This window comes from Capillibacterium thermochitinicola (assembly GCF_013664685.1).
GTDB lineage: Bacteria > Bacillota > UBA4882 > UBA10575 > UBA10575 > Capillibacterium > Capillibacterium thermochitinicola.
Genome location: NZ_JAAKDE010000005.1, coordinates 1 through 45,848, shown reverse-complemented (window position 1 = coordinate 45,848; position 45,848 = coordinate 1). Strand labels below are relative to the sequence as shown.

35 protein-coding genes, 1 tRNA gene, 1 pseudogene, 1 riboswitch and 1 other annotated feature are annotated in these 45,848 nt (G+C 52.2%); of the genes and pseudogenes, 14 read left to right on the top strand and 23 right to left on the bottom strand.

Annotated features, from left to right (window positions below; all coding sequences use genetic code 11):
- Positions 1–264: 264 nt before the first annotated feature.
- Positions 265–906, top strand: a complete 642-nt coding sequence (locus G5B42_RS03490; protein WP_181339060.1) for a nucleoside deaminase — start codon at positions 265–267, stop codon at positions 904–906.
- 117 nt (positions 907–1,023) lie between these two features.
- Here G5B42_RS03490 and G5B42_RS03485 read toward each other — a convergent pair whose 3' ends face one another.
- Complete coding sequence (locus G5B42_RS03485) at positions 1,024–2,658, bottom strand: Na+/H+ antiporter NhaC family protein (RefSeq protein ID WP_407926900.1); 1,635 nt, start codon at positions 2,656–2,658, stop codon at positions 1,024–1,026.
- Positions 2,659–2,735: 77 nt separating this feature from the next.
- Positions 2,736–2,909: riboswitch (Lysine riboswitch) on the bottom strand.
- A gap of 187 nt (positions 2,910–3,096) precedes the next feature.
- On the opposite strand from G5B42_RS03485, the gene G5B42_RS03480 reads away from it, so the two are divergent.
- On the top strand, positions 3,097–4,389 hold the full coding sequence (locus tag G5B42_RS03480) for a DUF401 family protein (RefSeq protein ID WP_181339059.1): 1,293 nt from the start codon (positions 3,097–3,099) through the stop codon (positions 4,387–4,389).
- Positions 4,390–4,392: 3 nt separating this feature from the next.
- Here G5B42_RS03480 and G5B42_RS03475 read toward each other — a convergent pair whose 3' ends face one another.
- Both G5B42_RS03475 and G5B42_RS03470 read right to left on the bottom strand, forming a co-directional pair.
- A complete protein-coding gene (locus G5B42_RS03475; RefSeq protein WP_181339058.1) occupies positions 4,393–5,007 on the bottom strand; it encodes a hypothetical protein in 615 nt (204 codons plus the stop codon).
- A gap of 62 nt (positions 5,008–5,069) precedes the next feature.
- The gene (locus G5B42_RS03470; RefSeq protein ID WP_181339057.1) at positions 5,070–6,821 is read right to left on the bottom strand and encodes a hypothetical protein; all 1,752 of its coding nucleotides are present in this window, start codon (positions 6,819–6,821) and stop codon (positions 5,070–5,072) included.
- Positions 6,822–6,947: 126 nt separating this feature from the next.
- Between G5B42_RS03470 and G5B42_RS03465 the strand changes: the two genes are divergently transcribed.
- From G5B42_RS03465 to G5B42_RS03455, 3 genes are all read left to right on the top strand, one after another.
- Positions 6,948–7,736: a hypothetical protein gene (locus tag G5B42_RS03465; protein WP_181339056.1), complete on the top strand. Its 789-nt coding sequence runs from the start codon at positions 6,948–6,950 to the stop codon at positions 7,734–7,736.
- 77 nt (positions 7,737–7,813) lie between these two features.
- Positions 7,814–9,085 carry a M16 family metallopeptidase gene (locus tag G5B42_RS03460; protein WP_181339055.1) on the top strand — a complete coding sequence of 424 codons (1,272 nt, stop codon included), beginning with the start codon at positions 7,814–7,816 and terminating at the stop codon, positions 9,083–9,085.
- A gap of 26 nt (positions 9,086–9,111) precedes the next feature.
- Positions 9,112–10,413: a M16 family metallopeptidase gene (locus G5B42_RS03455; RefSeq protein WP_181339054.1), complete on the top strand. Its 1,302-nt coding sequence runs from the start codon at positions 9,112–9,114 to the stop codon at positions 10,411–10,413.
- On the opposite strand, the gene G5B42_RS03450 is transcribed toward G5B42_RS03455, so the two are convergent.
- Together G5B42_RS03450 and G5B42_RS03445 are read right to left on the bottom strand one after the other, a co-directional pair.
- Complete coding sequence (locus G5B42_RS03450; RefSeq protein WP_181339053.1) at positions 10,410–10,820, bottom strand: Smr/MutS family protein; 411 nt, start codon at positions 10,818–10,820, stop codon at positions 10,410–10,412. The genes G5B42_RS03455 and G5B42_RS03450 overlap by 4 nt on opposite strands.
- A gap of 78 nt (positions 10,821–10,898) precedes the next feature.
- Positions 10,899–11,564 (bottom strand): HAD family hydrolase, encoded by a 666-nt coding sequence (locus G5B42_RS03445; protein ID WP_231133204.1) that lies wholly within the window; start codon positions 11,562–11,564, stop codon positions 10,899–10,901.
- A 293-nt stretch (positions 11,565–11,857) separates the two neighbouring features.
- Here G5B42_RS03445 and G5B42_RS03440 point away from each other — a divergent pair, with 293 nt between their 5' ends.
- On the top strand, positions 11,858–12,364 hold the full coding sequence (locus G5B42_RS03440) for a nitroreductase family protein (RefSeq protein ID WP_181339052.1): 507 nt from the start codon (positions 11,858–11,860) through the stop codon (positions 12,362–12,364).
- Between the two features lie 120 nt (positions 12,365–12,484).
- Here G5B42_RS03440 and G5B42_RS03435 read toward each other — a convergent pair whose 3' ends face one another.
- The 8 genes from G5B42_RS03435 to hemW form a co-directional block, all read right to left on the bottom strand.
- Positions 12,485–13,330 (bottom strand): ABC transporter ATP-binding protein, encoded by an 846-nt coding sequence (locus G5B42_RS03435; protein WP_181339051.1) that lies wholly within the window; start codon positions 13,328–13,330, stop codon positions 12,485–12,487.
- Between the two features lie 14 nt (positions 13,331–13,344).
- Complete coding sequence (locus tag G5B42_RS03430; RefSeq protein ID WP_181339050.1) at positions 13,345–14,142, bottom strand: ABC transporter permease; 798 nt, start codon at positions 14,140–14,142, stop codon at positions 13,345–13,347.
- 151 nt (positions 14,143–14,293) lie between these two features.
- Positions 14,294–15,298 (bottom strand): ABC transporter substrate-binding protein, encoded by a 1,005-nt coding sequence (locus G5B42_RS03425; RefSeq protein ID WP_181339049.1) that lies wholly within the window; start codon positions 15,296–15,298, stop codon positions 14,294–14,296.
- A 148-nt stretch (positions 15,299–15,446) separates the two neighbouring features.
- Positions 15,447–16,577 carry a molecular chaperone DnaJ gene (dnaJ, locus tag G5B42_RS03420; RefSeq protein ID WP_181339048.1) on the bottom strand — a complete coding sequence of 377 codons (1,131 nt, stop codon included), beginning with the start codon at positions 16,575–16,577 and terminating at the stop codon, positions 15,447–15,449.
- A 53-nt stretch (positions 16,578–16,630) separates the two neighbouring features.
- Positions 16,631–18,466 (bottom strand): molecular chaperone DnaK, encoded by a 1,836-nt coding sequence (gene dnaK / locus G5B42_RS03415; protein WP_181339047.1) that lies wholly within the window; start codon positions 18,464–18,466, stop codon positions 16,631–16,633.
- Positions 18,467–18,512: 46 nt separating this feature from the next.
- Positions 18,513–19,154 carry a nucleotide exchange factor GrpE gene (gene grpE, locus G5B42_RS03410; protein WP_181339046.1) on the bottom strand — a complete coding sequence of 214 codons (642 nt, stop codon included), beginning with the start codon at positions 19,152–19,154 and terminating at the stop codon, positions 18,513–18,515.
- A 52-nt stretch (positions 19,155–19,206) separates the two neighbouring features.
- Positions 19,207–20,238 carry a heat-inducible transcriptional repressor HrcA gene (gene hrcA, locus G5B42_RS03405; RefSeq protein WP_181339045.1) on the bottom strand — a complete coding sequence of 344 codons (1,032 nt, stop codon included), beginning with the start codon at positions 20,236–20,238 and terminating at the stop codon, positions 19,207–19,209.
- 187 nt (positions 20,239–20,425) lie between these two features.
- On the bottom strand, positions 20,426–21,592 hold the full coding sequence (hemW, locus tag G5B42_RS03400; protein WP_181339044.1) for a radical SAM family heme chaperone HemW: 1,167 nt from the start codon (positions 21,590–21,592) through the stop codon (positions 20,426–20,428).
- Positions 21,593–21,764: 172 nt separating this feature from the next.
- Here hemW and G5B42_RS03395 point away from each other — a divergent pair, with 172 nt between their 5' ends.
- Positions 21,765–22,280, top strand: coding sequence for a DUF2179 domain-containing protein (locus G5B42_RS03395; RefSeq protein ID WP_181339043.1), 516 nt, complete (start codon positions 21,765–21,767; stop codon positions 22,278–22,280).
- 25 nt (positions 22,281–22,305) lie between these two features.
- On the opposite strand, the gene lepA is transcribed toward G5B42_RS03395, so the two are convergent.
- Entirely contained in the window at positions 22,306–24,105 is a 1,800-nt protein-coding gene (gene lepA, locus G5B42_RS03390) for a translation elongation factor 4 (protein WP_181339042.1), read from the bottom strand.
- Between the two features lie 213 nt (positions 24,106–24,318).
- On the opposite strand from lepA, the gene G5B42_RS03385 reads away from it, so the two are divergent.
- Together G5B42_RS03385 and G5B42_RS03380 are read left to right on the top strand one after the other, a co-directional pair.
- Positions 24,319–24,996 (top strand): SdpI family protein, encoded by a 678-nt coding sequence (locus tag G5B42_RS03385; RefSeq protein WP_181339041.1) that lies wholly within the window; start codon positions 24,319–24,321, stop codon positions 24,994–24,996.
- A 9-nt stretch (positions 24,997–25,005) separates the two neighbouring features.
- Complete coding sequence (locus tag G5B42_RS03380) at positions 25,006–25,521, top strand: hypothetical protein (RefSeq protein WP_181339040.1); 516 nt, start codon at positions 25,006–25,008, stop codon at positions 25,519–25,521.
- A 186-nt stretch (positions 25,522–25,707) separates the two neighbouring features.
- Here G5B42_RS03380 and G5B42_RS03375 read toward each other — a convergent pair.
- From G5B42_RS03375 to ileS, 4 genes and pseudogenes are all read right to left on the bottom strand, one after another.
- Positions 25,708–27,094 (bottom strand): annotated as a pseudogene (locus G5B42_RS03375) (NAD(P)/FAD-dependent oxidoreductase).
- Between the two features lie 26 nt (positions 27,095–27,120).
- A complete protein-coding gene (locus tag G5B42_RS03370) occupies positions 27,121–28,563 on the bottom strand; it encodes a TrkH family potassium uptake protein (RefSeq protein WP_181339039.1) in 1,443 nt (480 codons plus the stop codon).
- 18 nt (positions 28,564–28,581) lie between these two features.
- The gene (gene trkA / locus G5B42_RS03365) at positions 28,582–29,925 is read right to left on the bottom strand and encodes a Trk system potassium transporter TrkA (protein WP_181339038.1); all 1,344 of its coding nucleotides are present in this window, start codon (positions 29,923–29,925) and stop codon (positions 28,582–28,584) included.
- A 171-nt stretch (positions 29,926–30,096) separates the two neighbouring features.
- Entirely contained in the window at positions 30,097–33,240 is a 3,144-nt protein-coding gene (gene ileS / locus G5B42_RS03360) for an isoleucine--tRNA ligase (protein ID WP_231133203.1), read from the bottom strand.
- Positions 33,241–33,404: 164 nt separating this feature from the next.
- Positions 33,405–33,639: a binding site (T-box leader), on the bottom strand.
- 202 nt (positions 33,640–33,841) lie between these two features.
- On the opposite strand from ileS, the gene G5B42_RS03355 reads away from it, so the two are divergent.
- The 3 genes from G5B42_RS03355 to G5B42_RS03345 all read left to right on the top strand — a co-directional run bounded on the left by G5B42_RS03355 (position 33,842) and on the right by G5B42_RS03345 (position 37,096).
- Complete coding sequence (locus G5B42_RS03355) at positions 33,842–34,450, top strand: IMPACT family protein (protein ID WP_181339037.1); 609 nt, start codon at positions 33,842–33,844, stop codon at positions 34,448–34,450.
- Positions 34,451–34,822: 372 nt separating this feature from the next.
- Positions 34,823–34,909, top strand: a tRNA-Leu gene (locus G5B42_RS03350).
- A gap of 198 nt (positions 34,910–35,107) precedes the next feature.
- Complete coding sequence (locus tag G5B42_RS03345) at positions 35,108–37,096, top strand: sodium-translocating pyrophosphatase (protein ID WP_407926899.1); 1,989 nt, start codon at positions 35,108–35,110, stop codon at positions 37,094–37,096.
- 128 nt (positions 37,097–37,224) lie between these two features.
- Here G5B42_RS03345 and G5B42_RS03340 read toward each other — a convergent pair whose 3' ends face one another.
- The 5 genes from G5B42_RS03340 to G5B42_RS03320 all read right to left on the bottom strand — a co-directional run bounded on the left by G5B42_RS03340 (position 37,225) and on the right by G5B42_RS03320 (position 43,991).
- Entirely contained in the window at positions 37,225–38,298 is a 1,074-nt protein-coding gene (locus G5B42_RS03340) for an alcohol dehydrogenase catalytic domain-containing protein (RefSeq protein ID WP_181339036.1), read from the bottom strand.
- Between the two features lie 71 nt (positions 38,299–38,369).
- Complete coding sequence (locus G5B42_RS03335) at positions 38,370–39,761, bottom strand: FAD-dependent oxidoreductase (protein ID WP_181339035.1); 1,392 nt, start codon at positions 39,759–39,761, stop codon at positions 38,370–38,372.
- 37 nt (positions 39,762–39,798) lie between these two features.
- On the bottom strand, positions 39,799–40,362 hold the full coding sequence (locus G5B42_RS03330) for a hypothetical protein (RefSeq protein WP_181339034.1): 564 nt from the start codon (positions 40,360–40,362) through the stop codon (positions 39,799–39,801).
- A gap of 34 nt (positions 40,363–40,396) precedes the next feature.
- Positions 40,397–42,553, bottom strand: coding sequence for a hydantoinase/oxoprolinase family protein (locus tag G5B42_RS03325; protein ID WP_181339033.1), 2,157 nt, complete (start codon positions 42,551–42,553; stop codon positions 40,397–40,399).
- Between the two features lie 139 nt (positions 42,554–42,692).
- On the bottom strand, positions 42,693–43,991 hold the full coding sequence (locus G5B42_RS03320) for a hypothetical protein (protein WP_181339032.1): 1,299 nt from the start codon (positions 43,989–43,991) through the stop codon (positions 42,693–42,695).
- A 417-nt stretch (positions 43,992–44,408) separates the two neighbouring features.
- Here G5B42_RS03320 and G5B42_RS03315 point away from each other — a divergent pair, with 417 nt between their 5' ends.
- Both G5B42_RS03315 and G5B42_RS03310 read left to right on the top strand, forming a co-directional pair.
- On the top strand, positions 44,409–45,512 hold the full coding sequence (locus G5B42_RS03315; protein WP_181339061.1) for an ROK family transcriptional regulator: 1,104 nt from the start codon (positions 44,409–44,411) through the stop codon (positions 45,510–45,512).
- A gap of 58 nt (positions 45,513–45,570) precedes the next feature.
- On the top strand, positions 45,571–45,848 hold a 278-nt coding region (locus tag G5B42_RS03310), incomplete at its 3' end, for an FGGY family carbohydrate kinase (protein WP_269206148.1).

Genomic DNA, 45,848 nt, shown 5'->3' with positions numbered 1-45,848 from the left:
GGGGGGTATTCATTCTTGCCGAATGTGAGGTTCCTCTTCTCTTTTTGTAAAGATATCTCCTCCATAAAATCTACAGTAATTTTACACTAACTACACAGACTCTTGAAGAAGGAGAAATAATGGTATTGAGTAGTATTTTAGTGTTATATTTAAATAAGAACGTTAAAGGTTTAGGGGAATATTTTAAAAAAACTCAGGATAAAGGGCTTTTTGTTGTCAGGGGCCGGGTAAATCAATGCGGGCGTAGGACTTGGGGGGATTTTCATGTGGGACAAATTAGAAGAACCATGGCAAGCATGTTTCGAGTTGGGGTGGACTTCATTTAAAAAAGGTTCTATTCCGATTGGGGCAGTGGTTGTCGATGTTAAAGGCAAAATCATTGCCAGAGGTCGGAATCGGCTTTATGAAAGCGAAAGAGAAGCGGGTGAAATCGCAGGGCATAAACTTTCCCATGCTGAGTTAAATGCTCTTTTGAAAGTGAATGAGTCTGATTATCCCAACATCCGTCAGTTTTCCTTATATTCAACCACGGAGCCTTGTCCTTTGTGTTTTGGTGCTTTGGTGATGGCTAACGTTAGAAATTTAAAATTTGCCGCTCGCGATCGGTATGCGGGTGGGACCAACTTAAACAATAAAAATAAATATATTGCCGGAAAAAACATCCATATTGCAGGTCCGTTTCCAGATTTAGAAAAAGTACAAATCACGCTTCACACTGCCTATGAATTAATCAAAGGCCATCATTCTGAAAGAATATTCGAGGCGTGGAAGATCGATTGTTTAGAAGCGGTTGAATCCGGGATAAAGTTATTCAGGGATAAGACATTACAGAAATTGAAAGAAAAGGATGCCCCTGTTTCAGAAGTATTTGAGTTGATTGGCGCAATACATAATATTAATTTATAATCCGGCAATAAAAGAGCGTTGCCACACATATTTCTTGTTTGGCAACGCTCCCTTTGTTTATAAACGTGTTTGCTGTTTTAGCCTGTTAGGTTTTCCATGCCCATTATTTTAACAGTCTTACCTCGCTTCCGTCTTCGCCTCGGGGATGCTTCCCGTCGCCAGTTTAATCAGGTAGAGGACGCCAAACAGCAGAACCAGCGAAACGGGCAGTACAACCCAGGCCGACGGGACGAAACCGGCCAAAATATAGCCGACAAAGGAAACAGCAGCCACCGTAATGGCGTAAGGCAGCTGGGTTGCCACGTGGTTGATATGGTTACACATGGCGCCGGTCGAAGACATAATGGTGGTATCGGAAATGGGCGAGCAGTGGTCGCCAAAAACCGCACCGGCCAGGGTGGCGGAGATCGAAATGATCAGCAGTTCCGGCTCCATCCCGATCGCCACCACGATCGGCAGCAGAATACCGAAGGTTCCCCAAGAAGTCCCGGTGGAGAAAGACATCCCGGAGGCGACGGCAAAGACAATCGCGGGCAGCAGAATCTTAAGCCCGGCGGCACTGCCTTCAAAGATTGCGCTGACAAACTCCTTGGCGCCAAGAAGATTAGTGATGCCGCTCAAAGTCCAGGCACAAGTAAGGATCAAAATCGCCGGAACCATCGCTTTAAAACCATCAGGGAGACACGCCATGCACTCATTGAAAGTAAGCACTTTCCGCAGGAGGAAATAAATAATAGTAAAGAGGAGAGCAAGCGCGGAACCCAGGGATAGTCCGAGCGAAGCATCGCAGTTGGCAAAGGCGTCCTGGATACTTGCCCCTTCGAGAATCCCGCCGGTATAGAGCATCCCCAGTATACAGAGGACGATTAGCACAAGGACCGGGATCACCAGGTCACGCACCTTCCCTTTGCCGGCCGAAACATCGCCATCCTGCCCCTCATAAGGACGATCGGGCGTGGTATAGAGATCCCCGCGTTGAATGGCATTCTCTTCATGTTTCCGCATTGGTCCGTATTCGATCCCAAGCAAGGTGATGAAAACGATCATGGTCAGGGTGAGGAGGGAGTAGAGATTGTACGGGATCGCCCGCACGAAAAGCTCGAACCCGTTATACCCTTCAACCACCCCGGTCACCGCCGCCGCCCAGGAGGAGATGGGGGCGATCATGCAGACGGGCGCCGCCGTGGCATCAACAATGTAGGCCAGTTTGGCCCGGGAGATCCGGTGCTTGTCGGTGATCGGCCGCATCACGTTCCCAACGGTCAGGCAGTTAAAATAGTCGTCAACAAAGATAAGCACACCCAGTCCGAAAGTGGCGAGCAGCGCCCCTTTCCGGCTGCGGATTCTTTGCCGTGCCCACTCGCCGTAAGCGGCCGAGCCGCCCGCCCGGTTCATCAGGCAGACCATTGTCCCCAAGATGACCAGGAAAATGAGGATGCCCACGTTCCAACTGTCGGCAAGAGAAGCGATAAATCCTTCCGTAAAGATGGACGTGTAGGCAGTAAGCAGATTGAAGTTGGCATAAAGCAAAGCACCGAAAATAATGCCGATGATGAGCGAACTGTACACTTCCTTAGTAATCAGCGCAAGGACAATGGCCACCAGAGGCGGAAGCAGCGACCAGAAGGTAGCGTAGACGGCGCTCTGGTACTCCTCGCCGGCCGCGTCCTCCGCAAGAGCCGGTAAGGCAAAGGCCAAGGCCATTGCGGCTACAACCAGTAGCAGGATGAGTAATCTTCTCCGGTTCATCATAACCCTCCCATTTTTGGTTTTTTTATAAAAAAAAAAACATGAAGCGTCGAGACGCTTCATGCAATTGCAATAGTGAACCACACGATAGCTCTCCACCCTAACAGTGACAGTCTGTTGCATATTCTGCAACAGCCCAGCATCGGCCCCTTCTGGCCGGAAACCGACACTTCGGCGGTTATTCTTTTCATCTGTTACTGTGCCAGACCATATATAACAGATTACTCGTAATAGACCGCGCCTCTATCGTTATTAAGGTTAATATAATTTTAAAAGACCTTGTCTTAAAGTATAGACAGCAACAACATAAAAGTCAAGATTAAACCGGCAGGAAAGTTCCTTTTTTACGCCGAAGATAATTGCAAGCACCATGCTGACGGATTATGGGATTATTATTGTAGCAGATTTGCAATAATTAACTAAAGAAAGAACGGTGTAGAGATGCAGCTGTTTCCCGAACTTCCCTGGCTGATCAAGATTCTGCTTTCCCTCGGCGTGATTCTCCTGACCAATCGTCTTCTGAAGAGTCTATCCCTGGCCATGACCAGTGGCGCTTTATTAATTGCCCTTTTCGCCGGCCAGTCCCCCGCCGAGATGCTCGCCATCGCCAGTCGTCCCCTGCTGACCTTCAAACACCTCACTTTTGTCATCGTCATCGCCCTAATTTACTGGTTGAGTATGCAAATGTCCGAAACCGGCCTGATGCGGGAGATGGTCGCCTTAATCCAAAGCCGCCTCTCCACCCGCGGTTCAATTTCGGCCCTGCCGGCCGTGATCGGTGTGCTACCAATCCCCGGCGGTGCGTTTTTTTCCGCACCACTGGTTGACACCTGTGATGAAGAAAAAAACGTCGATCCGGAATTAAAATCCGCCATTAACTTTTGGTTCCGGCATCCCTGGGAATTCTGGTCCCCGCTGTTTCCCGGCCCTCTCCTGGCGATGGAGATCGCGGGGCTTTCCTCGTTGGAGTTTCTCTTGGTCGGTTTTCCGTTAAGCCTGATTGCCGCCGGGGCGGGTTACCTTTTTCTCCTCCGGCCGATCCCCTCTTGCCCGCGGCCTGCCCCGCAGGGGCAAACCGGATTCTGGCGGCAACTGATCTTCCTGTTGTCCCCGATTCTAATTGTCATCGGGACCTACATCGTTTACCAGCTTCTCCCGGACACAATCCGGAGTAACAACCAATACATCCCGATCGGGATTGGGATCATCGGCGCCATCCTTTGGCTGCAATATTTCCGCCCGTTAACCGCCGCCCAGTGGCGGAAAATATTGGTCCAGAAGAAATTCCTGGTCCTGGCGGTCCAGATGTCGATGATCCAGGTCTACGGGGCCTTTATCGGGTCCAACCTGCCCGACGGAACCCCCTTGGTCGCCCGCTTCAGCAGCGAGCTGACCTCCTTTGGGATCCCCGTTTGGTTGATGATCATGCTGATTCCTTTTGTCAGCGCCTTAGCAACGGGACTTGCCGTCGGTTACATCGGCGCCAGTTTCCCGATTGTCCTCAGCTTGCTGGGGGCGGAACCCGGCTTCGGCACTTTGCTCTCTGCGATCGTTCTCGCACAGGGTTTTGGCATGATCGGACTGATGCTTTCTCCGGTTCATGTCTGTCTGTTGGTCTCCAACGAGTATTTTGAGACCGGGCTCACGCCGACCTTGTCCAAACTCATCAAACCCAGTCTCCTGGTGCTCGGCGGCACGGTTCTGTATTACCTGTTTTTTTACTATCTTATTTAAATCCTAAAAGCCGAAACCAACATTCAAACAGATCCGGGAAAGGGATACTTTTACTTTTTCCGATGTGTCATCCCATACATCGACTACAGTGCCTGAGCCGCTATTTGCTGTATACAAAACCTCCGCTCTTACATTGGGATACCCGGGAAGACGGATCCCGGCCCCCAGGGCATAATACAGACCATGCAAATTTGCGTTATTATCACCATCGTCGTACAACATTAGGTTATAGCCAAAATGGCCCGTGAGGTAGGGGAGACCTTCAATTGTCAAGGGATAGTAATTCAGTAAAAGAAAGAAGGGAAAACAAATACTTTCTTTTTCATGGAAGCTGTAATAGTCATCATCTTCTTCAAATTCGCCACTCAACTGTAATGCCACCCCATAACCCAGTTCAAAGTCTTCGTTAATTTCCAAGGCCCTTTCGAACCAAAAAGCAACGGACCCCCCCAGATCGAACTTCGCTTCACTTCCCGATGCGGCAGTAGTCACCTTACCAGCAGCTAGATACCCTACTTTGAAAATGTTGTCTTCAGCCAATGCTGTACTACTGCTCAAGAGTAATATGCTTAAGCAAAAAACCATAATCTTCAAGGATTGCCTTATCGCCTTTTTCATAAGCTTTCCTCCATTTTCTATTTAATTCCTCGCGCTTAACTTTTCCCCGCTGGAAGTTACTTTTATAAAGTCTCGATAAAATAGAACCTTTGGTCGCCTGCTTTTAGCTTCGTATATTTTTCATCCCGCCCGACAAAAAACTTGATTCTGGTCTCCGTTTGCAAAGAATCCGGATGCAACACCAACAACTCGGTTTCGGAGACGATCATTACTCTGTTTTCCTCGCCGACCACCGCAATCCGGTCCGTTTTCTTCTCGAAACTATGCACCAATTTCAGCTCTTGATCCACCAGTTCATAGATTTTTTTACCGGTGAACACCAGTGTTTTCAAGGTCGGTTTGGTTATTTGGTAGATACCCAAAGCCGGTTCCGGAGTCACAATATACTTTTGCGGTCGAAAACTACGGTCATAGACCGTTATATCATTGCTCATCCGGTTATAAACGTAAAATCTTGTCAGATCGGCGTTCGTGCTGACCCTTGTTAACGCATCCTGCGGACGGCTCAACATCGTTCTAAATAAATAGGCCACCTTCCCCCAGGTCCGGCCGGACAACACTTTGCGTTCCACCTTATTCCGTTTGAGGTCATAAAACTTTACTTTCCCATCTCTTACCGAATATATCAAGGCCAGATCCGAGTCGGGTAATTTGCGGAAACTATACGGCGATTTCTTATACAGATTACTGCCGGTATGATATGTAACCATTTGTTTTGTTTGATAGTCGATCCAGGAGAGCTTATCTTTATGTAAAATGTATAACTTGTCCTCTTCCGGGTAGTAATCAAAATCCAGTACTTCCTCCGTTAATACTTTGCTTTCGACCCCATCTTTCGTGATCTTTAAAAAGTGGGAGTTTGTTTTTAGGCCACTCTCCGGCGTTTCGTAGTGGATGATATATACTTTGTCCTCGGGGAACCACTGCCAATAGATACTGCGTTTGTCAACGTCGTATTTCTCCAGGGGCTTTTGTTCCTGTAAATCCATAAAAACGACGGAACCTTCGCCCAATTCAAGATAACGCTTAAACTGTCCATTGGAGAAATTGACGTTTACTTTCCAGTCCTGACAGATTAAAACCCCTCGATCCTTGCTTAATAGCCGCAAACTCAACGGGGGATTATCCAAAGGCGTACTGGCTTTTACTTGTAGATCACCTATATTAACCGTTAGAAGCTGGGGTTGCCCGGAGATTTTTTGTTTATTACGACTAAAGTCGATCCGATCAACATTATCCAAGAGCAAATATACCTGACCGAGCTCTTGGTTAATCGCAATTTGGTTAACCTTTACGGTTGAAGCCGGCAGCTCCACAGTTTGGCAGGTCATCTCCGGAATATTGTAATGAAGCAGCTCAAAGCCACTGTCTTTCTCAGCAGAAACGCGGTAGGTAATGAAAAAGTGCCGGCGATCTTCTGTATATTCCCAATTAAAGGGCGCATAACCGATGTCAACCACATCCTCGGTGCGCCCGGTTTTAACATTAAAAAGAATTAACCGCCCTGCAATACTTGCTCTCTTCTCATTTGTTTTTTTAAAGAGATTGGCCAAAAGGTTACTTTCGGTCCCATCTTCCGATTTTTCCGGTCCATAAATAGCCAAATACTTATCGGGATCGGATGTTTTCATTAATAAGTCGGGGACCTTTTCCAGATCCATTTTTTCTGTGAAGTTCAAATCATCTTCATCCATAAACAGGATTTTATTTTCTTCCGCATCAAATAAAAAATATTCGGAAGCGAAAGCCATACTTGGCCAGAGAAAAACAATAAAGAGCATAAAAGTGAAAATTCTGAGCGTAAGTTTTTTCAAATTTTATGCCTCCTTTTGTTTTAAGATATATATAGTTTCGAGGTTATTTCGCAATTGCCTGCAGGTTTTTGTGAATTTTATATATAAATTATATAGTACTGTATATTACATCAAGGAGGAAATATAATGAAGATTCGCTCGCAGGGTAAAATTGCCGTTCTCTGCCTTGTTTTTTTGCTTCTAAGCTTGTCCGCAAATGCTTTAACGACAGAAGAATTCCCTTTACATCCCATCGATAAGGACCGGCCTTTTAGTTTGGAACTTAAAGAAGACGAGGGGCAGAAATGTGAACTGAGAATGGTCAGAGTAAAAGGTAATGCCAAAATTGCGAAACCTCCACAGATTGACGCCAATGTTCTTTATTATGCCGAGGCAAAACTGGGAAACCCGGCAAAAGTCTATGGTCTTCTCGTTGATTTAGAGGGGGAAAAGAAACAAATCTGGGTTGATGCGGATGCCGATCTTGATTTTGCGGAAGAACGCGGTTATGAACTATTTAAGAGCGACCGCTACCCGGGCCTCAACGTTTATTATGCGCCGATGCCCCTCAGCTTTAATGTAACGTACAAAATCGCCGATGAAGAATATAGCATCCCTGTTTCCTTTGACTTGCCCTATCTCATTGTTGCCCGGGCCGGCTATCATGATTTTCTTTTGTTAAGGACAAGAACATGGTTGGCGGGTCATCTTTATATTGAGGACGAAGAAATCCCCATTGCCTTGGTTGACACGGATTTTAACGGATGCTTTAATGACCCGCAAGATTTACTGTTTTTGGATACCAATTATGATCTGAATTTCTCGGCTGCGGAGTCCCTGACGATTAAAAGGGCCGCGAAACCACGGATCAAACCCGGCATCAAAGTGGAACTCAATTTTAAAGCAGTTCCTAAAAAAATAATCGTCCAGTATTAGCTCCAAGCTACGCGTGTTAAATAAAACAGAGTCAAGAATTTGGCTTGGATTTTAATTAAAAGAAAAGGGTTGATAAAATGCGTTCCTTTTGGAAAATCCGGGCTTGCCTTTTACTGATCATCGTAACGCTCCTCAGCCCCATCGTCCTGGGGGCGGAAGGGGATTTTACGGAGCAGACCTTCCCAAACGGAATTAGATTCGTTTACAGGCAGATTCCCAAGGCCAAAAAAGTTGCCGCCCGGATCATCGTCCCGGTCGGTTTTCTCCATGAGCCCCAGGAACACCTGGAAATCACCCATCTGGTGGAGCATTTGGTTTTTCGCGGCAATGGCGAAGTTACTTTATCGGATTCCCCCGATTTGACGGATAAAAAAGGCAATACTTATAATGCCTTTACCACCTTAAACCGGACGGAATATGTATTGGAATCGACTCCCGAAAACCTGACCGAAGCTTTGTCCTTCTTTATGGATCTCATTCTCCATCCGGCCTTTGACCCGAGTGACATTGAAAAAGAAAAAAAGATCGTCACCATTGAGAGAGCGATGCGCTCAACACCGGGTAATGTGTTTTTAACGTATCTAAACCACTTGACCCAAAACCAGCTGGATTCAAAGATCCACGCCATTGACCGCCAGACCCTTCTGGCTTTCCATCATCAATACTACTCAACCGACCAGTTAACCGTGATCATCACCGGTAACTTCAATAAAGATGAAATTGCCGGTTATCTGGCTTCCCTCCCTAAACCGGATAAAGAAACCGCCCGAAAAAACCATCTCCGTCCAACCAGTCCCCTCGACAAAGATATCATTTTGGAGGATTATTTACCGGGCGAGAAATACCGGCTGTTGTTTGGGATTAATCTAAAAAAAATGAAAGGGAAGGACCTGGTCATCGCCAAAACCCTCCCCTATATCCTGACCTTCGAATCACGCCAGTATGATTATGTTACAAACCGTCCCCTCGACTACGATATTTATCTTTTCACCCTTGGCGAGGATTTTTACTTAATCTTTGAATACAAAGATGTTCAAGAAGAATACACGCCAGAGATTAGTAAGTGGCACGAACGAAATATTAAACGATACTATAACTACCTGAAAGCAAAAGATTTTTCTCAATTCACAAAAGCCTTGTCCACGAGTCTGGAGAAAACACTGAAACTAACCGAATCTTCGCCCATCCTTTTAAATGAGTATTACGCAAAATTAATCTTCGAACCGACTACTATTTCCAAGGCGGATCTGGCAACAATTAAGCGCTTATCCTCCAATGATCTGAAAAAATTCGTCGAAAACTACTTGGCCGACCAAACCTACCATAAAGTCGTAATAAAAGCCAATTAATCAATAATTAAAAGGATTGTGATTAGATGAAAACGCATCCACATTTTTCTGTCCGGAAAGGCCTTTTCTTGGCCGTCCTTATTTTAAGCACTACCCTGTGCTGTCCCTTGACAATTTGGGGTTCTTCCACCCGGCGGGTTGACCCCTTAGTCGTCTCAAAACTTGATCCCATCTCCAAAGAAGAGAATTATGAATACGTAACAATGATCCTGAAAACCGGGTATGGGCATGAACCCAGCGAAAAACGGGGACTGAACACCCTCACCAATGAATTGGTCTACCTGTTGCTTCGTAACACCCGCGCCCTTGAGGTGAACTACTATCCTTTTGCGGAATACACGATCTTTACCTTTGTCGTCTGGCGGGATGATTTCGCCGCTTTCTGCGCCGAGCTTGATGCCCTCATTCGTCTGGATACTCTTTTACTTTACGACCTGTGTAATGAATTAATTAATCAGCATATCCACACAGCAAAAACCCCTTTTGTAACGGGCCAATCTATTTTGTATGAACTCCTTTACGGACCGGATCATCCTTACCTCAATAGATTCAAAGCAGACTATTCCAAACTGGATATCAATGAAGTCAATACGTGGTTTCGTGAAATTTATAAGCCCAACAATATAGTGATTTCCACCACCTCGGAACTGCCGGAGGACTTCCTGAAGAAGCCCAGTGGCCGCGATTTACAGAAAAGAGTCCTTAACCCGGAAATTCCACCAAGTTTGGCCACAGACCCTGTTTACCGGTTTACCGATGCCCGTGCCCCCGTCAGCACCATTTTTATAGCTTTCCCCGGACCAAAACCCGAGGAGGACGGTTTTTTTGTCAGCCGGATTATCCAAAAATACCTCCAACATCAACTTTGGTCCAGACTCAGGCAGGAACGCGGTTACTGCTACGATCTTCAGGTCAGTTATTCGTATCTGAATGAACCGACCGCCCCAAACATAACGATTGCATTTCAAGTCCTCCCGGAGAATACGGAACCGGCCATCTACGAAGTTTTTAATTTACTGGAAGAACTGGAAAGGGAACCGCTTACTCCGGAAGAAATCCGGTATTTCGTTGAGCTGGAAGAAAAATCCCAGGATAAAAACTATTCAACACCAAGTTTCTTATCTTTGATGGACGCCATTGGCGCTCAACTGGACCTAACTTGGGCAACCGATTATGACCAATATAAATCTGAACTGCAAAAAATCAGCAGTAATGACATTCTTAATTTTGCCCAAACTTATTTAAAGAATTGGCGGTTATCAGTGGTTGGTCCAGACGTAGCAGAGCTGAATACCAATTTCATGTTAAAAGGCAACGCCGGGGACTAACGACGATAAGGTTGCCGGAAGGCTGCCCGCCGCGCTTGGGCCTTCCTTTTTTTTGCCTGTTTCCGGGCGATTAATTCTTCCTCTTCCTCCACCCAGTCGATCTCTTCGTCCGCACCAATGGCGGTCTCCCCCTTGAGTCTCACCACCGTCTCCCCCGGATTCGGCGGGGTATAAGGGGAACCGTCTTCGCCACGATAGACGGCTTCCACATAGGTACGGGCAAACTCTGATTCTTCCAGCCACCGGCGGACAAAAGACTTGAGGACCGGAAAGTAGGCGCTGTGTTTGCCTTGGCCGTGGATGATGCGGACCACTCTTTCGCCGTATTGAAAGGCGCTTAACAGCCGCCGTTCCAATGTTTCCTCTGCTTCTTCCCGTGTTATTCCGTGCAGGTCGATGGTTTCCATTCTCTTTCTGTCTCCTCCGGGCAGTTCTTTTTAGTCGAGTTCAGGCACTGATCTTCCAGAATGTTCCGGCATTAATGTCTATAGAGGTTCATTTAATAAGTTTTTTATGTCTTCAATCGTTAAATTTTTAAAGCTGGTCACAATCAAATCGGCTTTGGACAAATCTTGCCGGCCGGAGTTTTTATTCTGAAACCCGATACACCTCATCCCGGCTGCTTTGGCGGCCAGAACTCCATTTCTGGAGTCTTCTATTACCAAACAGTCCTCCGGTTGTAAGCCCAGCAGTTTTGCCGCCGTAAGAAAAATTTCCGGATCCGGCTTTCCTTTGGAGACCGCCTCGCCATTGACAAAGACTTCGATATATTGATCAAGGCCAAACTGGTTTCTAACCGTTTCGACCGCCCGTTCGTTATTGGAGGAGGCCAGGCCCAATTTATAACCGTTATTGCGCAAAGCGGCCATGAAATCCAATACATTGTCCACCAAGGGGATTTGTGGGATGGTTTGGATAAACCTTTCCCGGCATATATTGATCAATTCTTCCACCGAAAGTTTGAGGCCAAATTGTTCTTTTATTGTGCTCCACATCTGGACATCAGTAGTTCCCATAAAATCCTCGGGCTTTAACTTCGCATAATCGCCACCGGCTTCTTCAATAATTTCTTTTTCCAGTTTAACATGGATAGGCTCACTGTCGATGATCACGCCGTCCATATCAAAAATTACACCTTTTACACCAGTCAACAGAGTGTCCCCCTCATATAAGTTCTTTAGCTGTTATAGCTGTTACTTAAGTTAGTATCAATTGATATCATATCATAAAGAACAAACACCACGAACGTTATTAAAGGAAATTTTATATTGACGCGGTGAATGCAACCAAGTTGGCAGTTAAAAAAGGAAAACCCAACGGGACTCCGAAATGGTATGTTGCTTCAAAAAAAGGGGGTAGGCGATGGCTAAACACCGATGAAATTCTTGCGGTTTATAGTTAAACTTATGCAAGGGAAAAAGATAAATTCAAGGAGGGAGATTAGATGTCCTTTTTAGAACTCACAAAGAAGAGATATTCGGTCCGGAAATTCAAAGACCAACCCGTGGAACGGGAAAAGCTGCTCCAGGTCCTGGAAGCAGCCAGGAATGCCCCTTCGGCCTGCAATTTACAGCCCTGGCACTTCATTGTGGTTACTGAGGAAAAAATGAAAAACGAAGTCGCTGCGACTTACCCAAGGGATTGGTTTAAAAAGGCGCCGGTTGTGATTGTTGCCTGCGGTGATCATGCCGTCTCCTGGAAAAGGGTGGACGGTAAAGACCACTGCGATGTAGATCTGGCCATTGCCATTGAACATCTGACCTTGGCCGCTGCTGAACTGGGTCTAGGGACCTGTTGGGTCTGTGCCTTTGATGCCAAGCGCTGTCATGAAGTGCTAGCTTTACCGGACAATCTTGAGGTAATTGCCCTGATCCCACTGGGTTACCCGGATGAGGAAACAATTCCGGAGAAAAAAAGAAAAAGTCTCGAGGAGATTGTTACCTGGAAATAGACGTGCTCCGCATCACGTTCGGTTACCGACGTCCATCATGCTTCCTTGAACGAGTAGGTTGGTAAGGAAGCGGATCGACCCCTCAGGTTATTACATCCTCAGGGGTCGTTAACAATCTCCCTAATGGTGGGTTAGGAGTGACAATCGCCGCTCCTCGGCAAAGAACGTGGCGACGCTCCGCTCCGTCCGCGCCCGGTCCGGTTGTTTGAACCCGAGGAGCGAATGGATCTGCTCCCAGATGATATTAAAGTCCTTTGCTTCGGGAGAGCGGGGACGGGCCAATTGGTTGGTGATCACCGCTTTGATCCGGCCCGGGTTGGCTTCGAAGACCACGATCCGGTCGCCGAGAACAATCGCTTCTTCAATGTTATGGGTGACAAAGAGGATGGTCACCCCGGTCTCCTCCCAGATCCGGATCAACTCCTCCTGCAGGGTTAGGCGGGTCATCGCGTCCAGGCTGCCGAATGGTTCATCCATCAGCAGGATCCTTGGCCGGACGGCGAGGGCGCGGGCAATCGCGACCCGTTGCTTCATTCCCCCGGACAGTTGATGGGGATAGAAATCGGCAAAACCGGTCAACCCCACCATCGCCAGGTAAGTCCGGGCCATTTCCCGCCGCTCGGCCCGGGAGGCGCCCATGCCGGTTACTTTGAGGGCAAACATAATGTTCTCCAGAACCGTAAACCACGGGAAGAGCTGCTCGAAGCATTGAAAGACCATCATCCGCTCCACCCCGGGTCCGGTGATCTCCCGGCCATTCAGACTGACTCGGCCATTGGTCGGTTTTTCAAAACCGGCTATGCAGCGCAGCAGGGTGGATTTGCCGCAACCCGAGGGCCCGATCAAGTTGACAAACTCGCCGCTTTTCACCGTTAAGTCAATCTGTTCCAAAGCGTTTACGCATTTACCACCGGCAAAAAAAGTCTTGTCTAATTTTTCGATGACCAGTACTTCCGGTTCGAACATTTTCGATCAACCCCTTATTCTGAGGTCATTCCCCAGCGTCTAACCGTGCGCCGTTCGACCTCTTCGAAGCACAGACGTTCCACCAGCAAACCGATGAGGATAATGAGGATCATGCCCGCAAAGACACTGGGGATCTCCATGAAAAAGCGTTTCTTGTAGATGAACCAACCCAGTCCGCCCTCCCCGCCGGAGGCCCCAAAAACCATCTCCGCGGCGACCGAAGCCTGCCACGCGCGGGCCCAGCCCACCCGGAGCCCGGTCAGGATATGGGGGAAGGCCCCGGGCAGCAGAATGGAGCGGACCAACTGGATTCCTTTTAACCCTAGGTTGCGACCGACTTCGATCTGGGTCGTTGGTACCGACCTGAGACCCGTGTGCAGATTGGCGATGAGCGGCCAGAGGGAAGAGAACCAGATCACCGCGACAATCGACCGGGACCCGGTCCCCAGCCAAAGAATAATGATCGGCAGGATCGCGATCCCGGGCAACGGGTGCAAAACAGCCATTAGGGCTTGCACCCAGTCGGAGAGGAGAGGGAAGAGCATTGCCCCCGTGGTCACCAGAGCGGCGGTGACCACGGCCAGACCAAGACCCAACCCGATAATGTACAGGGAAAAAACCACTCTTTGCAAAAGTTCGCCCCCGCTCAATTCCGCCCACAAGTGGATAAAAACCTGACTCATCTTGGGAAAGAGGAGGGGAGGGAACCATCCGGTCCAGGCCAGCAGCTCCCAGCCAATCAGCGCGCCAATAATGAATATTACCTGGTTAAGAGTCTTTTTTCTTTGCGTTATTCCTGCCCTTTCCTTCACCATAAGCCCCTCCCTGACTTACCATCATTAACTTTCAGCAGAAAGATCCCGGCGCCCGGCCGGCCTCCGTCCAAACACGGAAGGCTTCCCCCATGGACGCTAGTCACCCCTGGCCGCCCGCCGAAGTTTGCCTGCCACTTACTACTGGCACTTAATACTGAATCCGCTCAATCTCCGACGGACCGCCCGCCCGGCTCCCGATGATCGCCAAGACATTATCGAAGGCGATCTCGGCCAAACTGGCCGGGGCCCGCTTGATGTAACCGGCTTTCGCCATAAACTCCCCAAACCCCATCAGGCCATAGGGGGCGGTGGTGTAATTCATCCCTTCCCAGTTCAGATACTCCAGCGTTTTTTCGGGCGTAAGCCCAAATTCCGGGGCCAAAAGCTTAGCCGCCGCTTCCTTGTTATTGTTGATCCAGGCCATCGCCTCACCGATAGCGTTGACAAAACTGCTGTAGACTGCGGGACGACGGTCATAGAAACGCTGCGGCGCCACACCGACGTTGAAGTTGAAGGGATGCCCGAAAATCGTCACATCATCGATGACCAGGTGACATCCAGGTTGGGAGAGTTCTTCAAATAAGTAGGGGGGTGTGGTGAAATGGGCTTTGATCCCTTTCTTCGAGATCAAGGCGGCGGCACCATCCGGGTGGGGCATCGCGACGATGTTATTGTCAAGCGCCGTCGGGGAACCCAGTTCTTTTTCGGCCGCCATGGCCAGGAGAATATGTTGGATGCTGCCGGGGGAAGGGACGGCGATTTTATCCTCCGGCTTGAAATCCTTCAGGCTTTTGATGTTCGGGTCATTGGTTACCAGGCCAATCGGCACAATCACAAAACCGCAAACAATCTTCCAATCACAGCCTTTATCCCAGCCGATTAGAAAGGGAGGGATGCCCATGAAACCGACATCCACCTCACCGGAGATTAAGGCCTCGCGCACCGCACCGCCGGAACCATACTCCTTCCAAACCGGTTTCAAACCGTACCGTTCAAAGGTCTTCCGCGCTTTGGCCACCATTAAAGGGGCGTACACCAGGCCGAATTGACCGGCAATCTTGATTTCTTCGGCCGGCGCCCCGTGAACTTGCGGAACCAAGGCCGCACTGGCGATTAAACTTAAACACAAGAGAAGCAGGACCGTTTTTCGCATGCCAAACCTTTTCCTCCTTTTTGCCTATGCTTCGCCCATCGCCGCCAACGCCAACGGGCAGTTATCACCGGGATAAATTATGAAAAAACCCGCCACAATGTGCGGGTTTTTGTATACAAAGAAATGTTTTAAATTTGCCGAAGAGTCTCTATTTCCCGAAGGCCTCCTTGACTTTGTCGATGAACCCTTTTTCCGGAAGGCCCACTTCTTCCCCGAAGGCTTCGGCCACTTGGCGGATGGCCTCCCGTTGGGCGTGGTTCAGTTTGGTCGGCACTTCAATCCGGACCCGGACCAATTCGTCGCCCCGGCCGCTTCCGTTCAGGTAGGGAATGCCTTTCCCGCGGATGCGGAACAAGGTCCCCGGTTGGGTCCCTTCGGGAATCCGCAAAGTCGCCGTTCCTTCCAAAGTCGGCACTTCGATGACAGCCCCCAAAGCCGCCTGGGCGAAACTGATCTTATGCTCGAGGATGAGATCATTCCCCGTCCGTTTAAAGAAGGGATGGGGTTTCACCGTAATGTAGACGTAAAGATCACCCGGGGGTCCGCCGCGCTCACCGGCTTCGCCTTCGCCGGCCACCCGGAGACGGTGTCCCGTATCAACACCGGCGGGAATATTAATCTTGATCGTACGGACCTGGCGGACCCGCCCACGGCCGGCACAGGTCGGGCAAGGAGTCTCAATCAGCTTCCCTTCGCCCTGACAACGGTCACAAGTGCGGACGGTGGAAAAGCGGCCGAACATGGTATTCTGCACCGACTGGACTTGCCCGCTGCCACCACAGGTCGGGCAGGTCTTGATGGGCGTACCAGGTTTGGCCCGGTTGCCATGGCAAGTGGAGCAGATTTCCGTCCGGGGGACCTTGATGGTGGTCTCTTTCCCGAAGGCCGCATCCTCAAATTCGATCCTCAGGTCGTAACGCAAGTCCGCGCCCTTCTGGGGTCCGGTTCTTGACCGCCGGCCACCGCCCCCGAAGAACATATCAAAAATGTCGCCAAAACCCTCAAACGTAAAGTCGCCAAAACCACCCGGCCCGGTCCCGGCGCCAAAGCCCGGGTCGGTCCCGGCATGACCGAACCGGTCGTAGGCCGCCCGCTTCTGCGGATCGCTCAGTACTTGGTAGGCTTCGTTGATCTCCTTAAATTTCTCTTCCGCCTGCGGGTCATCTTTATTAACATCGGGATGGTATTTCCGGGCCAGCTGCCGGTAGGCCTTTTTTATCTCCTCCTCACTGGCCCCGCGCTCCACCCCCAGCACTTCATAATAATCTCTTTTCGCCATGGTTAACCACTCTTCCGCATTTTGATCACATCTGCCTTGGCCTTACCATTTTATTATTTATCGTCTTTGATCTCGTAGTCGGCATCAACCGTAGGTCCCTCTTCATTGGTTCCCGCCGATCCCGTCTGGTTCTGGGCTGAACCCGTCCCCGTCCCGGCGGCCTGGTGATAGATGGTGGCCGAGAGTTCATGGAGTTCTTTCTCCAGTTTCTCCTTCTTCTCCCGGATCAGGTCGTAGTCTTCGCCCGCCAAGGCCTTCGTCAGTTCTTCTTTGGCCTGTTTGATCTTTTCGACCCGGTCGGCGGGGGCTTTATCGCCGAAATCTTTCAGGGTCTTATCGACCGAATAGACCAGGCTGTCGGCTTCGTTCTTCAACTCCACTTGTTGCCGGCGTTTTTTATCTTCCTCGGCGTACTGCTCCGCCTCTTTCATCATCCGGTCGATCTGTTCTTTCGTCAAACCACTGGAAGTGGTAATCGTCACTTTCTGTTCTTTACCGGTGCCCAAATCTTTCGCCGAGACGTGGACAATGCCGTTGGCATCAATATCAAAGGCCACTTCAATCTGGGGAACCCCCCGCGGGGCCGGCGGAATCCCGTCCAGCCGGAACCGGCCCAGGGTAACGTTGTCTTTGGCAAATTCCCGCTCGCCCTGGAGAACGTGGATGTCAACGGAGGTCTGGTTGTCGGCCGCCGTCGAGAAGATCTGCTTTTTCGACGTGGGAATCGTGGTGTTCCGTTCAATAATCCGGGTGAAGACGCCCCCGAGGGTCTCAATTCCCAGCGAAAGCGGGGTAACGTCCAGTAAGACAATGTCTTTTACTTCGCCGGCCAGCACCCCCGCCTGGATGGCCGCTCCAATGGCCACCACCTCATCGGGGTTGACGCCTTTAAAGGGCTCTTTCCCGGTCAGCTTCTTCACCAGTTCCTGCACAGCCGGGATCCGGGTCGAACCGCCCACCAGAATAACCTTGTCAATATCGCCCGGGTTCAAACCGGCGTCGGCCAAAGCCCGTTTCGTCGGTCCGGCGGTGGCTTCGACCAAATCGGCCGTCAGTTCTTCAAACTTCGCCCGGGTCAGGTTCATATCCAAGTGCACCGGTTGGCCGTCAACGGCCGTAATGAACGGCAAGTTAATATTGGTGGTCAACACCCCGGAAAGCTCAATCTTGGCTTTCTCGGCTGCTTCCTTCAGCCGCTGCATGGCCATGCGGTCTTTGGAGAGATCGACCCCATGCTCGGCCTTGAAGTTGTCAACCATCCATTTGATAATGCGCTCGTCAAAATCATCCCCACCCAAGCGGTTGTTCCCGCTGGTGGCTTTCACTTCAAAGACCCCGTCGCCCAGCTCGAGAATGGAAACGTCAAAGGTCCCGCCGCCAAGGTCAAAGACGAGCACCGTATGGGCGTCGGATTTGTCCAGGCCATAGGCCAGGGCTGCCGCCGTCGGTTCGTTGATAATCCGCAGGACCTCCAGCCCGGCAATAGCCCCGGCGTCTTTCGTCGCTTGCCGTTGGGCGTCGGTAAAGTAAGCCGGAACGGTAATCACGGCTTTATCGACCTTTTCCCCGAGATAAGCCTCGGCGTCGGTCTTGATCTTCCGCAAAATCATCGCCGAAATCTCCGGCGGCGTGTATTCCTTATCATCAATCTTTACTTTATAATTCGTTCCCATATGCCGTTTGATGGAAATCACCGTCCGGCCGGGATTGGCAACCGCTTGCCGTTTGGCAATCTGCCCGACGAGCCGTTCCCCGTTTTTCGAGAAAGCCACCACGGAAGGGACGGTTCTGCCTCCTTCGGCGCTAGGAATGATAACTGGTTCGCCGCCTTCCATCACGGCAGCGCACGAGTTTGTAGTACCAAGGTCAATCCCGATCACTTTTCCCATCGACTATTACCTCCTACCATCATCAAAACTTATAAAAACTATATATCTATTCTTTCTCTTTCCCGCTTACCGATTCCGGAGCCGCCGCAACCTTGACCAAAGTCGGGCGGATCGTCTTTTCGCCGAATAGGTAACCTTTTTTGATCTCTTCGAGAATGGTGTTTTCCGGTTGTTCCGAGGGCTCCCGCATCAAGGCTTCATGCAGCTTAGGATCGAACATCTCACCAACAGCAGGAATGGGCTTTAAGCCCACCTCGACCAAAACACCTAAAAACTGACGGAAGATCATCTCCACCCCGGAGCGCCATTTGTCGGGCTCCCCGGTCGCCTTCAGCGCCAGTTCCAGATTGTCCAGGACCGGAAGAAGCTTCACCAGCAGCTCTTCCTTCCCACTGTCCGCCGCCTCCAGTAACTCCTTCCGGGTGCGCCGTTTATAATTGTCAAAATCGGCAAGTAACCGCCGATAACTCTGGAGATACTCTTCTTTTTCCCGTTCCAGTTCTTCGATTTTCTTATGTAAGGCTTCAAGCTCCGCCCGCGCGGCGTCGGCGTCAACCTGGCCGGCTGGGCCGGCACCAGCGTCCGCGCTCTCCTGGGGTGGCGCCGCCGTTTCTTCCGTCGTTTCCTGGGCCTGCTCCTGTTTTAAAGCAACATCCGCATCTATCTCAACGTTGTTTTGCTTTACCAACCTATAACCACCTCCATAATCTTAAAAAAGAGAAAAGGCCCCGCGGTGCCTTTTACGACTTGGATAGATACTCGCTCAGGCTCTGGGCGATAAATTCAACCACCGAGACGACGTGGGCATAGTCCATGCGGGTCGGGCCCAGGACACCGATGGTGCCGACGACCCGTCCGCCGATTTCGTAGTTGGCGGTAATGATACTGCATTCATGGACTGCTTCTTCCGGGTTCTCCTCCCCGATGGAGATCCTGAGCCCCGGATGGCGCGACGAAAGGAGCCGGTACAACCGGTCTTCCTCCTCCATCAGCTCCATTAGTAGTTTGAACTTTTCGACCTCTTTAAACTCCGGATGTTCCAAAATGTTAATAATTCCGTCAAGATAAACCCGTTCCTTCTCGCTGGTATCCAGGGTGCTCAGGAGGAGGGTAATCGCCTGTTGGAAGGAGCTGTCCTCGGTTTTAATCTCCTCTTTCAATTCATTTAAAAACGACGATTTTAGGCTGGCAAACGGCCGGCCCCGAAGTTTTTTGTTCAAGCTATAAGAAACCCGGTCGAGATCGGCTTGGGTGATCGGACAATCGACGGCGATTACCTTCTTCTCAATGATCCCCATGTCGGTCACGATCAGAACGAGAATATCGTTAGCACTTAACGAAATCAACTGCACATGTTTGAAGATGGACGGTTGTAACGTCGGCCCAAGCATCAGGGAAGGATAACGCGTCAATTGCGCAAGAATCTTCACGGTTTGCTGCAGAATTGTATCCAACTGGCGGGAACGATCCTCAAAATATAACCGGATGAGTTCTTGTTCTTCTTCGTTCAAAGTCTGTTGTTGCATCAACATATCCACATAATAACGGTAACCCCGCTGAGAGGGGATCCGCCCCGCCGAGACATGAGGTTGCTTCAGATAGCCGCTCTCCTCCAGATCGGCCATTTCATTGCGGATGGTCGCGGGACTTAGCCCCAGATTATACTTGCGAGCAATTGTTCTGGACCCAACCGGTTCCGCCGATTCAATGTAGTCATCGGTGACTACTTTTAAAATTAACTCCTTTCTTGGATCCAGCGGCCTCTGAGTCATTTTTGCTCACCTTCTATACACTCTCCTTACCAAGAGAACACCACTGCTTATTGTTAGCACTCCCGAATGACGAGTGCTAATCTACCTAAAAAATATCACCATCCTCACCCTTTGTCAAGGGCAAAGAGGTTAAAGTCTTTGCCCGAACGCCAATCTTCCGTAAATTCGCTCCCGCTCCCTCCGCTACTCACAGTAAAGGCGCCAAAAGTTTGGTCAGCACTTGATTACTGACGAGCATGCCCCGGGGGGTCAGCCGGTAGGTGCCTGCTGCTTCCCGGAGAAAACCGCCGTCCAACAGGGGCTGCACCCGTTCACCCAAAACCTGAGCCAGGGAGACCCCCCAACGACTGGCGAAAGCCTCCGGATCGGGACCGGTGGTGAGGCGAAACCCCAGTATTAACATCTCCGCCATCGCTTGCCGGGGCGTGAGGGGTTCCACCATGCCCGTCGGTTCCGTCCCGGCCGCCACGGCGGAAAGATACGCTTCCAGGTTATCGAGGTTGACCCAGCGGTGTCCGGCCACGGTGGAAACCGCCGCCAAACCCAGCCCCAGGTAATCCTGGTATCGCCAGTAAATCAGGTTGTGCCGGCACCGGTAATCGCCACTCGCGGCTTCGCCCGCCCGGGGACGTCGGGCAAAGTTGGAGATCTCGTACTGTTTATAGCCGGCCGCCGGCAGGATCCGGGTATTGGCCATGAACATCGCGCTCACCTCGTCATCGGTCGGCAAGCGGACCCTTCCTTCCCGGACCATTGACTGGAGGGGCGTTCCAGGTTCGACCTGCAAGCCGTAGCAGGAAAGGTGATCGGGCGCCAGGGCGATGGCCCAGCGGAGGGTTTGCTGCCAGTCGTCAAGCGTCTCGCCGGGCAAGCCATAAATCAGATCCAGGTTAATGTTGGTAAAACCCGCCCGGCGCGCCAGGGCTACCGTGCTTTCCACATCAGCGGTGGTGTGAATCCGGCCTAAGATTTTTAAAAAACGGTCGTCCCCCGACTGGGCGCCCACACTCAACCGGTTCACCCCGGCCGCCCGCAGCTGGGCAAGACCGGGGCCGTCGATCGTTCCCGGGTTGGCCTCAACCGTCACTTCCGCCTGCGGCTGCACCCGGGCTACCGTTTTGATCTCCCGCAGTAACTCCGCCAGGGCGCTTGGGGGAAGGACCGTCGGCGTCCCGCCGCCGATATAAATAGTGGCAACCTGCCACTGGGGATTCCATCTTAACCGCAACTCTTGCTTTAAAGCCTCCAGGTAGCGCTGATAATCCCCCGTCCGTCCGGGAAAGGAGCAAAAATCGCAGTACAAACATTTTCGACGGCAAAAGGGAATGTGAAGATAAAGGCCGATCGATCTCAAGGGTTTTGCCTCCTCCGGCCGGCGCGTTCAAGCTGCAAAAAGTAGTTAATTGCCTTTGCCCTGGTTTTATGGTATTTTAGCGTTAGCAGGAATATGACATGCCTCCGGTAGCGGGCCGTTCGCTTTCCGTAACCGACAGGATTGGTCCGATTATGCAAAAGGAGTTGATTTTTTGCTGCTTTCCCTCTGTTTGATCTTTTTCGCCCGGACGACCGATGTTTGTCTGGGCACCATACGCATCCTCTTTCTTACGCGAGGAAAACGTTTCCACGCCGCGCTTCTCGGCTTTTTTGAAGTGACGATCAACATTACGGCCCTTAGCCAAGTAGTCGGAAATTTAGACAGCCCTTGGAAACTTCTCGTCTATGGCCTGGGGTTTTCCTTTGGCAACATTGTCGGCGGATATCTGGAGGAAAAATTGGCCGTCGGCTACACCTTCGTTGAACTGGTCCCGAAGAACCATACGCCGGAATTGATCACGGCCCTCCGGGACGAGAACTTTGGCGTAACGGTCCTCGAAGGGGAAGGGCGGACCGGACCCCGGCACATCCTGACGATTATCCTCCGCCGCAAGGACCTCCCCCGGCTCCGGGCGGTGATTGACCAGATTGAACCCGATGTCTTCTACACCGAACTGGACGCCCGGTTGATTAAAGGGGGCTATTTCCGGGGGATGGACAAAAAGTAGCAGGCCCAACCGGCGCGGGGCGGCCTCAGTCATCAATCTTTAAGACCGCAAAGAATGCCTCCTGGGGCACCTCCACCGTCCCCAACTGCTTCATCCGTTTCTTGCCTTCCTTCTGCTTCTCCAACAGCTTTCTTTTACGCGTGACGTCCCCGCCGTAACACTTGGCCAACACGTCTTTACGCAAAGCCCGGATGGTTTCCCGGGCGATTACTTTATTATTGACCACCGCTTGAATCGGAACTTCAAACAACTGCTGCGGGATCAACTCTTTTAGTTTCCGGGCCAACTGTCGCCCATAGTGGTAGGCTTTATCCTTGTGCACGATGGCCGAGAGGGCATCCACCGGCTTCCCGTTCAAAAGGATATCAAGGCGCACCAGATCCGTCTCCCGGTACCCCAGAAAATCATAGTCAAAGGAGGCGTATCCCTTCGACCGGGACTTCAACTTATCGTAGAAATCGACGAGAATCTCCGCCAAGGGCAACTCATAATGGAGGAGGACCCGGTCGGTCGTCAGGTACTCCATTGACTTATATAGACCCCTTTTTTCCTGGCAGAGTTCCATAATCGGGCCAACGAAATCATGGGGCAGGATAATGTTGGCGTTGACGAAAGGCTCCTCCAGGTGTTCGATGAAGCCGAAGCCGGGCAGATCGGACGGGTTGCGGACCTCCTTGGTCTCACCGTTCGTCAGGTGGACAATATAGACCACGCTCGGGGCGGTCGCAATCAATTCCAAGTTATACTCCCGTTCCAACCGCTCCTGGATAATCTCCATATGGAGAAGGCCGAGAAACCCGCAGCGAAAACCAAAACCGAGCGCGGTCGAAGTCTCCGGTTCAAAGGTCAGGGCGGCGTCGTTGAGCTGCAACCGTTCCAAAGCATCCCGCAGGTTAGTGTAGTCGACGTTTTCCACCGGGTACAAGCCGCAGTAAACCATCGGTTTCGCCGAGCGGTAACCGGGGAGGGGAGTCGCCGTCGGCCGGTCAACTGTGGTGACCGTGTCGCCAACCTGTGTATCCTTCACATTTTTGATGCTGGCAGCCAAAAAGCCCACTTCACCGCTGGCCAATTTTTCGACCGGTGTCATTTCCGGGGCAAAGACCCCCAACTCCGTGACTTCGAACTCTTTGCCGGTGGCCATCATCCGAATCTTGTCGCCGATCCGGATCTGACCGTTGAACATCCGGACATAGGCGATTACTCCTTTGTAGGAGTCATACTGGGAGTCAAAGATCAAAGCCTGGGTCGGTTCGCTCGTCGACCCTTTGGGAGGGGGAATACGTTGGACGATCGCCGCCAAAAGCGCGTCGACCCCTTGCCCGGTTTTCGCACTGACCAAGATGGCTTCTTCCGGCTTATAGCCGAAGACCTCTTCGATCTGCTTTAGGGTCCGCTCCGGGTCGGCGCTGGGCAAGTCCACTTTATTGATGACCGGGATAATCTCCAGGTCGTGTTCCAAGGCCAAATAAAGGTTGGCGATGGTCTGCGCTTCCACTCCTTGGGTCGCATCCACCACTAAAAGCGCCCCTTCACAGGCAGCCAACGAACGGGACACCTCATAGGTAAAGTCCACATGGCCAGGGGTGTCGATCAGGTTGAGGAGATACTTTTCGCCGTCCGCCGCCTGGTAGTTGAGGCGCACCGCCCTGGCCTTAATGGTAATCCCTCTTTCCCGCTCCAAATCCATGGAGTCGAGTACCTGTTCGGTCATTTCCCGCTTGTCAACGGCTCCCGTATACTCCAACAACCGGTCGGCCAGGGTGGATTTACCGTGGTCAATATGGGCAATAATACAAAAGTTACGAATCCGACTCTGGTCCACGGGGTTCCTCCTCTGCTGTTAAAAAATTGACCCGAAGCGCTCTTCGGGTTGGTCATCATGATTTTCGTAACGATTATAGCATTTTCCGCTTCTATGCGCAAGGGACGCCGCCGGGAGCCTGGGTTAACGGCTTCACGGCGAATTTCCTAATATATATTTCCTTTATGTTATATATGTTATAATGATGGTGTCATTTAAAAGGAGGTTAGTGCCTTGTCCGAAAAGTATACGTTCAAAACCGAGCTCCGACACGAATGGTATATCTTCCTTATTATTGCCGCCGTTTTAATCTTGGGAGTGGTGGTTTATCCGGCCCTTCCGGAGCAAATCGTCGTCCATTGGAATGTGGCGGGCGAGCCGGACGGTTACGGAAGCCGTTTCTTCGGGGTGTTTGGTCTGCCCCTGATCACCCTCGGTCTTTATCTGCTTCTTCTCTTCCTCCCGGTGATCGACCCCCGCCGCCGTAATTACGCCCAGTTCGCCACGGTTTATCGCTGGATAAAACTGGGGGTCGTCCTCTTCATGCTCGGCCTCCACTTGGTCACGTTGGCTTTCAACCTGGGGTACCGCATTGACATCGGCAATTTCGTCACCCTCGCCATCGGGTTCCTCTTTGCGCTGCTCGGCCGGGGACTGCCGCAAATTAAGCCCAACTATTTTGTGGGCATCCGGACCCCTTGGACGCTGGCCAATGCGGAAGTATGGACCAAAACCCACCGTTTCGGCGGCAAACTATTCTTCTGGTCCGGGGTTGCCCTGGTTATCGGGACGGTCCTGCCCGACCGGATCCGTTTCTGGTTGATGATGGCGCTGATCATGGGGAGTTCCCTGGGCACCGCCGTCTACTCTTATTTCTGTTTCCGCCAGGAAAATAACGCAAACGAAGAATGAGGTGACAGCATGGCCCCCTTACCTGTTGGCCGCCGCGCGCGCGCCCAATCTGCCCTTCTCCTCCTGGGTCTCATCCTCATGTTTTTGCGTCCGGCGCCGGCTGCCGCCACCGACCGGGAGCCCTACCTTTTCCGGTTGGGCCTTGGCATCCACGGTGTTTACCCCGAAATCGGCTACAGCGCCGTCCTTAATCTGACCCAACACTCGGCGCTGCAAGGCATCTTCATCTATAATGACTATGCCGCCATCTGGGGTGGCAAATATTTATACCGTTTTCACCTCCAGCCCACCCACAACCTCTACCTCTTCGGGCTGGCCGGATACTTTGCTTTTTACGACAACGCCTGGGAGCTGGTTTCCGCCCCCGGCTTTGTCGGCGGGCTTGGCCTTGAATTCACTACCAGTGATTTTGTCACCAACCTCAAGTATAACCTGGAGGTCGGCTACTCGACCGTTGGTTATTCCGGAGGGCCACCCGGTCCGGGTCTGGTCTACGGGTGGGGGATTCACTTCTACCTCTATTAATCCTTTAGTCTTTAATGAGTTTTAGATATTTTCGTACCCGTTTCGTCTTTTTTATTAGCTGATTTTTCTCTCATTCTTCCGGCCGGCAGAACGCCGGCCGTTTTCGTTTGTTCTTCCTTCCCGTTTCTCTTCCGGTTCTGATTTAATCCCGTTTTTCTTTGGTACCTTCCTTTGGTTTAACCTTCTTCAGTTCTCCAGGCGGCGCTTGATCTCCTGGCCCACGATGACGCCGGAAATGGAGGCTTGCATCAAGCCGCGGGTGACGCCCGCCCCGTCCCCGACGGCAAAGAGGCCGGGGATCTTGGTCTCCAGGTTTGAGCTGAGGTGCAACCGGGAAGAGTAGAATTTAACTTCCACCCCATAGAGGAGGGTGTTCCGCGAATTAACCCCGGGCGCAATCGTATCCAACGCCTCGAGCATCTCCATGATCGCCAAAAGATGCCGGTAGGGGAAGACCAGGCTTAAATCGCCCGGCGTCGCTTCCTTCAGGGTGGGAATGACCAGACCTTTTCGCAAGCGTTCCGGGGTCGACCGGCGGCCCATCTGCAAGTCGCCCAAACGCTGGACGATCACGCCCCCGCCCAGCAGATTGGCAAGTCCGGCCACGTACCGGCCGTAAGTGATCGGCTCTTTAAACGGTTCGGTAAAATTCTTGCTGACCAACAAAGCAAAGTTGGTGTTGGCCGTTTTTTTATGGGCGTGGCTATGCCCGTTCACCGTCTGGACACCATCATTGTTCTCCACCACCACTTCCCCGTAGGGGCACATGCAGAAGGTCCGGACCCGGTCTTCGAACGTCCGGGAGTAGTAGATGAACTTGCTCTCGTAAACGACGGAAGTCAACGGTTCCATAACTTCCGCGGGAACCTCCACGCGCACTCCAATGTCCACCGGGTTGACCGTTGTCGGCAATCCCAGACGGCGACCTTCGGCCACCAGCCATTCGGATCCTTCCCGCCCGGGGCCAACGATAATGTATTTGGCCCGGTATTCCTGACCGTTCTTTAAACGAACCCCGACGGCGACACCCTTTTCCACCAGCAGTTCCGTACAAGCGCTGTTAAACGCGACTTCGACCCCTTTCCGTTCCAGCTCCTCCTGCATCGCCTGCAGAACCGCCAAAGTCCGTCCGGACCCCAAATGCCGGATCCGGGAGGGGATCAGCCGCAAGTCGGCCATTACCGCTTTTTTGGCAATGGCGGCGACTTTCTCCTCGTCATCGCCGTAGACGTGTTCCGGCGCGCCAAAGCGGAGGTATATGTCGTCCACATACCGGATCATCTTGTGGAGGCGTTCTTTGGAGATATATTCATCCAAAAAGCCGCCGACTTCCGTTGAGAGGGTCAGTTTACCATCGCTGAATGCACCAGCGCCCCCCCCATCCGCACACAATGGAACAAGGTTGACACTTGGCACAAGGGATATTCCGTTCTTTGGAAGGGCAGACCCGCTCCGCCAAGCTCTTTCCTTTTTCCACAATCAAGATTTTACCGGTCCGCTCCACCAGTTCCAAGGCGGCGAAGATCCCGGCCGGACCACCGCCGATTATGATCACGTCATATGTTTTTGTCATTTTATCCACCTTCTTCCTACGTTCTTTTATTTATGCCAAAAACGGGGGCAAATTAACACGAAGAGCGGCAGGATTTCCAACCTTCCCGCCAACATTAGCAGGCTTAACCCCCATTTGGCCAAGGGGTGCAAACTCCCGTAGTTCCCCAAGGGCCCCACGACCGCTCCCAACCCCGGGCCGATATTGCCGAGACAGGAGGCGGCGGCGCTTACGGCCGTAATTAAATCAACCCCGGTAGCGGCGACCCATAAAGTCCCGAAAGCAAAAAGGGTGAGGTAAATAAAGAAGAAGGCCGCCATACTGTGAATGGCCGTCGCCGGCAAAGCAACCCCGTCCAGTTTGGTGGGGATCACTTGTCGCGGGTTATAAGCCCTGGTTACTTGCCGGCGGAAATACCGGAAGAGGGCCACCAACCGCCCAATTTTGATCGCGCCCGTCGTTGAGCCGGTACACCCGCCAAAAAACATCAGCACCAGGAGGACAACACGAGCCATATCCGGCCACTGGTCGAAATTGTCGCTGGAAAACCCGGTGGTGGTAATGACCGAAACAACCTGAAAGAGGGCCCGGCGGCCGGCTTCCACCCAAGGGAGACTATACTGGCCGGCTAACACTATAGTGATCAAAAGGGAGGCGACCAGAATCACCCCGCAAAAAACTCTAACTTCTGTGCTTTGCCAGAACGGTTTTAGCGTTCTTTTCTTCAGGATCCGGTAGTAAAGGGAAAAATTAAGTCCGGCTAAAAACATGAAAACAATAAAAATCAGCTCGATCGGCCAACTATGGAAGGCCTCCACACTAATGTTCCGGGTGGAATAGCCGCCGGTGGCGAGCGTGGCCATCGCATGGGTCACCCCTTCATACCATGACATCCCCGCCAAGCGGAGGATAATGGTCTCCAGAAGAGTGAACCCGCTATAAATCAACCAAAGGACAACCGAGGTTGTCCGCAGGCGGGGCACTACTTTGTCCGGGAAGGGACTGGGTACTTCCGCCTCGTAGAGAAAAACCCCTTGCCGTAAAGCGGGAAAAAGGGCTAAGGAAAGGACAATGATGCCCATCCCGCCCAGCCAGTTGGTTAGACTTCGCCAGAAGAGAATTCCCCGGGCGGTCCCCTCCACATTTGCTAAAACCGTAGCGCCGGTTGTAGTAAACCCGGACATCGTTTCAAAAAAAGCGTCGGTATAGGTTAGGGTCGTTCCCGACCAAAGGTAAGGCAGGGCGCCAAAGGCGGTCACCAGGAGCCAGCCAAGGCCGACCACCGCCAACCCTTCCCGCCGCCGGAAATCCCCCTCCGGTTTGATTAAAGCCAGTAATCCCCCGGCCAGTAAAGTAACGCCAATGCTATACACGAAAGCCGAGGCATCGCTTCCCCGGTAGAAAAGGGCGACTCCCAAAGGGATAAACATTACCATCGCCAGTAAGATTAGGATTTTGCCCACCCGGTTTAGAACCAACCGCAACCTCATTTTTTATCCTGCTCCTTATTAGTGGTAAAACAGCTTCTCCACCTCTGGAACCAGCTTTTTCAGGGCAAAGACAATCACATGATCCGACGGGTGGATCCAGGTGTCGCCCCGGGGTACGATGACCTGATCCTCATGGATCACGGCGCCGATCAGTATCCCGGGGGGAAGCCCCAGATCCCGTAGTTTCCCTTTGGTCACCGGGGAATTGGGCTCCGGGATCACCTCCAGGATCTCGGCGTCCCCCGATTGCAAGAGGTTGATATGGACAATATTGCTTTTCCGCACAAGCTTCAGAACGGTGTTTACAGTCAACAGCCGCGGCGTGATGGCCGCCGTCACCCCGACGGTGTCGGCCAGGGGGATATAATCCTCCCGGCCAATCTCGCAGATCACCTCTTGCACGCCGAGTTTGCGAGCCAGAAGACTGGCCATCAGATTATTGCTCTCTTTCCCCAGGAGGGAAACGAAAGCATCATCCGGGCCCAAATTTTGCTCTTCCAAAGCCTCCTTGTTGGTCGGATCGGCGCAGATGATTTCACATCCGGGTAACTCGGCGGCAAGCGCCGCACAGAGCTCCGGGTCGGGTTCGAGGACGACAATCTCCGGTCTTTTCTTCTTTTGGAGTAACAGACGGATAAAATACTGGGCAATTAAGCCCCCGCCGGCGATCACCACCCGCCGGAACACCGGGGTTTTCTTTTTGGTCAAGCCGTTTAAGTGTTGGAACCCAAAGGTCTCCCCAAGGACTAAGATTTTATCGTTGGGTAAGAGGCGGGTTTCCCCCCGCGGGATCAGGGCTTTCCCCTCACGGGCGACCGCAACGATGGTAAACCGGTCCAGGTTAAGGTCGGCGATCCGCTGGCCGGCAATCTCCATCTCCTGGGTGACCTTAAGCCCGACGAGACTAAGTTTCCCATCATAAAAATACTCGACATCGGTGGCCATCGGCACGGCAATTAAACGGAAGATCTCCTGGGCGGCCAAGTGTTCGGGGTTGATAATCCGGTCGATGCCGTAATGGGAATAGGAAAGGATGTAAGGATGATAGGAAGTATAGTCGGGGTTGCGGATCCGGGCCACGGTCATTGGCACCCCGCTTTGTTTCGCCGTCATACAGGCAATCATGTTTAACTCATCATTTTCAGTGACGGCGAGGATAATATCGACGTTTTTAATATCCACCGCTTCCAAAATCCGCGCGCTGGCCCCATTACCGGCCACCGTCATCACATCCAGATCGGCCGCCGCAATCTTTAAAACCTCCGGGTCCTTATCGATAATAATCACATCATGGCCTTCTTCGGAGAGGGCTTTTGAAATGTTATAACCAACACGGCCAAGGCCGACAACGACAATCCGCATTTTCGCTTCCCCCAGTAGAGTAAATTGCCCCTAAGTGTGCCTGGATAAATCCATTAGTAAATTCTGAAATACTCTTTATTATAGGATCAATTTTCGAAAAACGCAACCAAGGACAAAAAAGGATCTCTCTGTCGCCAGAGGGATCCTTCCTTGTCCCCAAAGCATCGTTGCTTATATCTTTTCCACTTTCAACCCGGCCGGATACCCGTTAATATCCCATTCAGTCAAGTCCCCGTTTTGGTCGGCCGCCTTTTCGATAGCCACCGCCAGGGTCTCCTCCTGGATATAGGCTTGGTAAGCCTCAATGGCGGCGGATACTTCCGGGCCCGCCCAGTAGGTGATCCGGATCCGGTCCGTCAACTCAAACTGGGCATTTTTCCGCATATTCTGCACCTTGGAGACAATCTCCCGGGCCAGCCCTTCTTGGACGAGCGCCGGCGTCAGGGTGGTCTCCAGGATGACATAGTTGTCCCGGTCCGCCTCCATGGCGTAACCAGGCCGGTCCGCCGTCCGGATCTCCAGATCCTCCGCCGTCAATTGGACCGTCTTGCCGTCCACCGTTAGGGTGAGCTGGCCGTCGGCCCGCAACTTTTTCACCAAGTCCACGGCGGCACTCGCCGCAAGAGCCTGGCCGATCTGTTTCATCAAAGGACCGTATTTCGGACCGAGGACGGCAAAATTGGGCTTCACTGTATAGTCCACATAGTCGTCGGGTGCCTCCACGTAGTGAATGGCTTTGACGTTCAACTCCTCTTTCACCAGATCCTCCATGGGCTTCAACAGCATTTCGTGCTTGCGGTCAATCCGGAGCGCAGCCAGGGGCTGCCGGACTTTGATCTGCACCCGGTTCCGGGCGGCCCGTCCCAGGGAGACCAGATCAATCACCAGGCCCATGTGCCGTTCCAGCTCAACGTCGATCAGCTTTTCGTCGGGTGCCGGGTAATACTCCACGTGCACGGAGGGCTGCTTCGCCGGGCCGCGCACCAGGTTGCCGTAGATGTCCTCCGCCAGGAAGGGGGCGAAGGGAGCCATCAACTTGGCCACACCCACCAGCACTTCCCATAAGGTGCGGTAGACCGCTTTTTTGTTCTGGTTCATCTCCGGCGCCCAGAACCGTTCGCGGTTGCGCCGGACATACCAGTTGGAGAGGTCGTCAATCACAAAGTTTTGGATGGCCCGGACCACTTTGGTCAGTTCGTATTCGGCCATGTCAGCCCGAATTTGCTTGGTGACCGAGTTAAACCGGGAGACCAGCCAGCGGTCGATCTCTTCCCGTTCGGCCACCGGGACGTCGTAGTTTTCCGGATCGGCCCCGTCAATATTGGCATAGAGGGTGAAGAAGGCATAGACGTTCAACAAGGTCCCGAAGAACCGGGCGGCGACCTCCTTCAACCCTTCCTCGTCAAACCGTGTCGGCATCCAGGGTGGCGAAACCGCCAGCAGGTACCAGCGGGTGGCGTCGGCCCCGTATTTGTCAAACAGATTCCAGGGGTCGACGGTATTCCCCCGGGATTTGGACATTTTTTGTCCGTTCTTGTCCAAGACCAGGTCGTTCACGACCACACTCTTGAAGGCCGGCTGGTCAAAGAGGAATGTGGAGATCGCTAGGAGCGAGTAAAACCAACCCCGCGTCTGGTCGATCCCTTCGCAGATAAAGTCGGCCGGGAACAGCTTGTCAAAATCATCCTTATGCTCGAAGGGATAATGCCACTGGGCATAAGGCATCGAACCCGAATCAAACCAGCAGTCGATGACCTCCGGCGTCCGGGTCATCCGCCCGCCGCATTCGCACTTCAGGTGCACCTCATCGATATAGGGCCGGTGGAGGTCCAGGTTCGCCACGTCCACCGGTTCCAAGGCCCGCTCGGCCAGTTCCTGCCGGGAGCCGACCGCCGTCAGCCGCCGGCAGCTTTCACAGCGCCAGATGTTGAGCGGCGTCCCCCAGTAACGGTCCCGCGAGAGGGACCAGTCAATCACGTTCTCCAGCCAGTTGCCGAAACGGCCTTTCCCCACATGCTCCGGATACCATTTGATCTTCTTGTTGTTGGCCACCAAACGGTCTTTATATTTCGTCACCGCAATATACCAGGATTGACGGGCGTAGTAGAGGAGGGGCGTATCACACCGCCAGCAGTAGGGGTAGGAGTGGGTGATCCGCTCCTTCTTAAAGAGTTTCCCCTCGGCCTTCAAATGGTCCGTGATCTCCTCGTCGGCGTCCCGGACAAAGCGGCCCGCCCAGAGCGGAACTTCGGCGGTAAATTTGCCCTCCTTATCCACCGGTTGCAACACCGGCAGGTTATGCTTGCGCCCCAATTGGTAGTCGTCTTCACCAAAGGCCGGTGCGATGTGGACGATGCCGGTCCCATCCTCGGTGGAGACAAAGTCGGCGCCGTAAACGCGGAAGGCCGGGTCGTCAGCTTTCAGGAAGGGGAGGAGTTGCTCATACTCGGTTCCCAAAAGGTCTTCACCCTTTACCTCTTCGAGGATCTCCGCCTCTTTCCCCAGGACCGGCGTCACCCGCTCGCGGACCAGAATGTAGACCGCGTCGTCACCGGGACGCCGCGCCTTCACGTAAGTGAAGGCCGGATTAACCGCCAGGGCCACGTTGGACGGGAGCGTCCAGGGGGTCGTGGTCCAGACCAGAAAGTACTCGTTCTCCTTGCCCTTGACCTTCATGCGGACATAGATCGAATTGATCTTTTCTTCCTTATAACCAAGGGAAACCTCGTGGGAGGCCAGGGGGGTCCCACACCGGCTGCAGTACGGCATGATCTTGTACCCTTCGTAGATCAGCCCGGCCTCAAAGTATTGCTTCAGGATCCACCAGACGCTTTCGATATAATCGTTATCCAAGGTAATGTAGGGATTATCCAGATCGATCCAGTAACCGATCCGTTCGGTCATCCGCCGCCATTCCTTTTCGTAGGTAAAGACCGATTCGCGGCACTCCCGGTTAAAGGCCTCGATCCCGTACTCCTCAATCCCCTGTTTCGAGGAGAGCCCCAGTTTCTTTTCGACTTCGATCTCCACCGGCAGGCCGTGCGTGTCCCAACCGGCCTTCCGGTTGACCTGATAACCTTCCATGGTTTTGTAACGGCAGACCGTATCCTTGATCGTCCGCGCGAGGACATGGTGAATGCCGGGCCGTCCATTGGCGGTCGGCGGGCCCTCGTAAAAGATAAAGGAGGGTGCGCCCTTCCGCGCATCCACACTCAATTTCACCATATCTTGGGCCAACCACTGTTCCAAAATTGCTTCTTCCCGTTGACGCGCCGGACTCTTGACATCGACTTCTCGAAACTTTCCACCCATCATCAGTCAAACTCCTTTCCCTGGCAAAACTTTTTTCACCCAGATAAACTGGGCGATTCGATCAATACATAAAAGACGAAATCAAGTGTTCAACCAAGCCCTACGGCCTCACGGAGGCCAAACTGTATAAATTTAGAAAAGATAGTTAAAAAAAGAAAAACCGTCCGCAAAGGGACGGTTTGATCGACCGTGGTACCACCCAATTTGGTGAAGACCAAGGCCCGGTGGCCATTGATCCCACCCACTTCTTGCCCGTTAACGGTGGCTTCCGTCCGGACTTACTCCCCGTTCGGCCCGGAGGCTCCAGGCTGATCTTCATGCCGGTCGTGGTTATCCCCTTCCCACCACCCGGGGACTCTCTGTTACCCGTTACGGCATTACTCGTCCTTTCCTCGCCTGTTTCATCCTGAGTTTTTACCTTAAACGCTTGCGTTGCGCAAAGATCATTCTTTATTGTAGCCGAAGATTACTGGAAAGTCAATGCTTGCCTTTTGCCCCGCCCCTCCGGCGGCGGCCGTCTTCCCAAGCTTTAAAGCGAAGGAATCTTTCCCCCAAATGTGGAATAATGGATTAAGGATTTGACATGGATTTTATGAGGTGAACGATGGAACCAGTATACTTTACCGTCGCCCAGGAACAGACGTGGGAACAGAAGATCGAACGTTCACGCTTCATCGGCCACGCCGCGCCGGTGGCCGATGCCGACGAAGCCCAGGCCTTTATTGGCCGGATCAAAACCGAAGTTCATCCCCAGGCCACCCACAACTGTTTCGCCTACCGGATCGGCCTGGGCGAAAACCCGGTCACCTACTATAGCGACCATGGGGAGCCGTCCGGGACCGCCGGCCGGCCGATTCTCAACGCCATCCTGCAACAGGAGCTCACCAATACGGTGGTGGTGGTCACCCGCTACTTCGGCGGAAAAAAACTGGGTGTCCGGGGCTTAATCGACGCCTACCATTCCACCGCCCTACAAACACTCCTCGCCGCCGGGCGGCGTCCTTTTCGCCCCACCTTCACACTGACCTTGACGCTGCCGTACCCGCAGTTACCAGTCGTCAACCGTCTGCTCCAGACCTACGAAGGCAAGCTTGTCAAGGAGGAGTACGGCGCGGTGGTCAGCCTGACCGTCCATGTTCCGGAAAGCAACCGTGCCGCTTTAACCGGCGCTTTGCAGGGACTGTCCGCCGTGAAATGGGCGGAGGGGCACTGACGCCCCCCGTCTTCCATACAGCCAAGAACACGAATGAACTACTCGTTCAATCCCCTTTCTCAATTTTATGCTCTTGGCGGAGGGCCCTTTTCCGGCCACCGGAATATCTTAATACTAAAGAAATGAGTTTACCACCGATTAAACTCGTTTCTCGCCAACCCATCCTTTCTCCGGCCTTGACCGCACCAAAGGCCAATCTGTCTCTGGACAATGCCATTTGATTCCGGGCGGTTTTTACCGCCCTTTTTTAAAGAGCCGGCCAGTTCCTTTCGCCCAAGGATCTCCCGAAAAACCGTTTTCTGGACCATGATAAATCCTTGACAGCGGCCGCCTTCTTTGTTACAATGAAGGTCGAAGATGTTTAAAACCCGTGCCGAAGTGGCGGAATTGGCAGACGCAGTAGACTCAAAATCTACCGCCCTCAAAAGCGTGCCGGTTCGAGTCCGGCCTTCGGCACCAAGAAAAATCACCCCATTAAGGGGGTTTTTTTTATGCGCTTTTTTGGTCATATTACAGATAAAACCCGATTTTTGCAATGTTAACCCATTGGAAACCTAAAATTCAGTAGGGTTTTTCCGGAAGAACACGAAACATTAACGGCGGGAACGCTTCGCCCTTTCATACACTACTAAGCTACTTGCTGTTGGAGGTGGAACCTTGTCTTTCTGGTCTAATTTATGGTCGGATTTGTTTTGGGTTGTACCTCTGGTCGGAATTGTGACTTTACTGGTGGTCTGGTCTTATTACCGTCAGATTAAAAAGGCGGATCCCGGTAACGAAAAGATGCAGGAGATTAGCCATGCGATCCGCACCGGTGCTTTTGCCTTTATTCGTCGGGAATACACCAGCGTCGCCTGGGTCTTGTTAATCGCCCTCCCCATCATCTATTTCACCTTGGATCTGCCCACCCTGGTCACTTTTCTGATCGGTGCTTTCCTTTCGTTGCTGGCCGGGTTTATCGGGATGAACGCGGCGACCCTGGCCAACGTCCGGACGGCCCAGGCTGCGAAAAATGGAACCGTGGCAGCTTTACAGATCGCCTTCCCCGCCGGTGCAATTATGGGTTTGACCGTCGTTGGTCTGAACCTGGTCGGAATTTCCGTCCTTTATCTCCTCTTTGGCGAGCCGGAATTACTTACCGGATACGGCTTAGGCTCTTCTTTGGTGGCTTTGTTTGCCCGCTTTGGGGGCGGGATCTATACGAAAGCGGCCGACGTCGGCGCGGATCTCGTTGGTAAATTGGAAGAAGGAATTCCGGAAGACGACCCGCGGAACCCGGCGGTCATCGCCGATAACGTCGGGGATAACGTCGGGGATGTCTGTGGCATGGGCAGCGACCTTTTTGAAAGCGAAGCGGAAGTGATGGTGGCCGCCATGTCGCTCGGGGCAACTTTAACCGCCCGTTACGGAGCCAAGGCCATTGTCGGGCCGGTTCTCCTCTTTGCCATCGGGGTGCTGGCTTCAGTGCTTGGCGTCTACTTCATTCGCATGCGGAAAAACAGTAACGTGTATAGCGCGATCAACAACGGGAACTATGTCACCTGCGCCTTGGCGGTACTGGGCGGATTTTTCTTCACCAAGTTTTACCTGAATGACCTTTCCCTTTTCGGGGCGGTCATGGTTGGCCCGATTGCCGGGTTACTGGTGGGGCTGGCCTCCGAATACTATACTTCCGACGAGAAGCAACCTGTTCGTGCGCTGGCCGCGGCGGCGCAAACAGGTACCGCCACCACCATCATTGACGGTGTGGCCATCGGCATGAAATCGACGGTGTTGCCGATCCTGATCACCGCCGGTGCCGTCTTGATTGCCCACCGTTTCGGCGGTTTCTTCGGGCTGGCTTTAAGTGCGGTCTCGATGCTTTCCATCTCCGGCATTACCATTGCCGTCGATGCCTATGGCCCGGTGGCCGACAATGCCGGCGGTATTACCGAAATGGCCGGTCTCCCCGAAGAAGTCCGGGAAGTCACCGATACCCTCGATTCGGTTGGCAACTCCATGGCCGCCGTGACCAAGGGCTTCGATATCTCCGCGGCGGCGCTCACCGCCTTATCCTTGTTTGCCGCTTACGCCAGCGCCGCCCAGCTTGAGGCGATCGATTTGTTGTCCCCCTCGGTCATTATCGGGTTGTTTATCGGCGGGATCATGCCCTTCTTCTTCTCGGCCCAGGCCTTGGAGGCGGTCGGACGGGCGGCCGGGTTTATGATTGAGGAGGTCCGTCGGCAGATGCGGGAGATCCCCGGGCTGCGGGAAGGAAAAGCCAAACCCGACTATGCCCGCTGCGTCGATATCTCCACCCGGGTGGCGTTGAAAGAGATGACCCTCCCCAGTGTCATTGCCCTGCTCGCTCCGGTCGTCGTCGGCTTTGCCCTCGGGAAGGAAGCATTGGCCGGTGTCCTTGGCGGTTCCCTCTTGACCGGAATGTTGATGGCCCTTTTCCTGGCCAACTCCGGCGGAGCTTGGGATAACGCGAAAAAATACATCGAAGCCGGGAACTTCGGCGGGAAGAAGTCGCCCGCCCACGAAGCCGCGGTCATCGGGGATACCGTCGGCGATCCCTTCAAGGATACGGCCGGTCCCAGCTTAAACATCCTCTTTAAACTGGTGGAGATCGTGGCGCTGACGATTGCGCCTCTGATTAGATAACTATACGTCATACAGGCACCTTTATATTAACAAATAATAAGAACGGCCCTGTTCTCAGGGGGCCGTTCTTTTCTATTTCATTTTGTTGAGCGGTTTAAACTCCGCCGCCTGGATCACCGGGACCCGTCCTAAAAAACGATGGCAACCTTAAAGTCACCGTACTTACCGGTCGCGGCATCGAAAGCATCTTCCCACTGTTCGATGGGGAATGTTTTGCTGACAATACCGTCGGTCTTGAGCGTCCCGTCGGCAATTGCGTTAATCACATAATCATAGCAATAGGGTGACAAGTGCGCGCCCAGCACATCAAGTTCTTTACGGTCACCAATGATCGACCAGTCAACGGTCGCCGGCTCACCGAAGACCGAAAATTCGATAAAGCGGCCGAGTTTACGGATCATCTGGAGACCCTGCCCAACAGCCGAAGGATGCCCCGTCGCTTCGATATAAACATCGCAGCCGTAATTCCCGGTCAATCTTTTTACTTCGCTGACCACATCGACTTTACCCGGGTTCATCACCAGATCAGCCCCGAATTCCTTCGCTTTGGCCAGCCGGCTGTCCATCATGTCGAGGACGATCAGGGTTTTCGGATTACGCTGTTTTGCGTAGGTCACCATGCCCAAGCCCAAGGTACCGGCCCCAGCAATCACGACCACATCCTCGCATGAGATATTGGCTCGGTCCACACAGTGTTTTGAACAACTGTAGGGTTCAATCAAAAGGGCCTTTTCCAGCGGCAGGTCCGCGGGCACGACATACTTCAGGGCTTCCTTCGGCAGGCGAATATATTCCGCCATCCCCCCGTTTAGGCTGTTAAAGAAGCCGAAGATCCGGTGGGGTTCACACATCCAGTAGTGTCCTGTTTTGCAGAACCGGCATTCCCAGCAAGGAACAATTTGTTCGGCCGCCAGGCGTTGCCCAAGTTCATAGCCTTTTACGTTCGCGCCCATCTGGACGATCCGCCCGATAAATTCGTGCCCGGGGATAAACGGCGGCTCGACCCACCGCGGCTGGACTTGGTCGCCCCAAAACATCGCCGCCCCGTGCCGGCACTTAATGTCACCCGCACATACGCCACAACCTTCCACCTTTAAAATTATATCATCCGGACCGCATTCGGGCGTGGGCCAACTGGTTTCCAGTACATACTCCCCCGGTTTTTTGGCAACTAGTGCTTTCATTATTTTTGGAACTTGCATGGTCTTCTCCTTTTCTTTCTTTAATTATTAGCCGAACCAACTTTTAGCTGTTTGCCTTCCTCGTTCCCCTTTTAGGCGAGCGGCTTGGCGTCCTCAACAGACAAGATTGCCCCGTGGGCTTTAATGATTTCCCGGATCTGTTGGGGATCGACATCTTTAGGTGAAATATTCTGCTTGACGGCAAGGGCGGCGCCTACTCCGGTCGCTTCGCCCACGGCCATCAGCACGGTCATGATCCGGCAGGAACCGAAGACGACCGCATCAACACTGATGCAACGACCCGCCATCATTAAACCCTCGATGCCCTTGGCTACGGTGCAACCATAAGGAATACCGTAGGGTTCCATAATACTCTTCGTGTAGGTACCCTCGCCTTTTCCGTGGTGAATATCGATAAAATAGGAGAAAAGGGCCACCGAATCGTCGGGAATCCGGCCATTAATGGCGTCTTCCGCCGTTAGTTTTTTGATGCCCATAATGCGGCGGGATTCGCGCACCCCGATGACGGGGTTGACCGAACTGATAAAAGCGTTTTGGAAACCCGGAACATGCTCCTTGAGCATATTGACCAACGGGATGATCTGCAGATGGGCTTCCATTTCGGCGCGGGTCAAGTCGTCGATATCACTGGCATCAACGTCCAAGACCCGGATGGTGTTTACCGCCACGGTACCCGGCATGGGCTGGCGGATATAAATAACCGTATCCCGGTTAATCGGACACTTCCCTTCTTTCCGCAGGCGGGCGATGAGCCCGTTGAGACCAAAGAACACATGTCCCGGGTTGTTACGAAAATACTGCCCGTCATACCCGGGGCGAATATGGGGAAGACCCAGTTCGTAAGGGAGCTCTTCGGGGTGGGCTTCGATATAATCGATAAATTCATCCAGGTTTACCCCGCTCAGATTAAACATAAGAGTGGGCGGTTGTAAAACACCCGTGCTTTCCTGTCCCTTTTCGTATTCGGCCCCCGCCATATAGCCAAGATCCCCGTCGCCGGTGGCATCAATAAATACTTTTGCTTCCAACTCAATACTGGTTCCTTTCCCGGTTACCGTGACCGAGACGAGACGGCCGTTTTCCACCCGCGCGTTGGTCAGTTCGCAATGCAAGAGCAGTTCGATCCCATACTCCCGGACCATCTCAAAACAGATAATACGGGTGTAAAATTGGTTCATGTTGGTCACCGAGAGATGAAATGGGCAGTACGTGTGTCCGTGGGTTCCCTCTTTCTCTTTAAGCCGTCTGACCATTTCCTCAGCCAGACCGCCAACGATCTGTCTTTTCTGCATATCCATAAAAGCTAAAAATGGCAATCCCGAACTTAACTGGCCGCCGAGATACCCTAATCTCTCGACAAGAATAACCTTGGCGCCCTCGCGCGCCGCTCCGATTGCGGCCGACATGCCGCCCGGTCCCGCCCCAATAACGACCACATCGGCCTTCCTTTTCTGGGTTTTCATTAGGCAACCCCCTTACTTGTTTTTTGTCCCAATTACTTCAGCGGCTTGGTCTATCGGTTTTAATTCCACTTTTGTTCATGAGCTCAAAATAGGTATAGGCAAAACCGTGCGCCCCGATCTCCGAAAGCGCTAAAATCGAAGACTTCCCCCACTTGAACTTGCCTATTTGCCAGGTCGGAACCGTATATTGTTCAGCGGTCAAGCCATACTTGGTACATTCCAGGTGATGGAAAAGTTCATGGGCAAGCATGATCTCAAGCGCCTTTTCGAACGGCAGGTTATTGCTTGCCGCCCACTTTTTAACGGCCTCCACATACACCACGATCTTTTTCGCGGCGGGAAAATACTCGCTGAAGTATCTCAAGTTCCCGGCCACATTGTCTTTTTCCTCAAATTCAACGGCCAAACCCTGGTGTTTGACATGTTCATAGATATCGGCCCCGGGTCGGGACCGGATCAGTTCCCTGGCGGCTTTTGCCCCGGTCTCCCAGGCCTGATCCGTGATTTTTCCCCGGTCGGCGGCGGGGATTTTGCGGTAAAGCAGATCGCGCGCCAATTCCTGGCGGGAACTAATTTTGTCGGGAAACGGGAAAGCCTTCATGGCCAAATCCTCTCCACCAATCTATTTTGTCTGCCTATCGTTCATTCTCCGTCGTCCGGGTGCACACAAAGATGAGGTCTTCATCCTCTTGCACCCCCATGAGCTCGGTTTCACAGAGGGAGTAAATCTGTTTCGGGTTTTGCATCCCACCCAGATCAATGATCCGGCTTCCGAGGGCAATATAGATATTGGGAATCTCGGCCCCGCCATCCCCGTAAACGGTATGGTCGGCCAGGAGACGGCGAACTGTGCTTTTCCACTGCGCGGGTTTACACTGGCAAACTTCCCCGTTGCGCCTTTGTAACCGGATAACACCCTCCCGGTCGACCAGACGGATAGTCCGGATCTTTTCCCGGAAAATAAAGAATTTTTTCCGGACGCCCTCGTAACAAACGGCTACCATATGGCCGTTATCCGCGGCAATTTTCAATTCTTCTTTTGCCACGCCAAGGTTCTCGGCAACAATCGCCAAAATCTCCTCATCGGTCTTCGGGTCACTCTTCATTTCCTTCGTCCGCAGCTCCGTAGAGCCGGTGGCGATCGCTCTGACCTTCTGTTGCTGGGGATCCACTTCGATCTTTACTTGCACGGTTTCGATTTTGGCCCCCGCCTCCACCGCCTTCCGGATTGCTTCGCGCCGAATCGCCAGGAGATCTTTTTCCGTCGGATTTTGGATCGAACGCTCCACCATGTCGCGGACCATGGCCAAGGCAACGCCAATCGGGGAGATCACTTCGGCGTTTTTGGCGATTTTATAAGGAACTTTAAATTTCTTCGCCAAATGGGGAACAACCGCAGCGGCCCCGCCGCCGCCACCCACAAAGGTCACCTGTGCCAGGTCAAGGCCGTAATCCTGGATAAAACTCTGCACGACCTTCCCATTTTTCACGGCGGCAAATTCCAAGACCTTCTCCGCCGCCTCCTGAACCGTCAGGCCCATGTTTCCGGCTAGTGGCGCCCAGGCTTTTTCCGCCGCCTCCCGGTTCCCGAAAGCATAGCTGTCCTCGGGCACCAAGCCCACAATATTCGCGGCCCCGGAAAGGGTAAGCGCAAATTTTTTGCCGTTTGCACATTCGATATAGGCGTATTCAGGGTCGCCCGCCACCGGCGAGATACTCTTCAAAACCGGATTGACGATATCTTCCGGTTTGGCGTAAACCTCATAGTCCAAATTGGCAATGTGCGCACTGCGCGGACCGGTGTCCACCGCCTTGCCGTCGACCACCTGGATCATACTGCCGCCGCCGATCCCGACCGTACGGACGTCCAATGAATTTAGATAAGTCTTGTGCCCGCCAATCTCGGCATATTTGATAACAACATTTCCGTCTTTGACGCAGGAAATGTCGGTACTTGTCCCGCCAACTTCCAAAAAGATCCCGTCAGTTAATTTCTCGTACATCAGCGCCCCGGCCACACCAGCCGCCGGCCCTGATAAAACCGTCAAGATCGGACGCTTCCGCACCTCGTCCACCGTCATCACACCGCCATCGCAGCGCATCACCATCAACGGCGCTTCAATCTTCGCGTTTTTAATGCTGCGCTCCGTCATGTTGGCCACATCCATCATTTTCGGCAGAATACTGCTGTTGATGACCGCCGTGCGCGTCCGCACTTTAAGGCCGTAGAGCTTGGACACATCATTCCCGGCGCAGGCCGGGATCTCTTGCTCCCGGCAGATCTCCAGCACCGCATTTTCATTTTCCGGATTGTCCACGCTGAAAGCCTCCGTGGCGACGATGGCCTCGGCACCATGCTGTTTAAGCTTGAAAAGAGCTTCCTTTACGTTTTGGATAAAGTTTTCTTTGTCGCCCGAATTCACATATTCTCCGAAAGTACACAAGTATTTGCCCTCGGCCAGTTCGATATCGCCGATATTGGTATCCGATTTCGATTTCAAGCCTTGGATTCCGCTGCCCAGCGTCAAAATCCCAACCCTGACCACATCGCCTTCCAGCAGTGCATTGGTCGCCTGGGTCGTACCGTGGGCTAAAAAAGTAACATCCTCCGGTTTGATATCATATTCGTCCATCAGTTTTTCGAGGGCGAGAATAATCCCCGCGGCAACACCCTCCTCCGCGGTATGCGTCGTCGGGATCTTCACGCTGCCAATCAATTCATAGGTGTCGTTATTAATCGCAACCGCATCGGTGAAGGTGCCACCAACATCAATTCCGATTCTTACTTTCATGACCTTATACCCCAATCCTGATATATTTACTAAAGGGAAGTCAATCTTTTTCCGGTGCAAATTTCCGATGCGGAGATCCGAGATCTCCGCATCGGCACCATAGTTTTGGGAAAAAATTTATACCTTACCAAACGAGGATTTAGAAATAAATCAGCACCATGACAATAACAGAGATAGTCGTTAAGATCCAGTTGGCAAAGAAGACTTTGTTGGTGGTCCCAACCGGATCTTGTCCAACATAGTTGGACGCCCATACCACCTGGGTGGAGGTTGGGCAAGATTGCGTCGGCCAACGAAATGCCGCATAGAATACAGCAGATAGAGCAGCGACCGGCAAAACGTTAACCGCGAGCATACTGGCGGCTAAACCGGCCCCAAGGCCCAATAAGTTGAAGGGGCCACGGTAAAGACCCAAGGGGCTGAGCAGACAAACAAAGAGGATCAGCCCGGCAGCGGTGGTCGGTGTAATGGCCTCCATAAAGGGATTAATCGCCGCCTGGGTGATCGGCGCCGTCATCGCATTGATAATCATTCCGATCCCGAACATCAAACCGGTAGTCGGGGCGCCTTCTTTAAACCCTTCATAACAACTCTGCACAATCATGCCGGAGTATTTGGTCCAGTTGCCCTTGAAGGTGAAAATCATCGCCCAAATAATCCCAATTATGAACACGGTAATGGCTTCGAGCCTGAAAATAAGCATGACAGCTACAACAACCAGGGGAGTCATGCAAGCAAGGAATCCGCGAACCCCGGTTACCTGTTGCGGCCGCTCTTCATCGTTCTCATCGGTGGCAAGCGGTGTAGCAAAGGCGAACTTTCTCCCCCCTTTCCGGAAGCTGATCACCAAGTAACCAATGGCAAACAGAATACTCATCACACTGAGGATGGCCGCACACAAGTACATGGAAGAAGCCGCCACGCCGGTTATATTGGTAATCACCGCAATATTGGCGGGGTTGATCACATAACCGGCCGTCATCGCGGCGAGGTAAGCGTTGGCCGCCACGACCGGCTGAACGCCAACCGAAAGCATAATGGGGAGAACGATACTCCCGACCATCGCCACCGCACCGGTTCCGTACAGCACGGTAAACAAGAAAGCGGTGACAATACTGAGACAGATCGAAATAATGACTGGTTTGTCACCGCCGAACTCCGCCGCTTTTTTGACAATCGTATCCGTCACGCCGGTCCGGTACAAGATCTGGGAAAGCCAGCAACTGAACAAGATGGCAACATAAGTTCCCGCAAGTTTAAGGGCTCCACTGGACAGCACATAAGTTAGAATTCCTTCTTGCCCGACCAGGGGAAGCCCGCCGGCCAAGCCAATCAAGACCGCCATTACAGGCAGGGCCAGTAAAGCCGGTATTTTTCGTAACATCATCAACAGCGCCATGGTAATGAAAATAACCACCACGATAATACCTATTGCCATTGATCCAAATCCCTCCTCAAAATTTTCCGTGCCCAATAGTGAATTTGTGATGACACTTGTGCTTTCCCAGATTCACCTCCCAAATATTAGAAGCCGTTTTTTATTTTCATTTAGTAAAATGATTTTACTAAATGGTTTTCTTAATTATAATTAATTATATCACGCGATGTCAACCCCTAAATTTTCCTTTCCGTAACTTTCCTTTAACAAATCTAAAACCGTACCGTTCTTTGTTTTTTCATGTTTCATACCAAGTTATCATCGCGTTTTAAATGGATCCATACCTGTTTTAACTTTATTCCTTGTGGTTAACTAATTGCTGTGCTATAATTTTATAAAATGGATTTATGAAAGGGCTTTTTAAATTAATAAATTGAAAAGAAGGTATTGTCATTGAGAGAAAAATATACTGCCAATATGGAAATAAAAAAAATAAACCGCTCGAAAATATATCTACTTCTGCTGAAAAACCAGGGTTTATCCCGGCAAGAAATCGTGCTGAGACTAGGCTTAAGCCTGCCTACAGTCACCCAAAACATCGAAGAATTGATCACGGAGGGGCTTGTCGAAGAGTTCGGTTTTATCGGTAATACCGGCGGAAGGCGCGCCCGCGCCTACCGCGCGGTTTTAAATGCCCGCGTGGCCATCGGGCTTGATGTGACCAAACACCACATTACCTGCGCGGCGGTCGATTTGTCCGGAAATCTGATTGAGTGTATCCGGATTCGCCGGCAGTTTGAACGCACCGATGAATATTATAAGATCCTCGGTTCCTTGGTGGATGAGGTCGTTAAGAAAATAAATATCCCGCCGGCACGGGTCTTGGGAGTCGGAATCGGTGTCCCGGGGCTGGTCACGGCAGATAACAAGAGGATCTTTTACGGGGAAATCCTTAATTTCGGGGGAGCAACCTCCGCCGAGTTTGGCAAGTATATACCCTATCCGGTTTCACTGCATAATGATGCCAACGCCGCCGGCTTTGCGGAAATCTGGTCCCATGATTTTCTCGCCAACTCCTTTTACCTGATGCTCAGCAACAATATTGGTGGTTCGGTTTTGATCAATGGTCAGATTTACAGCGGTGAAAATCTAAGAAGCGGAGAAATTGGTCACTTGAAAATTGTTCCCAACGGCAAGCAGTGCTACTGCGGGCAAAAAGGCTGCTTCGACGCCTACTGTGCGGCAACGGTTTTATCCAATCATACGGATGGCAATCTGGAAAAGTTCTTTGAAAAACTCCGTGCCAAAGACCCCCAGGCCGAAAAGATGTGGGATGAATACCTGGATAACCTGGCCCAAGCGGTCAGTAGTTTAAATATCCTGTTCGACAGCACCGTCATTCTCGGTGGTTATGTGGGCGAATATATCGAAGACTATCTGGATGATCTTAAGACAAGGACCGCAAAATTACATCCTTTTAACAACGACTCCGCGTATCTACAAGCCTGCAAATACAAAAAGCAAGCCATTGCCGCGGGTGCTGCCTTAAGCTATATTGATGAGTTCATCGCTTCCGTATAGGATCTTGCACCGAAAATACAAATATTTGGGGGATAAACAAGTGGAAAAAATTAAGCAAATGATTAACAGCAAACGGACGACGCTAGGGATTGAGTTGGGCTCAACGCGAATAAAGGCGGTGTTAATCGGTGAGGACCATACGCCCATTGCCACCGGAGGGCACACCTGGGAAAACAAATTGGAAAACGGCATCTGGACATATGACCTTGCTGAGGTGTGGACCGGGCTGCAAAACTGCTATCGCGACCTGGCGGACAAAGTCAGGCGGCAATTCAATGTCACGCTCACCAGTGTTGGCGCGATTGGCATCTCCGGCATGATGCACGGCTATCTTGT

Coding starts and splice junctions, on each gene's coding strand:
- G5B42_RS03355 (WP_181339037.1), top strand. CDS start 33,842: ATGGAACCAGTATACTTTACCGTCGCCCAGGAACAGACGTGGGAACAG.
- ileS (WP_231133203.1), bottom strand. CDS start 33,240: ATGATGGGTGGAAAGTTTCGAGAAGTCGATGTCAAGAGTCCGGCGCGT.
- dnaK (WP_181339047.1), bottom strand. CDS start 18,466: ATGGGAAAAGTGATCGGGATTGACCTTGGTACTACAAACTCGTGCGCT.
- G5B42_RS03335 (WP_181339035.1), bottom strand. CDS start 39,761: ATGAAAACCCAGAAAAGGAAGGCCGATGTGGTCGTTATTGGGGCGGGA.
- G5B42_RS03330 (WP_181339034.1), bottom strand. CDS start 40,362: ATGAAGGCTTTCCCGTTTCCCGACAAAATTAGTTCCCGCCAGGAATTG.
- G5B42_RS03435 (WP_181339051.1), bottom strand. CDS start 13,330: ATGTTCGAACCGGAAGTACTGGTCATCGAAAAATTAGACAAGACTTTT.
- G5B42_RS03450 (WP_181339053.1), bottom strand. CDS start 10,820: ATGGAAACCATCGACCTGCACGGAATAACACGGGAAGAAGCAGAGGAA.
- G5B42_RS03485 (WP_407926900.1), bottom strand. CDS start 2,658: ATGATGAACCGGAGAAGATTACTCATCCTGCTACTGGTTGTAGCCGCA.
- G5B42_RS03460 (WP_181339055.1), top strand. CDS start 7,814: ATGCGTTCCTTTTGGAAAATCCGGGCTTGCCTTTTACTGATCATCGTA.
- G5B42_RS03490 (WP_181339060.1), top strand. CDS start 265: ATGTGGGACAAATTAGAAGAACCATGGCAAGCATGTTTCGAGTTGGGG.
- G5B42_RS03380 (WP_181339040.1), top strand. CDS start 25,006: ATGGCCCCCTTACCTGTTGGCCGCCGCGCGCGCGCCCAATCTGCCCTT.
- G5B42_RS03480 (WP_181339059.1), top strand. CDS start 3,097: ATGCAGCTGTTTCCCGAACTTCCCTGGCTGATCAAGATTCTGCTTTCC.
- G5B42_RS03440 (WP_181339052.1), top strand. CDS start 11,858: ATGTCCTTTTTAGAACTCACAAAGAAGAGATATTCGGTCCGGAAATTC.
- hrcA (WP_181339045.1), bottom strand. CDS start 20,238: ATGACTCAGAGGCCGCTGGATCCAAGAAAGGAGTTAATTTTAAAAGTA.
- G5B42_RS03455 (WP_181339054.1), top strand. CDS start 9,112: ATGAAAACGCATCCACATTTTTCTGTCCGGAAAGGCCTTTTCTTGGCC.
- G5B42_RS03425 (WP_181339049.1), bottom strand. CDS start 15,298: ATGCGAAAAACGGTCCTGCTTCTCTTGTGTTTAAGTTTAATCGCCAGT.
- G5B42_RS03320 (WP_181339032.1), bottom strand. CDS start 43,991: ATGGCAATAGGTATTATCGTGGTGGTTATTTTCATTACCATGGCGCTG.
- G5B42_RS03370 (WP_181339039.1), bottom strand. CDS start 28,563: ATGAGGTTGCGGTTGGTTCTAAACCGGGTGGGCAAAATCCTAATCTTA.
- G5B42_RS03475 (WP_181339058.1), bottom strand. CDS start 5,007: ATGAAAAAGGCGATAAGGCAATCCTTGAAGATTATGGTTTTTTGCTTA.
- dnaJ (WP_181339048.1), bottom strand. CDS start 16,577: ATGGCGAAAAGAGATTATTATGAAGTGCTGGGGGTGGAGCGCGGGGCC.
- G5B42_RS03315 (WP_181339061.1), top strand. CDS start 44,409: ATGGAAATAAAAAAAATAAACCGCTCGAAAATATATCTACTTCTGCTG.
- G5B42_RS03465 (WP_181339056.1), top strand. CDS start 6,948: ATGAAGATTCGCTCGCAGGGTAAAATTGCCGTTCTCTGCCTTGTTTTT.
- G5B42_RS03325 (WP_181339033.1), bottom strand. CDS start 42,553: ATGAAAGTAAGAATCGGAATTGATGTTGGTGGCACCTTCACCGATGCG.
- trkA (WP_181339038.1), bottom strand. CDS start 29,925: ATGCGGATTGTCGTTGTCGGCCTTGGCCGTGTTGGTTATAACATTTCA.
- G5B42_RS03340 (WP_181339036.1), bottom strand. CDS start 38,298: ATGCAAGTTCCAAAAATAATGAAAGCACTAGTTGCCAAAAAACCGGGG.